The following is a 46,147-nucleotide window of genomic DNA, read 5'->3' on the forward strand; positions in this document are numbered from 1 at the left end:
CATTATTTCATCAAATTCAATAACATCTTTCTGATATAAAGGCAATTCAAATTCAATATAATTTCCTAGTGTAAGGTTGAACAATTTTCTCCTTTAATAAGTTTTGAATTTATAATTTAAATTTCTGAAGAATCAAACAAGGTCGTTGAAGAATAAAATATAAAGATGCATTTTCTGCGATTCTCTTTAATTCGACATCATCATATAAATAACTAAAATCGTCAAGATTAAAAATACCCAGTGGATTTTCAAATTCTATATGAATATTTTTCTGCATTTTTTACTTTAAAATGGCGCACAACGATTTGAGACTACAGCCAGTTTGGGACTAAATTAATTCCATTATTCGGATTTGCCACCCGAGCCGTAGCGAACAGGCGAAGCAAATCATTACAACTACAAAAACAACTTCCCATTTAGCCTATTACCCAAATCTGTTGTAGATGTTACCAGCAGTTTCATGAGATACATTTCCACTTGGCTCATTTTCATGTTCCCAGCCTAACTCGACAGAACTCTTTTCAAAATCAGTTGGATTCTTTTTCCATGTAGCCGTAAGCATTCCTTTGTAATCGTTGAGTTCAAATAAATTATCTATGTCAATAATCAATTCTAAAAAGTTCGCGACATTTTGCAATCTTTTTATTCTAAAAGGTTCTTCCCTGCTTCTATGAGCCGTTAATAATATCTTTCCCTTATATAACTCATCTCTATTGTCTGTTACATTTTGAACTTCCTGAATAGTGGTCTCTTCAATTAATTCTGGGAATTTTTTCAAGAAATCAGAAATCGTATACATCCAAAATTCTGCATTTCCACTTTCTCTAATTTCCTCAACCAATTCTGGACGAGGCATTATAGGTTTTCTTTTCTTATCTAAAACCCACCAATCCTCTTTTAGATCATCCATTATTAAAATAATAGGCTTTTTTTCATCATTAGAGTATTCAATTATTTGCTTCCAAATAATAAGGTCAGCATATTTTTGAAACCCTAATTTGTCCTTTTGATCCATATAGCCAGGTGGAAGGAAATTAGCATAACGAAATTCTCCTTCTTTTATAATCTCAATTATTTTTGAATGGGAATACGGTTTTCCAAATGAAAAATTTTTAATAATAAAATTGTAGATATCATCATTTTCTTTTGATCCATTTAATATTGATATTTTTGATTTAATCTCTTTATCGAAATTTTCTTTAAAGACACCCATTTCTTTTTCTAAACCACTAATTATTTCAGGATTAATAGTCGGATGTTTTTCTCCAGATTTAGTTCGATTTTTTATTTGAACAAAATTTTCGTACATTGATTTATAGTTGATAATTAAATCCTCATAACTTTTTATTGCACTATTAATTGGCTTCTCTCTATTCTTTATATATTCATACTGAACATTATAAGGAAGCCAAATTTTATTTTTCAATTTAGAATCTATAAAATTGAAGATATCATCGCGGCTTTTTTCTGAAAATTCATAGAGATTAAGTAGGGCAGAAGTATCAAATACTATGGTTGCTGTTCGCCAAAGGGAATTTTCTTGCTCTTGATTTAAAATATAGTCTGTCATTTTGTATTAATGTTAGGAGGTTGCTGGTAACGTTCCGGTACTGCAACGGGCTTGGGACTAAATTAAGCCCTATTTTCGGATATACCAAACCATCCTAAATATAAAACCACCCCTCTATTAAGCCAATTGCCAAATCCGTTGTAGTAGCTTTGGCGGTAGTGTTTTTTATTCAGTTAGTTCTTCCACAAAAAGAAAATTTCCAAATTCAATTTCCTTATTTGAAAAACGTTTTACTTTATTTTCTCTAATTAATTTACCGTTTTTTGTCCAACGAATATTCCAATCTGAGTTACAAGGATTTAATATTGGAAGAAATGTTTCCGTATTTATATTCCAAGTCCATTTTGGTTTAGTCTCTTTTATTTGGTAAGGTTCTAAATCCCAAAGTTCCAATTTATTATTTTCATCAAATTCTATTGCTGGTTCATTTATTTCAATTAATGGTTTGAAATAAGTAAGTTCTGAAATAGAATATCCAATTTTTGGGAATTTTCGAAATTTCATCTTTATCCAAAATTTTTCAGATTCTTCTGGTTCGCAAAAAAGTTTTATTGCAGAGAAATTATGACTTTTAAAAAAGGTTGAAACTTCATTAAAAAAATATTTTCCAACTCCTCTTTGTCTAAATTCTGGCTTGATTTCAAAAATATCTATTTCAGCATAAATATTAAAATCGCACCAAATTAAAAATCCAATTACGTTGATTTCATTTTTTAAAATTACAATTTTGTTATCGGAATATGCTTTTTTTATCAAATTCCAATTATGATAAAACCCATTATTTGAAGTGAGTAGTTCCGCTTTTAACCAATTTTCAATTTCCTCTAACTCAAAACTTGTTATTTCAAATTTAATTTTAAATTGATTTTTCATATTTACGATTTTTTTTATTAAAGGAACATTACCGCCAACCGTCCTGCCACTAGATCGGGCTTGGTACCAAATTAAACCCATTGTTCGGATTTGCCTAATCTTTGCAAATACAAAACCAATTTTCCATCCAGCCAATTGCCAAAATCTGTTGTAGCTGTAATGAGCAGTTTTTATTTTAAAATTTCATTTGCAAATTCTTCAATTCCATTCCATTCATACTTTTCAATGTCAACGTCCCAAAGCCATTTCGTTTCATGATACATAATTAGTATGTATTTGTGGTATAATTTGTAAAAAGCTTTTAATGAAATGTCATGATGATCAGATGCTCTTTTAAAATCAGAATGATTTCTTCGATTTCTAATATATCTAAAATGTTCGGCAAACTTTAAGGGAAATGTTTCATTGTAAAAATCCATTGTTTTTGACAAACTATCTTCTAAACCATTGACTATCCTATTTTTTCTATTTCTTAATAGTTTTTTCAATTCATTATTGAGAATAATATCGTGTTTTTCATGGTCTGGCATTTCATTATTTAAATCATGAATTTCATATGTTCTCAATTTATTCTTTTTGAGTTCATTTTTTTANGAAGTACAAATAAAATTCATATAGATGAGAAAGAAAATCTACATAAGAATTATAGCAATCAATTCTGTCACTTTTTGTTGAATTTGATTCCAGATAAATTGCTTGATTACAAAAATTTCCAAATGCTTTTGTACATCTGTAAAATTCATGTGTAAGTGTAATATTTTGAAGTTTATCCATTTAGACCTGATTTTTTAATTAATTTAATTTTGAATATTATTTTTAAAGATTTATTTGTTGCAAAAATTACCTAATATTTTTTTTATATGTCAGAAAATCACACCAGTGATCGAAATTTGGGCGATAATTTAATTTTCGTTGCGTTACCAGATAAAGATAAGGGATGCAAATTTTCCAAATACAAAACCATGTTTAAATTCAGCCTAAATGTTTAATTTGGACAAACGGCAGTTATAGATAGTCTTTCTTAATCAAATTGTTTCATAAAATCTATCATGTGCAATTTATAACCATTTAAAAGTTTATACAGCTCGTTACTTACCATAAACATATTGAAAGCGTAATCCACTTTTTTATTTATCGAAAATTCCGTTATCTCAGCTAATCTTATGTACATCATAAACTCCTCACCAGTGTCTACTCTGTCAGTATTCAATTTTATGTGTTCACTTGAGAAATGAATAAATCCACTTGTGTTCTCATATAATAATCTAAACCCAGGATAGATGCAGTCTAATTTTTGAGATAAATACGAATCAGTCATTTTATTATCTTCCGCATCTTTTATATTTCTAATATGTTCTCCATTTTGAATTCGATTATAAAAGTCCAATCTATCTGCAACCAAACTCATAGCGAACATTCTCATGCAGTTATCAGCTTGAAGCCGTAATAAGTTTATTGCGGTTATCCAGTTGTTGGATTCGGTTAGAGTTTTAAATCCTCTATTTAATTCTATTGCTCTGTGAACAATTGAGAATGTAAAATGACTTGGTTTGGAAAGTAATTTTCTTTGAGTTTCATTTGTAAAAATCTCAACAGCTGTATCATTTAATTGTTTGTTCAATTGCTCTATCGCTTCAAATATTTGAGTTAAATCAACTTCCGAAACATTTTCATTTAATGGTTGCTTGTCCATAAAAATTGTGTAAAAATTGCGTATTAATAATTTATCAAATTCAAAAATATTTAAGAAGTACGCAGTGATTTTGCGTAGCTATTCATATTCAATCTTTTCTTAATTTTAGAACAATAATACCAATTAATATTCGGATACATTACAGGAAACCATAATGATAAATGTATTTCTTTATCATAAAAAAAATGACAAACATACTAGCAAAAAGTATAGTCCGAGACGCCAATTCATTCAAGTTACAGACGTAAAATTCTCGATATGGATTATTATATGTTGTATCATAATGACATTTTTAATACCTTTACCGATATTAAAGTACATTGACTGAGTGAGATTAAATTGATCAAGGCTACAAAGGGCTGTAAGGTAAGTCATTTTAAATGAGACCTATTCGGCTACCCTTTTTGGAAGAACACTTGAGAACACCAATAAAATCAACGAATTAAGGAATAGGCATGTAATCCTGCCACCCCGACAAAAGCCGAACAGAAATGTTCGGCTTTTTTGTTTTTAATTCCATTATAGACTGTTTTACAAGAAATTGCAGTATCATAGAGTAACTAATCCTTTTTTTCTATTAATAAAAAATAATCCTCTCTAATAATTTTAGAAGCCTAAAAATTAAGAAATTACTAATGGAACACAAAAATTTTGCCTTTATAAAGGCAGACAAAAAATTGATTAAAGTTTTCTTTAACGACATTACTATTATAAAAGGACTAGGAAATTATGTAGAAATTCACACCACATTCAATAAGAAATATCTCTATTACAAAACGTTAAAAGACTTAATTCAAAGTTTACCCAATGAGTTTATGCGTGTTCATAATTCATATATAGTAAATTTGACAAACATTGAATATTTTGAAGACAATCAAATTGTAATAAAAGATTTAAAAATTACAGTAGCAAAAAGTTACAAAGATTGCTTTGTAAATGCAATTAATAAGATAATGCTATAAGTTAATTATATAAAAGAGAAGTCAAAGTAAATAATATAACCAGCAAAGTAAATAATAAAATTTTGAAGCATTTTTATTCGTTCTAATTTCGATAAAAATCTCATTATTATGAAAAAAGAAATTGCAATAAACTATATCGAAACACACAGCCTTATAGGTATAAAAGCAGGCTTGCACAGGGAAAGCTTTTTAGACATTTGGATGATTGTTGTTAATGACAGAATTTTTGCCAGATCATGGGGCTTAGCCGAAAAAAGTTGGTATAATACTTTTTTACAAGACCCTAAAGGGCAAATAAAATGTGGCGAAAATATTTTTAACATTAAAGCAATTGTTCCCATTGACAAAAACGACTTAACTCCAGCAATAAACAATGCTTACTTAACAAAATACAATACAGATCACAATATTGAATATGTAAAAGAAATAATTAAAGCAAAACATATTGAAAAAACTTTAGAATTCATTATCACAGAATAATTAGACAGAAGATAACGTAGTTTCCAAACCATTCATTCAAATTACAATTTTAAAGCTTATATTATTACACTATAATCAAGCTAATTAGGACCTTCTTTATCCCTCAACAGCCTTTCGATATTATAAATATAACTTAATGCATTTGGTTAAATTTTTTAAATAAGCTTTTTTTGCAAACCATATAGAAACATTTAAATGAAAAAAATAGCCCTCTTTATTATTTTAATTATTTCGACATTAGCTTTTGCACAGAAAAAAGCAACAACTAAAGAACCCAACGAAAAAAAGGAAAAATACACTTTATACAAAACCCATGCGCATGCTTCTTATTACAACGACAAGTTCAACGGAAAGCGAACAGCCAGCGGCAGAAGATTCAACAACAGTAAATTTACGGCTGCTCATAAAAAGTTTCCATTTGGAACAAAACTAAAAATCACAAACGAAAAAAATAATAAATCTGTTATTGTAGAAGTTATCGATCGAGGCCCTTACAGCAAAAGAAGAGAAATTGATCTTACCAAAAAAGCTTTTATGAAAATTGCCTCAAATAAAGGAAGCGGTTCGCTTAAAGTCAAAATTGAAGTTTTAAAAAACTAAACCGCAAACAAATCAATTAAAGCAATTCCAGCCTGACTGCCTTGCGGGGCTTTAGCAAAAAATTCAGAGGGAAACATTTATTTTTTGAGTTGATCTCAAAAATCAAGTCACAATTCCAGCCTTTTTGCCAAATCAAAAGACGAAACTGAGCAAAATTTCGTTATTCTTTTGAACATACATCAAAAATTAAATCTGTAAAACACGCACCGCACAACGATTAACCAACGTTTATTAAATGTTTACAAAATAGATTTTCAAAAACCATAAATAATTGTATTTTTACGGTTCAAAATTCAGAAAATAAATGGGCAAAATCATTGCGATTGCTAATCAAAAAGGAGGCGTTGGAAAGACAACTACATCAGTAAATCTTGCTGCCTCATTAGGTGTTTTAGAAAAAAAAGTATTACTTATTGACGCTGATCCTCAGGCAAATGCTACATCTGGCCTTGGGATTGATGTTGAGACTGTAGAAATTGGAACTTACCAAATACTTGAACATAGCCACACGCCAAAAGAAACTATCATCCAATGCACAGCACCAAATGTTGACGTGATACCTGCTCACATTGACCTTGTTGCCATCGAAATTGAATTGGTTGACAAAGAAAATAGAGAATACATGCTTAAAAAAGCATTAGAAAGTGTTAAAGAAGAATATGATTATATCATTATCGACTGCGCTCCTTCGTTAGGTTTATTAACCTTGAATGCTCTAACAGCAGCTGATTCTGTAGTAATTCCAATTCAATGCGAGTATTTCGCACTTGAAGGATTAGGAAAACTATTAAATACTATAAAAAGTATTCAAAAAATACACAACCCAGATCTTGATATCGAAGGATTACTACTTACCATGTATGATTCAAGATTGCGTTTATCAAATCAGGTTGTAGAAGAAGTTCAAAAACACTTTAACGATATGGTTTTTGATACCGTAATTCAGCGAAATGTTAAATTGAGCGAAGCTCCAAGTTTTGGCGAAAGCATCATTAATTATGACGCAACCAGCAAAGGAGCAGTTAATTATATTAATCTTGCTCAAGAAATTATAAAGAAAAACAGTAAATAGTTTTTATGACAAAAGCAATTAAAAAACAAGCCTTAGGAAGAGGATTATCAGCATTATTAAAAGATCCGGAAAACGACATTGTATCAGTAGAAGACAAAAATGCTGATAAGGTTGTTGGAAATATTATTGAGCTTGAACTAAGTGCTATCGAAATAAATCCGTTTCAGCCTAGAAGCAATTTTAACGAAGAATCATTACGCGAGTTAGCCACTTCTATTAAAGAACTTGGTGTAATTCAACCTATTACTGTTCGAAAATTAGATTTCAATAAATACCAATTAATTTCTGGAGAACGTCGTTTACGTGCTTCAACTTTATTAGGTTTAACTCACGTTCCTGCATACATTCGTATTGCAAATGACAATGAGTCTTTAGTAATGGCTTTGGTTGAAAACATTCAACGTCACGACTTAGACCCAATCGAGATTGCACTTTCATACCAGCGTTTAATTGACGAAATTCAATTAACACAGGAACAAATGAGCGAACGTGTTGGAAAAAAACGCTCTACAATTGCCAACTATTTACGCCTTTTAAAACTTGATCCAATTATTCAAACTGGAATTAGAGATGGTTTTATCAGCATGGGACACGGACGTGCTATTATCAATATTGAAGACTTAGATGTTCAAACTGATATTTATCAAAAAATCGTAAGTCAGAATTTATCTGTTCGCGAAACAGAAACTTTAGTAAAAAATTATCACGAAAGTTTAAAACCAAAAGCAGAACAAAAACCAAAATCTGATTCTTCATTTATGGTTAGAGAAACTCAAAAAAACTCTTTCAATGACTATTTTGGTTCAAAAGTTGATATAAAAGTCGCTGGCAATGGAAAAGGAAAAATTACAATTCCTTTTAGTTCTGAAGCCGACTTTAATCGAATTATAAAATTAATTAACGGATAGTGAATAAGATTGTCCCCATAAGTTTATTGTTCTTTCTCATAGGAACCGTTTCTCTTTTTGCTCAAACAAAAAAAGACACGGTTTTGGTTGTTAAAGACACAAGTAAATTACAAGAAATTGACCCTTTGACACCAGCAAAAGCAGCGTTTTATTCTGCAATTCTACCCGGTTTAGGTCAAGCCTATAATAAAAAATACTGGAAAATACCATTAGTTTACGGTGCCATAGGAACCAGCTTATACTTTTACATCGATAATAATAAAAAGTACCATGATTATCGTGATGAATACAAACGCAGACTTGAAGGTTACGGACCTGGAACTGGCGGAAAGTACGATTATCTAGATGACAGCAGGCTTATTGCTGGTCAAAAATTCTACCAGCGAAACCGAGATTTATCAGCCCTTTTTGTTGTTGCTTTTTACGCTTTAAATATTATCGATGCCAACGTCGATGCTGCCTTGATTCAATTCAACGTAAACGAAAGATTATCATTACGCCCGGAAATTTATCCTGCCGATGTAACTTTTAAACCAAATGTTGGACTAACTTTTAATTACCACTTTTAACAGTCTTTAAAGGCTTTTAAAACAAAAAAATATAAAATGAAAATTGCACTTTTAGGATACGGAAAAATGGGTAAAGTAATCGAAAGAATTGCTTTAGAAAGAGGTCATGAAATTGTTTTAAAGAAAGATGAATTCAATACTTACGACGGACTTTCAGCAGCTGATGTCGCTATTGACTTTAGTGTTCCTACTGCAGCCGTAGATAATATTTCAAACTGCTTTCACGCAAATGTCCCTGTTGTTTCTGGAACAACTGGATGGCTGGAACACTTTGACGAAATGGTTGCCCTATGCAACGAAAAACAAGGCGGATTTATTTCAAGTTCAAACTTCAGTTTGGGAGTTAATATTTTCTTTGAGCTTAATGAATATTTAGCCAAAATAATGTCGCAATTTGATTCATACAAAGTATCGATGGAAGAAATTCATCATACTCAAAAACTAGATGCTCCAAGCGGAACAGCTATTTCCTTAGCAAAAGGCGTTATTGAAAACAGCAGTTATGCAAATTGGACTTTAGATGATGCTAAACAAGGTGAAATTCATATTGAAGCGAAAAGAATTGGAGACGTTCCCGGCACTCATACCGTAACATACGACTCAATTGTAGACAGCATCGAACTAAAACATACTGCTCACAATCGCGAAGGCTTTGCTCTAGGTGCAGTAATCGCTGCTGAATGGCTTGCTGGTAAAACAGGAATCTACAGCATGAAAGATGTATTAAATCTAAAATAAAACATACTAAACTTAAGACTTCTACATAAGAATAACCTAAAGTTTAAAACATAAAAAACAAAAACTATGACACTATATTCTTGGTTCGTATTTTTCTTAGCAGTACAAATCATCCACTTTGTGGGAACTTGGAAACTGTATCTGGCAGCTGGCAGAAAAAGCTGGGAAGCTGCAATTCCAGTTTATAATTCGATTGTTTTAATGAAAATAATTGGCCGCCCAACTTGGTGGACATTTTTACTTTTCATTCCAATTATCAACTTAATTATGTTTCCTGTTGTTTGGGTTGAAACTTTAAGAACTTTTGGAAAAAAATCTACATTAGATACTATCCTAGGTCTATTTACTCTTGGTTTTTATATTTATTATGTAAACTATACTCAAAAATTAGAGTATAATGCAGACAGAAAACTGACACCTGATAACAAAACAGCCGATACGATCAGTTCATTACTTTTTGCGGTTATTGTTGCAACTTTAGTACACACTTACGTTGTTCAGCCTTATACAATTCCGACATCATCTCTTGAAAAATCTCTTTTAATTGGTGACTTCCTATTTGTGAGTAAAATAAATTACGGCCCTAGAGTACCAATGACTACAGTTGCATTGCCAATGGTTCACGACTCTATTCCGTTAACAAAAAGAAAATCATACTTAAGCTGGCCTCAATTACCTTATTTCAGACTGCCTGCCCTAGAAAAAATCAAACGCACAGACATTGTAGTTTTTAACTGGCCTGTTGATACCGTACATTATTTTTACGAACCAAAAGGAAGACCAGGCGTTATTAAACCTATCGATAAAAGATCAAATTACGTAAAAAGATGTGTTGGTATTCCTGGAGACAGCTTATCAATAAAAGATGGCTTTGTTTACATTAACGGAAAAAAATTAGTTTTACCAGAGAGAGCTAAACCGCAATACTCTTATGCTGTAGCTTTAGACGGAAAAACAAGTATTGATTTTGAATCGTTACTTAAAGAATTAGACATTACAGATCCAGCAGGTTTTAGAAGCGAAAAAAGAGACACCCTTTATTTTGGTTCATTAACCGAAGCGAGCGCTGAACGAATCAAAAATACTCCTGGTGTTACTGCTGTTGTACGAAAAATTGAAACAAGAACCAACAATGCTGTGTTCCCACATATCAATAAATGGAATGAAGACAATTATGGTCCAATTTATATTCCAGAAGCTGGAAAAACAGTTGCACTAACAAATGAATCTTTACCATTCTACAAAGACATTATCACGAATTACGAAGGAAAAAAACTAGAAATTCAAGGTTCTAAATTTTTAATTGACGGAAAACCCGCAACAACATATACCTTCGAACAAAATTATTACTGGATGATGGGAGACAACCGTCACAACTCTGAAGACAGCCGTTTTTGGGGTTACGTTCCAGAAAATCATATTGTTGGAAAACCAGTTTTTATTTGGATGAGTTGGGATACAAATGGAAAAGGCATCAACAAAATACGTTGGAACCGCGTGTTCACAACTGTTGATGGCGAAGGACAACCACAATCTTACTTCAAATATTTCTTAATTGTTCTTGGTCTTTACTTCGTTGGAGAATTCTTCTGGAGAAAAAGAAAAGAAAACAAAGCATAAAAAAAACGTTAATTCGTTGAACTGGTAAATCGTTTAATTGTTTCTCAAAAAGAACGATTAAACGATTTACCGATTAAACAAAAACCACAATGAACTCTTTATTACTTCCTACTTATTTTCCATCAATCAGCCACTTTGCTGTTATGGCGCAATCTGAGAATGTAACTTTTGAAATGGAAGATAATTTTCAAAAGCAGACTAATAGAAACCGCACATATATCTATAGTCCAAACGGAATTCAATTATTAAACATCCCAGTTAAACATTCAAAATCTGCACATCAGAAAACAAAGGATGTTTTGATCGAAAATGAATTTGACTGGCAAAAACAGCATTTCAAATCACTGGAAGCAGCATATAGAAGCTCGCCTTTCTTCGAATTTTTTGAAGATGACATTACCCCTATTTTCGAGAAAAAACACACTTTCTTGATGGATTTAAACTTGGAAGTTTTAGACATTACCACAAAATGTCTAAGAATGAAATTAGAATTCGCCAAAACAACTGAATACTTTCATGAGATCGAAAATATTTCTGATTTCAGATATTTAGCAAATGGAAAAAAAGATCAAAATTCATTCGAAAAATACACTCAGGTTTTTGATGACAAACATGATTTCATCAACAATTTAAGTGTTTTAGATTTACTTTTTAATGAAGGAAAATTTGCAATGGATTACTTAAAAACACAAAAACTATTATAATATCCTTTTGAATTTTCGCTAAATAACAGCGAACAGCTAAAGCAATTTAAAAATTGAAAAATATTATTTTTATTCCATTGAAAGTCTAGCCATTATAGGATAATGATCTGAGTTTTCAAAATCAGGAAAGCTTTCGAAATGCTTTACTTTCATTTTACTATCTGTAAAAATATAATCGATTCTTGCTGGGTAATATCTAAATTTATAAGTTGCTCCAAAACCTTCGCCTGCTTCTTCAAAAGCATCTTTAAGCTTTCCTTTAATATTTCGGTACACATATGAAAACGGGCTGTTATTCATATCACCGCAAATAATAATTGGATTTTTACATTGCTTAATATTTTCTTTAAAAATCTCTGCTTGTTCCTGCTGCTGTGTAAATCCCTTACTGATTCGAGCATAAATACGCTGTGATTTTTTCTGATTTACATTATCTATATCATCTGAAATTTCGTTTACATCAGGCGAAATTTTAATGGACTGCAAGTGCATATTATAAACTCGAATAACGTCTTTTCCGCGTTTTATATCTGCATAAATCGCATTATTATCTGATTTGGGGAAGATAATATTCCCTTCGTTGATTATAGGAAATTTCGAAAAAATGGCCTGACCTGTTTTAATCTTTTTCCCATCTATAAAAATATAGCGGTGCGGATACACTTTTAAATCAAGATGAGCTGAATTAGAATACTCCTGAATACACAAAATATCAGGATCTTTTTCGTCGATAAAAGCTTTAATATTTGAAGGAATATCATCGCGATCTAACCATTTAAAAACATTAAAAAGACGAACATTATAACTCATTACTGAGAAATCTTTTTCGTTTTTAACATACTCTTTCGACGAAAACTTGTAGAATTTACTAATAAACGTTATTCCGGTTAACAAAACCAAACCAGACAAAATAAGGCGCTTTTTAAACTGAATTGCCCAGTAAATGAAGAAGAATCCGTTCATCACAAAAAAAGCCGGCATAAACAGCGTAAGCACCGATAAAAGAGGAAAACTTTTAGGTGCTAGAAAAGGTAAAATATAGATACTGAATGTAAGTACAGTTAACACTATATTCAAAAAGAACATTACTTTATTAAACCACGAAAGGTTTTTCATATTTTTTGGCTGAAAGGATTATTTCCCTGCTTTAAATAAAAACTCTTTTTCTTCTTTAGTCAAACAATCATAACCAGATTGACTGATTTTATCCAAAATCTCATCAATTTGCTGCTGCGTTTTATCTTTAGTAACAATTCGTGAAGTTACTTTTTCTGTCGGTTTTTTATAGTTTTTATGAACTTTTGTAAATGGCGTTGCTGGAGACTTTCTGAACAAATTAGCAAAAAAGTCTAATACTTTAGAAACAATTTTACTTAAATCAGTTCCTTGCTGCAGCGATTTAATAAAGATAAAACCAAAAACAGCTCCCGCTAAATGAGAAATATGTCCGCCCATATTATCTAAGCGAAACTGCATTAAATCCAAAATTAAAATTACACCTGTAATATGCCACAACTTTACATTACCAATCAACATTAAACGAATGTTCATTAAAGGCTGATACGTTGTAACAGCAACTAAAACAGCCATAATTGCAGCCGAAGCACCAACTATAGGCGCTGAAATATTTAAAAAGTAAAAACTTAGTGAAAATGCAACTCCAGCAAAAATGGCTCCCAAAATATACAGGCCTAAATATTGCTTTTGACTAAAAAAAGTTAAAAACAGATTGCTAGCAAAGTTTAAAACCATCATATTAAACAACAAATGCAAAAATCCATAATGAAAAAATGCATACGTTAAAAAAGTCCAAGGTTTAAACAGAAAAACCTGCGGGTCTGAAGACAATGCAATCCAATTTGGAAACACAAACTGACCGCTTGAAAACTGATAGAAAAAAATTAAAGAAATAAGAAAGCAGGCAATATTCCAATAAATTACTCGCATTGCGATTCCACCTAATTTATATTGGAGTTTTAAATCGTCAAGAATATTCATAAAGTCTTCTTTTGGTTTCTAAAATTAATTATTTAAAGTTAAAAATTAATTCCAACGATTGTTATTAAACTGATTTTTTTTCCAGTACCACATAATCATAAATCCAAAAAAAGCACCACCAATGTGGGCGTAATGAGCAACTCCCGAATCAAGTCCCATCAGTGAACCTCCCAAAATTCCAAAAAAGCCATCATATAAAAGCATATAAACAGGCACAAAATATTTAGCTTTTATCGGGATCGGAATAAACATAATACCAAGTTCAGCGTTTGGAAACATAAAAGCAAACGCCACAAGCAATCCGTAAATAGCCCCAGATGCTCCAACCACAGTTCCTAGATACGCACTTGTAAAATGTTTAAATTCTGAAACAGTTAAAATTTGTTGCCATCTTGTATCAATTTTACCATCATTTAGCAAACTTAAAATATCGGCCTTATGAAAACCATTTGCCAAAAGAATATTCAAACTGTCTTGATAGAAATAATAATTCACTGCAAAATTCACTAAAGCAGCACCTAATCCGCAAGAAATATAAAAGAACAAAAATTTCTTTCCACCCCAAAAATGTTCAAGCGTTGAACCAAACGAATATAATGCAAACATATTGAAAGCAATATGAGCAAAACCACCATGCATAAACATATGAGTAATGGGCTGCCAAAATTTAAATCCAGGATTTTCAGGAAAAAAAAGTGCTAAATACTCATAAGAAACAGGCACTAATTGAGCACCTAAAAAAAATATAATATTAATTATAAGCAGTTGTTTTACAACAGGAGTCATATTCATCATAAGGCAAACTTTTTATCTATATCTTCAACACGCATGGTGATGAATGTAGGTTTTTGAAAAGGTGAAATATTTGGATCTTTACAAGCAAACAAACCGTTTACGAGATTATCTTGTTCTTTTTCGGTTAAATAAGATCCTGTTTTAACCGCTAAACTTTTTGCCATCGATTTGGCTATAGTATCATTCTGACTGTAACTGCTCGCTGGAATTCCGTCTTGCAAATCACTCAACAATTGTTCAATTACAAGAGAAACTTCACTTTCGGTAATATTTACAGGAATTCCCGAAATTACAATATGATCTGTTTTTGCATCTTCAAACACAAAACCAGTAGTTTCTAGTGAAGGTTTTAATTCTTCGATCAATTTCATTTCTAATGAAGAGTAAAACAAATCCAACGGAAAAAGCAATTGCTGACTCGAGGCTTGATTTACTGTCATATTCAACAAAAACTGCTCGTACAAAATACGTTGATGCGCACGATGCTGATCGACAATTATCATTCCAGACTTTATTGGCGAAACTATATATTTTTTATGTATTTGATACGTTTTCTGACTTGCTTGTTCTACCTCATCATCATTAAACAAAGATGAAGTTACTTCTTCATTCTCAAAATTAAAAGGAGAACTTTCGATACTTTCTGTATTTTCAGTATCCAAACCAACGTATAAACTTTCCCAACTCACCGTTGGCTCTACTCTTTTTGAATACCCCGAATAAGAGGATCCCGATGAAAAAGAAGAAGACGAAGATCCTGAACTATAACTAGAACCTGATCCTGAAGCTGCTTTTGAATAATGCTGATTGGTTTTATCATCTGTAAATGGATTAAAAGTTCCATCAACCTGAATTGTAGGTGTTTCTGCTTCTAAATCTTTATAATGATAGGGAGTATCTAAATTTGAATCCCTTTCAAAATCTAAAACTGGAGCTACATTAAACTGTCCTAAACTATGTTTAATTGAAGCTCTTAAAATGGCATATAAAGCCTGTTCGTCATCAAACTTAATTTCAGTTTTAGTGGGATGAATATTAATATCTATTGTATTGGGCGGAACTTGCAGATACAGGAAATAACTCGGCTGCGAACCATCTTTCAAAAGACCGTCGTAAGCTGCCATAACAGCATGATGCAAATAACCGCTTTTTATAAATCGATCGTTTACAAAAAAGAACTGTTCCCCCCTATTTTTCTTAGCAAATTCAGGTTTGCAGACAAATCCTTGAACATTTATAATCTCAGTATCTTCATTAACTGGAACTAACTTTTCGTTGGTTTTACCAGACATAATCCCAACAATACGCTGACGATATCCTGCTGCAGGTAAATTGTACAACTCACTTCCGTTATGATAAAAACTAAAATGAATATTTGGGTGCGCCAAAGCCACACGTTGAAATTCATCCATAACATGACGAAACTCAACTGTATCTGATTTTAAGAAATTACGACGGGCTGGAATATTAAAAAATAAATTTTTAACCGCAAATGAAGTTCCTTTTGGTAAAACAGCTACCTCCTGCGAAACAAACTTACTTCCTTCGATTACAATATGCGTTCCCAATTCATCTTGATCTTGCTTGGTTTTCATTTCCATGTGGGCAATAGCCGCAATCGAAGCCAAAGCTTCTCCACGAAAACCTTTGGTACCAAGAGAAAATAAATCCTCAGCCTGACGGATTTTTGAAGTTGCATGACGTGCAAAACACAAACGAGCATCCGTAACTGTCATTCCAACACCATTATCAATAACCTGAACTAATGATTTGCCGGCATCTTTTATAATCAATTTAATATCAGTTGCTTTTGCATCTACAGCATTTTCTAACAATTCTTTTACGACTGAAGCTGGTCTTTGAACCACTTCTCCGGCAGCAATCTGGTTAGCAACGTGATCTGGAAGCAATTGAATAATACTCGACATTAAGCAAAAATAGTTTTAAAGTTTAGATTAGGTTTTTAAAAACCAAGAGGCACAAATTTAGTGAATTTTGACTGGCTTTTAGAACATCTGCAATCATAAAAAAAACAAAAACCTCAATACTCTAAGAAACAGAAAGATTAAAGTTATTGAATTTTATTTTTAAAAGAAAATCAATTAACTTTTACCATCGCAAGTATTTTATTTATCGAAAATAAAAACAAATATACAAATATGAATATTGGATTTTCGCTGACAAATTACCTTCAAAAAAAACATAAAAAAAACCTATACTTTTTGACAGTATAGGTTTTTAATATTTTCAAAGCAATTGTATTTATTCCTTCTCAATTTTTCTAGGACCATCTTCTATCTGAAGAGCTCCTGACGAAAGCAATGGCTGATTAAAAGCATGTGCCATTGAAGCCTGCTGACGGATATACGCCATTTTTATTGCTGCAATTGCCGCTTCGGTTCCTTTGTTTCCATGTACTCCGCCGCTTCTATCAATAGATTGCTGCATGTTATTATCTGTTAAAACACAAAAAATAACCGGAATATCAGTTTGAACATTCAAATCTTTAATTCCTTGTGTAACGCCTTCGCAAACAAAATCAAAATGTTTGGTTTCTCCTTGAATTACGCAGCCAATTACAATTACTGCATCTACATTTTGTGTTTGCAGCATTTTCTTTGCACCATAAATTAATTCAAAGCTTCCTGGAACATTCCAGCGAATAATTTGCTGTGCAGGAACTTCACAATCAATTAATGCTTCAAAAGCACCATTATAAAGTCCTTCTGTTATAGTCTCGTTCCACTCAGAAACAACAATCCCAAATCGAAAGTCTTTCGCATTTGGGATTGTGTTTTTATCGTATTGTGATAAATTTTTATTTTCGGTAGCCATCTTTTATATTTAAGATTTTATATTTCTTGATTTCTGATTGTAAAAATACAAATCTAAAACCTAAAATCTAAACTCTTCAATAATTTATTGTGCTAATCCAATCAAAGCATCAACAGAAGCCGCTTCTGGAGTTGCATCAAAATTGTCTTTAATATCTGTAAAATATTTCAATGCATCTTCTTTTTGACCTAAAGCTAAAGCCGTTTTACCCGCTTTTAATAAGAAACGAGGTGTTGTAAAATCATTTTTATTAGATTCCGCAGCTTTTACATAATAATCTAAAGCTTCTTTTTGTTGGTTCTTTTGAGAATAAGCATCTCCAATTGCACCTTTAGCTAAAGCACTTAAAATTAAATCTTCTGATTTAAAATTACCTAAATACTTAATAGCATCATCAAATTTACCTGTATTTAAATATGCCATACCAGCATAGTAATTTGCTAAATTTCCTGCATCAGTTCCAGAATATTCGTCAGCGATTTTCACAAATCCGAATTTACCTTCAGAACCATTCAAAGCCAATTTATATAATGAATCACTTGCTACACCATCAACCGCTTTTTGAAAGTTTTGTTGTGCAACAAACATTTCGTTTGCAGCTTCGTCTTGTTTAGGAGCTTCGATAAACTTTTGGTAAGCCAAATATCCAATAGTAGCAACTGCAATACCAGCAACTAAACCAATAATGATTTTTTGATTTTTAGCAACCCAATCCTCAGTTCTTGAAGCAGTTTCATCTAACTTAGAAAAAACCTCAGCAGTTTTGCTGTCTTTCTCGTCAATAATTACTTGTTGCTCTTCAGTTACTTCTTTAACTTCCTTCTCCTTTGGTGCTTTATATCCTCTTTTATTGTAAGTAGCCATTTAAAATTAATTTAGTGAACGGCAAAAATAAAATTTTTATTGAAACTGAGGTAAAAAAAATCAATTTTATCACTATTTTAAAACAAATATTTTTAAGAATGCTAACTCCTTTCACATCAGCATCAAAATAAATCAACTTGAAACACGCCAAAACCCTTTTATATCAATAAAATTAGATAATTTTACAGTCTCAATTTTACTCGTTGCAAAAACAGTAATTTTTCTTTTTAGAGTCTCTTAAAAAAATGCATTTAAACAAAATCTCATTATTCAATTATAAAAATTTCGCCGAAGCTAATTTTGATTTCGACATCAAGATTAATTGTTTTGTCGGCAAAAACGGAATTGGAAAAACCAATGTGCTTGATGCTATTTATCATTTAGCTTACGGAAAAAGTTATTTCAATCCGCTTGCTGTTCAAAATATCAAACACGGAGAAGAGTTTTTTGTTATTGATGCTGAATTAGAAAAAGACGAGAGAACTGAACAAATTGTCTGCAGTTTAAAAAAAGGACAAAAGAAGATTTTAAAAAGAAACGGAAAAGCTTATGATAAATTTTCAGATCATATTGGTTTTATTCCGTTAGTAATCATATCGCCTGCTGATCGTGATTTAATTGTAGAAGGCAGTGAAACACGCCGTAAATTTATGGACAGCGTAATTTCGCAATTAGACACTGCTTATCTGCATCAGCTTATACAATATCAAAAGGTAATTGTACAGCGAAATGCACTTTTAAAGTATTTTGCACTCAATCATACTTTCGATAATGATACCTTATCTATATATAATGAACAGTTAAATAGTTTTGGACAGTCCATTTTTGAAAAACGAAAAGATTTTCTTGAACAATTCATACCTATATTTAATATCCATCATCAAGCCATAACAGGATCTGAAGAAACTGTTCAAGTAGTTTATGAAAGTCATTTGTATCAAAAGGATTTATTAACACTGCTAAAAGAGAACATCAATAAGGACAGAGCACTGCAATATACTAGCACTGGAATTCACAAAGATGATTTATTGTTTGAAATCGATTCACATCCTATTAAAAAATTCGGCTCGCAAGGACAGCAAAAATCTTTTTTAATTGCGCTAAAACTGGCTCAATTTGAATTTTTAAAGAAGCAAAGCGGCGTAAAACCTCTTTTACTTTTTGATGATATTTTTGATAAGCTGGATGAAACCAGAGTAGCAAAAATTGTCGAAATGGTAAACAGTGAAACATTTGGACAGCTTTTTATTCAGACACACATCCAGATCGTACAGAAGCCATTGTAAAATTGACGCATCAGAGTTATAAAATTTTTAATTTGTAATTGTTTGCCGTGAACCAGCACGAATTCAAGATTAACAGGATGCAAAACTTTGACAAAGTTGCTCAAAGTCAAACAGAAATTAAAAAATTCGCATTAATTCGTGAAATTCAAGGCAAAAAACATCAATTCGATTTTATAATTCTATTAAGATTTTAAAAATGAAAAATCATTATTTTAGCCTAAATCATTTTTAAAATCACAACGGCATGAAATTCCCTAAAATCTTATTGGCAATAGTTTCACTTGTTCTTTTTTCTTGTAATGAAAAAAAAGTAACCCCATTTGAATCACTCTCACCACAAGAGTTTGCAGAAAAAATTAAAACAATTGAAAATCCGCAAATTTTAGACGTTCGAACTCCTGATGAATTTGCATCAGCACATATAGACAAAGCAGTAAATATAAACTGGAACGGCGACGATTTCGACTCAAAAGCAGCTGCTTACGACAAATCGAAACCTGTATTTGTTTATTGTTTAAGCGGCGGAAGAAGTAAAAAAGCAGCAGCAAAACTAAATGAATTAGGCTTTACAACTGTTTATGAACTTGACGGAGGATTCATTAATTGGAATGATAAAAACGCTCCAAATGCGGAAGCTTCTGAAAATGGAATGACAATGAATGAGTTCAATGCTTTATTAAATACAGATAAAAAGGTGTTTGTTGATTTTTATGCTGAATGGTGTGGTCCTTGTAAACAAATGGAGCCTCACATTTTAAAACTAGAAAAAGAATTGGCTGATAAAGCAGTTATTATCAGAATTGATGTAGATAAAAACAAAGATTTAGCACAGCAAATGGAAATAACACAGCTGCCGACAACTTTTTTATATGAAAATAAAACAATGAAGAAGAAAAATATCGGATACATCAGCGAAGAAGAATTAAGAAAACAACTGCAATAAAACATTAAATATGCTAACGAAAGAATCATTGCAATTTTTAGACGATTTAAAGAAAAACAATAATCGAGATTGGTTTCAAGACAATAAAAAGCGCTACGAAATCTTCAAAAAAGATTACCATCAATTGGTAAGTAATTTTTTAGACGCGATGAAACCGCTTGATCCTTCGTTAGAATTGTTAGAAGTTAAAAACTGCACCTTCAGAATCAACCGCGACATTCGATTCTCAAAAGACAAATCTCCCTATAAAGCACATTTAGGTGTTTGGATTTCTGGCGGGACAAAAGGTTTGAACCGAGCGGGATATTATGTGCATATTGAAAAAGGAGCTAGTTTTATTGCTGGCGGATTTTACTCTCCAGAATCTGAAGATTTAAAAAAAGTCCGTAAAGAAATTGCTTTTTTTCACGATGATTTAGAGGCTCTTTTAGCGGATAAAAATTTCAAGAAAGAGTTTGGAAGTTTAGATGTAAACGAAAACAATTCGCTGAAAAACCCACCGCGAGGTTACGAAAAAGAACATCCTGCAATCGAGTTTTTAAAACTGAAAAGCTTTACTGCAACTCAAAAATATGATATTTCTGAAGTGACTGAAAAAGATTTTGTTTCTAAAATGAGTAAAAAACTAATCGCGCTAAAACCTTTAAATGATTTTATCAATCGTGCTTTAGAAACAGACGAAGAGTTTTAGAAAAGGATAATCGCTACAAATTGCACAAATTTGCACGAATTCAATTAGTGTGAATTCGTGAAATTTGTGGCGAAAAACATTTTGCTAATGAAAAGAAAAATACTTTTTCTTGGAGAATCTTATCGTGCCGATGCTACAACCTGGAGGAACGGTTTAAAAGAGTTTGGCAATTTTGAAATTATTACTTGGGAACTTCAAACGCCAAACAATTCAAAATTTAATAGATTCAAACGTATTCTAGAGTATTTTTTCGCCCCAATTTCAATTCAAAAAATCATTAAAAAGAAAAACCAGACATGGTTATTGCTGAAAGAACCACGAGTTATGGTTTTCTTGCAGCATTATCTGGCTCGAAAACAATTGTCATTGCGCAGCAAGGCCAAACAGATTTATGGCCGGAAGATTCTGCTTTATATCCTTTAAAAAAAATCATTCAGAAATACGCATTCAAAAAGGCACATTTAATTCATGCTTGGGGACCAGTAATGACAATTTCTATGAAAGCGATTGGTGTTGACATAAACAAGGTTTTTGTTCTTCCAAAAGGAATCGATTTATCTCTTTTTACGCCTTCACCAAACAATTCAAGCAAAATAGAAGCTATTATCACTCGTTCTTTAGAACCTGAATATCGACATGACTCTATTTTAATGGCATTTTTTATTCTTAATCAAAAAGGAATTGATTTTTCCTTAACCATCGTTGGTGATGGAACAAGATTAGAGTTTTTAAAAGATTTGGCAAAAAAATTACAAATTGAAACTAAAGTAACTTTTACTGGAAGAATACCAAATACAAAACTTCCAAAATTATTACACCAATCAAACACTTATATCAGTATGCCAATTACCGAAGGTGTTTCAGCTTCTTTATTCGAAGCAATGGCATGTCAATGTTACCCTATTGTTTCAAACGTTCCTGGAAATCAAAGCTGGATCAAGCATCGCAAAAACGGACAATTAATAACAATCGATGACAACGAACAACTTGCTGAGGAATTAATCTGGTCTTTTGAAAATGTTGACTATCGAAATAATGCCATTTTACAAAACAGGAAGTTTGTAGAAGAAAACGCAAATTATAACTCCAATATGAAAATTATTGCACATAAATATCACGAGCTCCTCAACTCTCGATCTATTTAACTGCAAGCGTAACTTTTTTTCAACCTCAGCGACATACTGTTATAATGAATTTCTAATTTAATTCTGAAAGCAATATGAGCAATAGAAGAAACTGGTTAAAACAAATCGGATTAGGTACAATAGGATTAGGTTTTTGTCAATTTGAGGCATTTGCCAATCCTCCATTAGAAAATTACATCCCTCCAAGTTCAGACAAATCTCCTATTTTATTACGGTCGAATGAAAATCCCTACGGACCTTCTCCACTAGCTCGCCTTGCCATGCAAAAAAGCATCAACAACAGCAATCGATATGGCTGGAATGCTTCAGAAGAACTAATTTCATTAATTGCTAAGAAAAACAATGTTTCAGATAATAATATTCTATTGGGCGCTGGTTCAACAGAAATTTTAGATTTAGTACTTCAATATACTGCTTTAAAAAAGGGTAATTTTATACTTGCCGAAACCACTTTCGATTATTGGACATTTCCTTCTGAAAAATTAGGATCTAAAAAAATCACAGTTCCGTTAACTGCTGATAAAAAGCATGACTTAACAGCAATGTTAAAAACAATCGATTCAGATACTAAAATGATTTACATCTGTAATCCTAATAATCCAACGGGAACAATCTGCGATAGAGAACATTTAGTCTCTTTTGTAAAAGAAGCTTCTAAAAAAGCAATTGTTTTTGTTGATGAGGCTTATATCGATTTTACAAACGAGCAATCACTAAGCAATCTTGTAATTGAGAACAAGAATTTAATAATCACTAAAACTTTCTCAAAAATGTACGGTTTAGCCGGTGCGCGTATAGGTTATGCTGTTGCAAACTCTTCGACAATTGAAGAACTCAGTATTTTAAAATCATCTCCTAACTTATCCATCAGCGTGGTAACAACGGCTGCGGCGATTGCATCTTTAAATGATGAAAAATTTATTCGAGAAGTATCTTCTTTAAATGAAGAAGTAAAGAAATACACCATAGAACAACTTACTCGATTGGGCTTAACCTGCATTCCGTCTTATTCTAATTTTATTTATTTTTCTTTAGAGAATTACAAAAAGGATTACTTTAAACAATTGGAGAACAACAATATTATAGGAACAAAGATTTATGAGGAAAACGGAAAATGGACAAGAATTACAATAGGAACTATGAAAGAAATGCAGCAATTTATTGAAGCCATAAAATAAAAATTATCAAAAAAGTCTTTTTACAGAAAATCTGTTCAAATAAATTATAATCGTTACTTTTGAACTCAGAATTTTTCCGAAGTTTCGGAACTCAAAAAAGCCTTTTATTTATGGAAATCCAATCCAATTTTTCTTTAAAAAACTACAATACTTTTGGCATCGAAGCCAAAGCAAAAAAATTTGTTGCCGTTCATTCAATTGCTGAATTAAAAACCATTTTGGCAGCAAACAAAAATGAGGAAAAGTTCATTTTAGGCGGAGGAAGCAATATGCTTTTGACTAAAGACATTGAAGCGCTGGTTATTCATATTGATTTAAAAGGAAAAAAAATCATAAAAGAAGATGATGATTTTGTTTGGGTCGAAAGTCAGGCTGGCGAGACTTGGCATGATTTTGTACTTTGGACAATCGACAACAATTTTGGAGGTCTAGAAAATATGTCTTTAATTCCTGGAAATGTCGGCACAACTCCAGTACAGAATATTGGTGCTTACGGAACCGAAATCAAAGATACTTTTGTTTCTTGCGAAGCGATGAATATTGCAACTCAGGAAATGAAAACTTTTACTAATGCTGAGTGTAATTTTGGATACCGCGAAAGCATTTTTAAAAATGAGGTAAAAGATCAATTCATCATTACTTCGGTTATTTATAAATTGACCAAACGCAATCATAAAATCAATACTTCTTATGGCGATATTTTAGCTGAATTGGCTAAAAAAAACATTACTGAACCAACTTTGAAAGAGGTAAGTAATGCTGTAATTGCCATTAGACAAAGTAAATTACCTGATCCAAAAGAACTGGGAAACAGCGGAAGTTTTTTTAAAAACCCCATTTTATTAAAATCTGATTTTGAGAAAATTCACCAAAAATTCCCTGACATGAAGTTTTATGAAGTTTCTGACACCGAAGTAAAAGTTCCTGCTGGATGGCTTATTGAACAAGCTGGCTTAAAAGGAAAACGTTTTGGAGAAGCTGGAGTTCATAAAAATCAAGCTTTAGTTCTGGTAAATTATGGCAACGCAACTGGGCAGGAAATTTTAGCCGTTTCAAAAGAAGTTCAAAAAACAGTTTTTGAGATTTTTGGAATTCATATTGAAGCGGAAGTAAATGTGATTTAATTTCTTTTTGCCATTAAATTCGTGAAAATTCGTGAAATTCGTGGCGATAAACCAAACACAATATGTACACTCCTGATTTATACAAAAACGAAAATCCAGAAGAAATCAGAGCTTTTCTAAAAGAAAATAGTTTTGGAATTCTGATTAATCAAACTAACGGAAAATTGTGTGCAACTCATATTCCGATAGAACTTGAAACCAACTCTGATGGAAAAGAAATTTTGCAGGGACATATTTCAAAACTAAATCCTCAAGCAGAAGGTTTTGCAGCAAACGATCAGATTCTAGCGGTGTTTACAGGACCGCACAGTTATATATCTTCGTCTTGGTACGATCATGAAAATGTACCAACTTGGAATTACATAGCCGTACATGTTTATGGAAGAATTAAAATTGTTGACTACGAAACTTCGGTAGAACAGTTAAAAAAACTAGTTGATAAATACGAAGCAAATTCAGAAAATCCTATTAGAGTTGAAGACTTATCTGCTAAAACAATGCGTGAAGCTCGAGGAATTTTTGGTTTTGAAATAGAAATTGACGAAATTCAGGCAACTAAAAAATTGTCGCAAAATAGAGACGATCATAATTATAAAAACATAATTTCGGAATTAGAAAAGACTGAAAACCCTCAGTCTATTGCTATTGCAAAGGAAATGCTGAAATGCCGAAAGTAAATGATTTTTAATCATTGAAATTTACTAATTCATAACTACCTTTGTACTCGCAAAATTTCAGATATTAATAGACATTAAAACCATATGCTTATAACTTTATTTTACTTCTTTATTGCTATTGTTTTTATTCAAGTTTTCTACTACTTAGGAATTTTTGGAAAGTTTGCATTCGCTAAACCTCAAAATATTACACCAAAAAGAATTCCGGTTTCAGTTATTGTCTGCGCAAAAAATGAAGAAGAAAACGTAAAGAAATTTATCCCATTATTAGCTGAACAAAATTATCCTGATTTCGAAATTGTTTTGATTGATGACGCTTCAAGTGATGAAACTTTAGAAGTTTTTGAAGAATTTGAAAATCTATATCCTAATATTCGTTTGGTTAAAGTAAAAAACAACGAAGCTTTTTGGGGAAATAAAAAATATGCTTTGACATTAGGAATTAAAGCCGCAAAAAAAGATTATTTATTGTTTACTGATGCTGATTGCTACCCAACTTCAAAAGAATGGATAACAGCAATGACTTCGCAATTTACAATGAACAAAACTATTGTTTTAGGATACGGAGGTTACGAAAAAATAGAACGTTCATTATTAAATAAAATCATTCGTTTTGAGACTGTTTTAACTGCGGTTCAATATTTTTCATGGACTAAAGCAGGATTTCCATATATGGGAGTTGGAAGAAATTTAGCTTATAAAAAAGACGAGTTTTTTAATGTAAATGGTTTTATTGATCATATACAAGTTCGTTCCGGCGATGATGATTTATTTATTAATCAGGCTGCAAACAAATCAAACACGACCATTTCTTATACTCCAGAAAGTTTTACTTATTCTAAACCAAAGGAATCGTACAAAGAATGGTTTACCCAAAAAAGAAGACACGTTTCTACAGCTGAATATTATAAATTTTTCGACAAGTTTCAGTTGGGGATTTTCTTCTGCTCGCAATTGTTTTTCTTTTTATCTGTCATTATTCTGCTTGCTTTCCAATTTCAATGGATTGCAGTCTTGGCAATTCTTGCAACCCGCTACACCATAGTTTGGACTGTTATTGGGTTCTCTGCAGGAAAATTAAAAGAAAATGATATTAAAATTTGGTTTCCAGTGCTTGAAATAGCGCTTATATTCACGCAAATTAATATCTTTATATCTAATATCTTTTCAAAACCTGTATATTGGAAATAAATTCTAAAATAGAAAAAGCAAAAAAAGGCGATCAAGCCGCCTTTACTTTTTATTAGATTATTATTGGAATGAAGTTTACAGCTTCATGCTTAAACGAACAGAAAACGAAACTACTGCCGAAGATATTACGATAGAAACCTTTTCTAAAGCGTTTGACAAAATTGCTTCTTACAATTCTGAATTTCAATTTAACACTTGGCTGATTGCAATTGCAAAAAACGTCTACATTGATTTATTGCGTAAAAAGAAAACCAACCTTTTTATAGAAATTACCGATGCCGAAGATCAGCAGGCTTATAATATTGCTGACACTACTCTCTCTGCTGAAGACGCTTTAATTAACGAGCAAAACCTGTCTCGACTGCTTCTGTGCATTAAAGAATTAAAACCTCATTATCAAGAAGTAATTCAACTGCGTTATTTTCAAGAAATGACGTATCAGGAAATTGCCAGTAAAATAGATGAACCTTTAAGTAATGTTAAAGTAAAAATACTTCGTGCTAAAAAATTGTTAGCAGAAATCATTAATCGTAATAGATAATTTACTATCTTTAAGAAAAGAATAACACATTATCTGGTTTTTTCTTAAAAAAATTACTTTAACACACTAAAACAACAACTTCTGCGTTGTTTGTCAAAACCCTAATTCTTATCGCGTATGATTTAAAGTTACTTAACCTTAAAACCCAAAAATCATGTCTAAATTAAGCATCTATGAAAACAAGTGGATTGATCTTGTTTTCGAAAACAAAAACAAAGAGTACGGCGCGTATCAATTACGCCAAGAGAATTCTAAAACTACTATTACAGCACTATTCATGGGACTGTTGTTACTAGCAGCCTTAGGAAGCGTATCGATGCTGATTAATAAATTTAGGACACATGATCCTGTCGAGGCAACACCAATTACAGAGCCATTGGTAGTTGTACAAGTCAATACAGAACCTATTAAGGTACAGCCTGAACCTCCTGCACCAATCGCACCTCCTCAGCAAACTGCTGCAACACCAGTTACTGAAGCTTTGCAATTGACAAATCCGGTTGTTACTTCAGCTGCTCAAGCGACACCAGAAATTGCTACAAATGCTAACAATGTTCCAATTGTAGAAAACACTACAGGAACTGGAACTAGCGTCAATGTTTTACCAGGAACTGGCTCAGCAAACACAGGAACTTCTGAACCAGTTGATAACGGAAACGGCATTGTGAACACAAGTGTTTTAGACAAAATGCCAGAATTTCCAGGTGGAATGGCAAAATTTTATGCCTATGTTGGAAACAACTTTAACAGACCAGAATTGGATGCTGAAAAAACTTTACGAGTGTATGTTTCATTTGTAATTGAAAAAGATGGTTCAATTACAGACATCCTAGTAAAAAACGATCCAGGTTACGGAATGGGAAAAGAAGCAATTAGAGTTTTAAAATCATTAAAAACAAAATGGACTCCGGGAATACTAAACGGTAAAGCAGTAAGAACTGCTTACAACCTCCCGATAACAATAAAAACAGAAGCAGAATAAAAATAGAAAAGCAGAATTTAGGTTCTGCTTTTTTTATGCTTTTTCTTCAAAACTGAAACGTTTACCGAACTAAACATATTCTATTTTTTCTACTTTTACGACTCCTAATCATAAATACAATAATCACCGTAAAAACTAAAAAAATGGGAATATTTTCAGCCCTTATGGGTAATGCAGGTACTGTCACTCAGGACGATTTACTTAAAAAGTATGGTCAGTTATTAACTGATAATGAAGAAATTGAAATGGGTTTTAAACTAATCCGTGATACTTTTATCTTTACAAACAAAAGATTAATCTTAGTTGACGTACAAGGATTAACAGGAAGTAAAACCGAATATAAATCTATTGCTTACAAAAGCATCACTCGTTTCAGCGTAGAAACTGCTGGGACTTTTGACCTTGATGCTGAATTAAAAATATGGGTTTCAAGCGAACTGAATCCAAGTATCGTTAAACAGTTTAACAAATCTGTAAATGTTTACGACGTACAAAAAGTTTTAGCGCATCATGTTTTAGGCTAACAATAGTATACAAAAAAAGAGAACGGCAGATCATATATGATCTGCCGTTCTCTTTTTTAAACTAGAAATTATTATTTCTTTTTGGTTGTTGTTTTTTTGGTTGCAGCTGGCTTTTTAGTGGTTGCAGCTTTTGGAACCGTATTATCTATTTTTTGCTGCACATATGGTTTATACAAACCGTCTTTTTCAGCTCTTTTTTTCGCATCATCTGCTCTTTTCTTAGAATCTGGATGTGAGCTCATCATTTGATCAATAAAAGAAGCTTGAGCCCCTTCGCTCATTTTAGCCAAAATTCTAAACGCTGATTCTTCCGCATTTACATCATAACCATTTTTCTTCAAGAAATTATACGAAAATAAATCCGCTTCACTTTCTTGTTTACGGCTGTGTTTGCTGTCAATCATAGCGCTTCCGATTTTTCCTAACTGACTATCGGTTACTGAAGATATTTTTGCTGATTGAGAAGAAACTCCATCAATTACTGCTTCTTTTTGGTAAGCCGCACGCATTGCATCTCTAGAATCATTGTTAGCAACGTGACCAATTTCATGCCCAATTACAGCCAGCAATTCATTATCATCCATTATATCCATTAAACCTGAATATACACGCACACTTCCATCTGCAGTAGCAAAAGCATTGACATCTTTAACTTTGTATACTTTATAATTCAAAGTATATCCATCACCAGCAGTGTGTTTTCCAAACACTCTGTTTAATCGTAATGTATAACCATCTGTTGGACCAGCCACTTCATTTTCAGTATCTAATTTTGCGACTGCTTCTTTAGACAACGCCGCAGCATCAGCATTAGTCAATGTAAAAGCCGTCACTCCTTTTTGAACCGCTCCAATTGCTTTATCGCCTAAATTAATCTGCGCATTTGCTTTTGTAAATCCAAAAGCAGCAAACAAAACTCCTAATACAATAAATTTCTTTTTCATATCTCTAAACATAATTATTATTTAACAACAAATGTAGTACAAGAAAATACTATTTCATTTCACGAAAAGCTTGTTTTTTTTAACAAATTAAAGATATAAATTTTTGATGAGTTGTATAACGATCTAAAGCTATTATTAATAGTACTCAACGCTATAACAAAAAAACGGCAGATTCCCTAGAGAATCTGCCGTTTTTAGGTTTTATGAAAAATATTACTTTTTCTTTGTTGTCGTCTTTTTAGCCGGTGCTTTTGTTGCTGCTTTTGCTTTTACAGGTGCAGTATTATCAATTTTCTGCTGTACATAAGCTTTATACAAACCATCTTTTGTTGCTTTCTTTTTAGCGTCATCTGCTCTTTTACCAGAATCTGGATGCGAACTCATCATTTTAGTCATAAAAGAGGATTCAGCTCCTTCACTTAAATTTTGAAGAATTCTAAAAGCTGACTCTACCGCATTTACATCGTAACCATTCTTTTTCATAAAATCATACGAAAATGAGTCAGCTTGAGATTCTTGTTTTCTACTATGTTTGCTGTCGATCATTGCGCTTCCAATTTTTCCTAATTGAGATCCTGTAAGAGTCTCGATTTTTCCTGATTGTGATGAAGCAGCATCTAACAAAGCCTCTTTTTTATAAGCTGCCTTAATAGCATCTCTTGTGTCGTGATTAACTACGTGACCAATTTCATGCCCGATAACTGCAAGCAATTCATTATCATCCATAATATCCATTAAACCAGCAAATACACGAACACTTCCATCTGCACAAGCAAAAGCATTAATATCTCTAACCAAATAAACTTTATAATTTAAGTTAACGCCCTCAGTAGAAGTGTGCTTTCCAAATAAACGGTTTAATCGAATTGAATAACCATCTGCTGATTCGGCAACAGGATTGTTTGCATCTAATGCGGCGACTGATTCTTTAGCCAAAGCTGCCGCATCTGCATCGCTAAAAGTAAATCCTGAAACACCTTTGCCTAATGCTCCCATAGCTTTGTCTGAAAGTATTTGTGCATTCATCCCAGTAAAACTAAAAGCTGTAAGTAAAATTCCTAATACAATAACTCTCTTTTTCATGTTTTTTAAAACTTTAAATTAACAACAAAATTACTACAGCGTAAATTTTACATTGTCTTAAAACGCTAAATTTATAGCATAATAAGACAGAATTTAGTTTTAAAAAATAAAGCTAAAACATTAATTATGAATAAAAAACAAAGTAAACAACTTAAAACTTGAATTAATTATCTTACTTTTATTCTTTTACAAAAACAACCAAAACCATATTATTAAAATGATGAATAGAAACATTCTTTTTTTACTCTTAATTGCCTTTCAGGCTAATTCACAGAGCATAAAGGCAACTTATACAGAAAAAATACTTAAAACAATTGGAAAAGACAGCAGAAACAATTCTAATGAAATTAAACCTAAAACATTCACTTATTCTTATGCTGATAAAAAATCTATTACTGAACTAATCCCATCACAAAAATCATCTATTGATACTTCACATGTAGAAATTGGAGGGCGTAAACTTGAAACCTATCATCAAATTGTTCTTCCTACAATTAACATAACCTTTAAAGATTTAAATAACAAATCAATACGAAAAGAGTATACGATTAGCGGTAAAGATTTTAGTGCAGAAGATAAACTTACAGAGTATGAATGGACATTTGCAGATGAGAATACTATAATTAATGGATATACTTGTAAAAAAGCAACCTCAACAAAATCATTAGCTCCCATAACCGCTTGGTATGCTGAAGAAATACCAGTCAATGACGGACCAGGACTATATTGGGGATTACCAGGGTTAATACTAAAAGTAGAACTTGGAGATTATTCGGTTATTACTGTCGATAAAATTATAATTAGCAATGAAAATATTGAAATCAAAGAACCAGAAATTAAAACCAGACCCGTTTCTATTATTCAAATGTACAAGAACGTCAATACTTATCTAGATTCAATAAATCCTCTTGCAAAATATAAATAATATTTTGTCTTGATAAAACGCAATACTATAATCTTATTATCAACTTCCGTATCTTTGTACTTTGAATTATGATATATGGAAACAGTCATTGAAAATATACCACCTGGAAAACCTAAATGGTTGAAGGTAAAATTACCAATTGGACAAAAATATACTGAACTACGTGGTTTAGTCGATAAATACAGTTTAAATACGATTTGCACCTCTGGAAGCTGCCCAAATATGGGAGAATGCTGGGGAGAAGGCACTGCTACTTTTATGATATTAGGAAACATCTGTACTAGATCTTGTGGTTTTTGCGGTGTTAAAACCGGCAGACCAGAAACAGTAGACTGGGATGAACCTGAAAAAGTAGCTCGTTCTATAAAAATCATGAATATCAAACATGCTGTTATTACAAGTGTTGATAGAGATGATTTAAAAGACGGCGGCTCAATAATCTGGATTGAAACTGTAAAAGCGATTCGCAGAATGAATCCGAATACTACACTTGAGACTTTAATTCCAGATTTTCAAGGAATGGAAAGAAATCTTGATAGAATTGTGGAAGCAAATCCTGAAGTAGTTTCGCATAATGTTGAAACTGTTCGACGTTTAACTAGAGAAGTTCGTATTCAAGCAAAATACGATCGCAGTTTGGAAGTTTTGCGTTACTTGAAAGAAAAAGGAATAAACAGAACTAAATCAGGAATCATGTTAGGTCTTGGAGAAACGGAAGAAGAAGTTTTTCAAACTATGACCGACCTGCGAAATGCAAATGTTGATGTTGTTACTATTGGACAGTACTTACAACCAAGTAAAAAACATTTACCAGTAAAAGAGTTCATTACGCCTGAACAATTTGCTCGATATGAAAAATTTGGTCAAGAATTAGGTTTCAGACATGTAGAAAGCGGCCCGTTAGTTCGTTCTTCATACAAAGCACAAAAACACATATTATAAAAGGTTATTTGTTTAACTGTTTAATCGTTTAATCGCATTGATTAAACGATTAAACGGCTGAACGATTAAACAAATAATAAACAAAATATTGAAAACAAGAATTGCTATTAATGGTTTTGGAAGAATTGGAAGAAACTTATTCCGTCTGCTTCTAAACCACCCTGAAATTGAAGTTATTGCAATTAACGATATTGCTGATAACAAAACCATGTCGCATTTAATAAAATACGACAGCATACATGGTGTTTTGCCATTTAAGGTATCTCATGATGAAAATGGGATAATTGTTGACGATAGACACTTTTTATTTTTTCACGAAAAAAGCATTTCTAACTTAGACTGGAAAAGTCATTCTATCGACTTTGTTATAGAATCAACAGGAAAATATAAAACACACGAAGAATTAAATGCACACATAGAAGCTGGGGCAAAAAAAGTAATCCTTTCTGCTCCTTCTGAAGTAGACACAATAAAAACTGTTGTTTTAGGAGTAAATGAAACTATTTTGGACGGAACGGAAGACATTGTTTCAAATGCAAGCTGTACAACAAATAATGCAGCTCCGATGATAAAAATTATCGAGGAATTATGCGGAATTGAGCAAGCTTACATTACAACAATACATTCTTACACAACTGACCAAAGTCTTCACGACCAGCCACATAAGGATTTACGCCGTGCGAGAGGTGCAAGTCAGTCAATTGTTCCAACAACTACAGGTGCAGCTAAGGCATTAACAAAAATTTTTCCTAAATTGCATGAAAAAATAGGAGGATGTGGCATTCGTGTTCCAGTTCCTGACGGTTCATTGACCGACATAACGTTTAATGTAAAACGCGCTGTCAGTATTGACGAAATTAATAAAGCATTTGAAGAAGCCTCAAAAACAAATTTAAAAGGAATACTAGATTATACTGAAGATCCAATCGTTTCTGTTGACATAATTGGCAACACACATTCGTGCCTTTTTGATGCACAACTTACATCTGTTATTGATAAAATGGTAAAAGTTGTGGGTTGGTATGATAATGAAATTGGATATTCATCAAGATTAATAGATTTGATTTTACTGATAAGAAAAAAATAGAATTCATTGTAAAAGCATTGCAATACATGAAATACCACATTCTTATTCTGGTTTGTTTTTTTAATTCATTTTTGTATTCTCAAACTAAAAAGAATACGGATAGTGTTTCCTATTACAATAAACTCGCCAACAAAAATCTTAACAATAAAAAATACAATACTGCTGTTTTTTACACTAAAAAATCAATTGACTTTTGTGAAACACATCATCATACTCAAAATCTAGCCAATCAAACCTTTAAGCTTGGAAAAATATTTTACAATCAGCAAAAATATGACGAAGCTTTAAAAAATTTTCACAAAAGTGTTTCTTCATTTGACAGTGTAAAACCCAATTGCACAAAAATTTTGGCATTGCATTATATTGGTGCCGCAAACACAGCAATGGGCAACTACAAAACTGCCGATATATATTACGCAAAAGCTCAAGACCTTTTAAAAGAACTAGGAGTTATTGACAGCGCCGAAGTTCTCAGCTATCAAAAAGCAATGGCTTTTAAGTCAAATCAAAACTTACGATTAGCGGCTAAGACATTACAAAAAATCACCAAAAAACCTGATAATCCTGCAATTTTAAAAACAAAAAGCAGTTCTTACTATCAGCTGGGACTAATTGAAAGCGCACTTAAACGAAATGATTCTGCCATAATTTATTTTGATAAAGCACTAGATTATAATGCGATGATAAATGATCTTCCGCAAAAATCTAAAATTGTTTTAGCTATAAGTCAGTATTATAAAAAAAATAGAAACTTTGATCTTGCTTATTCTTATTTAGATGAACATTATCAACTAGAAAACTACATTTTAAAATTAAAAAATGCTAAAATTGATTTTAATGAATATCAGAAATTCAAAAAAAATCAATCTTTAAACAACAGCATAAAACGTGAAAGCGAAGAAAAAATTCAATTAAAAACCTATCGCTATTCTAAGTTGGTCAGTATTTTGGCAATTGCTTTAATTTCTATTTTATCGCTTTTGAGTTTAGCTTTATACAAAAACAACATTATTCGAAATCAAAACAACCTTCTTTTACGAGAAAAAAACAAAGAGTTAATTCTAGCCAAAAACAAAGCCGAAAAAGCTTCAAAAGCAAGATCAGAATTTTTATCAACAGTAAGTCATGAACTTCGTACACCGCTGAATGCGATCAATGGAATCACTCATTTATTACTCGAAGACGATCCAAAAGAAACGCAGCTAAAATACTTAGAATCCTTAAAATTCTCAGGAAACTACCTTACCACTTTTATCAACGAAATTCTTGAAATTAATAAAATCGATTCTACTAAAGTCGAAGTTGAAAGTATCAGTTTTAATTTAAAAGAGCTTCTTTTTAATATTCAAAGTTCTTTAAAAGAATTGGCTACTGCCAATAAAAATTATTTCAATCTTGAGATAGACAAATCAATTCCTGACAATTTAATTGGCGATCCTACTAAATTGTCTCAAATTATATTGAACTTAATCAACAATGCGCTAAAATTCACTCAAAACGGAAATGTAAATGTAATTGCAAAATTATACGCTGAGGAAGATGATACGGCAACGGTTTATTTTGAAATTGTTGATACTGGAATTGGAATTCCTGAAGATAAATTGCAAACTGTTTTTGAGAGTTTTTCGCAAGGTTCAATAGAAGTAAATCGAAAATATGGAGGAACTGGTCTTGGGCTTACTATTGTAAAAAAACTAATTGAACTTTTGGGCGGCGAAATAAAACTAAAAAGTGAAGTTGGGAAAGGATCTACTTTTACTTTTAAATTAGATTTTAAAATTAACAAAGAACCTTTGGAGGTCGTACAAGAAGAAAAAACATACGACGATTCTCAATTACAGCACAAATCGATTTTACTGATTGAAGACAATAAAATCAATCAGATGATTACTCGAAAAATGCTGGAGAATAAAGCTATAACCTGCGAAATCATCGATAACGGAGAAGAAGCTGTCGAGCTTTTAAAAGTAAAGCGTTTTGATATGATCTTAATGGATGTTCATTTGCCTGGCATTAACGGAACAACAGCAACGCAGCAAATTAGAGAGTTTGACAAAACAACTCCTATTATTGCGTTGACTGCGATTTCGCTTGACGAAAACAGAGACATGCTTTTATCTTACGGAATGAATGATGTTATTACAAAACCATTTGTTCCAGATGAATTTTACAGCACTATCGCCAAGTTTTTTTAAAGCAAAAACTTAATATTCTATAATCAAGTTTTTTATCAAAGCTCTTACTTGAGGTTCTGCCATTTTTGCAGCTTCAAGAACTTCGTCATGAGAGATTGTATCTATACTTTCCTCGTTACCCATATCCGTAATTACTGAGATTCCAAAAGTTTCTACATCCAAATGGCGTGCTACAATAACTTCTGGCACAGTTGACATTCCTACGCAGTCTGCTCCAAGAATTTTAACCATTTTATATTCAGCCAAAGTTTCAAAAGTTGGTCCCTGCAAACCAAAATAAACCCCATCATGAATTTCGATATTCAATCTTGATGCAATTTCTTTTGTTTTGGCAATCATTTTTCGAGAATAAGGCTCACTCATATTTACAAATCGTGGTCCAAAACGTTCATCGTTTTTACCACGCAAAGGATGTTCCGGTGCAAAATTGATATGATCTTTAATAATAACAATCGAACCTACTTTGTAAGCTGCGTTTACTCCTCCCGATGCATTTGAAACTAATAGTTTATTAACTCCTAAAAATTTCATTACACGAACCGGAAACGTAACTTCTTCCATCGTGTATCCTTCATAAAAATGAAAACGACCTTGCATCGCAACTACTTTTTTATCGCCAATAGTTCCAAAAACCAACGCACCTTTGTGTCCTTGAACTGTAGACACAGGAAAATTAGGAATTTCATCATACGGTAACGTAAATGCTATTTCGATATCATTTGTAAAACCGCCTAAACCCGACCCCAAAATCACTCCATATTCTGGTGTAAATTGTGTTTTTGATTTTATATAACTAACTGTTTCTTGAACTTTTTCCCACATAATTTAAAATTGTTTTATCAAAATTATTCTGCTCCCTGATGAAAGAACTTTTTATAGGCAAATAAAATAATTGCGATACAATACCAGTGTCCTTTAAACGAACATAATCCTTCTCGGTTGTAATAATTTTATGTTTTTTTGCTTTCTCAGCAATTGTTATAATATCTTTTTCTGTAAAATGATGATGATCTGGAAATGTTAGACATTCATCATCTTTAGATTTTAAAAAATCAAAAAAGGGTTTTGGTTTTGCAATTCCAGCCAAAAGCAACTTTCTTTCCTCTTTAATTTCCTCTACTGCTAATTTCTCTGTTCTTGAATAAACACAATCATCATAATCTATAAAGGTAAAATATAATTCTTGTGAAGCTTCTAGTTTTAACTTTCTTCTAATATTTTCCTGTTCAGATTCATCCAAATTAGAAGGGCATTTTGTAATTATAACAATATTGGCTCTTTTTGCTCCGCTTCTAGCCTCACGCAGATTTCCTGTTGGCAGCATAAAATCATCCGCATATAAATCGCCATATGAAGTAAGCAAAATGTAAAACCCAGCTTTTACTTTACGGTGTTGATAAGCGTCATCAAGCAAAATTATTTCTGGCTTTTCTTTTTGCGAAAGCAATTGAGTAATTCCGTTTGTACGATTTGCATCAACAGCAACCTGCACATTTGGAAATTTTTGATAAAACTGAAACGGTTCATCACCAAGTATTGAGGCATTAGAATTTTCATCTGCTAAGACAAATCCTTCTGACTGACGTTTATAACCACGACTTAAAGTCGCCACTTTATATTTACTTGATAATAATCGAATCAAATACTCAATTTGAGGTGTTTTGCCGGTTCCTCCTACACTTAAATTTCCAACCGCAATAACAGGAATATCAAATGAAGTCGATTTAAGAATTCCTTTATCAAAAAGAAAATTTCTAATTGATGTGATTAATCCATACAAAATTGCGAAAGGGAAAAGTATTTTTCGAAGTATATTCATTTTACGAAAGTATAATTTTTTTCGTTAATTTGTTTTATGAATTTGTTTCAGATTTTGCACTTCAAGTTTTCCCAAACGGCATAAAACTTAAAGACTGAAACCTGAAACTTGAAACAAAAAGCAATAATGAAAATCAAAGAAATAGTATTAGTTCTAGAAGAAATGGCGCCTTTGGCTTACGCCGAAGATTTTGATAATGTGGGTCTTTTAGTTGGAAATACTGAAACCGAAAGCACTGGTGTTTTAGTCTGTCATGATGCTTTAGAAACTGTCATTGACGAAGCTATTGCAAAAAACTGCAATCTGGTAGTTTGTTTTCATCCTATTTTATTTTCTGGAATCAAAAAAATAACGGGGAAAAATTATGTTGAACGCGCGATTTTAAAAGCAATCAAAAATGACATTGCTATTTATGCCGTTCATACTGCATTAGACAATCATTCTGCAGGCGTTAATAAAATTTTCTGTGATGCTTTGGGATTAACCAATACGAAAGTTTTGATACCGAAACAAAATTTCATTCAAAAATTAGTAACCTATACTACTCCAGATAATTCTGAAAAAGTTCGAAATGCCATGTTTGAAGCCGGCGCAGGAACTATTGGTAATTATGATAATTGCAGTTTTAACACTGAAGGTTTTTTTACTTTTAAAGGAAACGAAGACAGCAATCCTGTAATTGGAGAAAAAGGAAAATTACATACTGGAACGGAAATAAAAATTGAAGTTGTTTTTGAAAAACATTTGCAGTCTAAAATTCTTAAAGCACTATTAGCGAATCATATCTACGAAGAAGTCGCATATGAAATTTACGATCTTCAGAATTCACATCAAAATATTGGTTTGGGAATGATTGGCGAGTTTGAAACTGAAATGAATGAAAAAGATTTTCTTCCTTTTGTAAAAGAAAAAATGATCGCTGACGGAATACGTCATTCTGCTTTTTTAGGGAAGAAAATAAAAAAAGTAGCCGTTCTAGGCGGTTCAGGAAGCTTTGCCATAAAAAATGCAATTAATGCTGGAGCGGATGCTTTTTTGACTGCTGATTTAAAATACCATCAGTTTTACGAAGCTGAAAATCGATTACTTTTAGCAGATATTGGTCATTTTGAGAGCGAACGCTATACAAAAAACTATATTGTTGATTATCTTCGAAAAAAAATCCTTAATTTTGCCATCATTTTATCAGAAGAAAATACAAATCCAGTTAAGTACTTATAGAATATGGCGAATACGAAAGAATTAAGTGTTGAGGACAAGTTAAGAGCAATATACGATTTACAGCTTATTGACTCTAGAATTGACGAAATCAGAAACGTACGAGGTGAGCTTCCTTTAGAAGTGGAAGATTTAGAAGATGAAGTTGCAGGTTTAAGCACGCGTTCAGAGAAACTGAAAAGTGAACTTGAAGTAATTGAGGAGCAAATCAAGTCTAAGAAAAATGGTATTGATGAGCATAAAGAGGTTATCAAAAAATACACAAAACAACAAGAATCAGTTCGTAATAACAGAGAATTTAATTCTTTGACTAAAGAGGTTGAATTTCAAGAATTAGAAATTCAATTGGCTGAAAAGCAAATCAAAGAAATGAAAGCTTCTATCGAGCATAAAAAAGAAGTTATATCTAACTTAAAAGAAAAGCTTGACGCAAAAAGTTCTCATTTAAAACATAAAAAATCTGAACTTGACGCTATCATGGCAGAAACTCAAAAAGAAGAAATTTTCTTATCTGAGAAATCTGCTGAGTATTCAAGCCAAATCGAAGACAGATTATTAGCAGCTTATACAAGAATCAGAACTAGTGTTCGTAATGGTTTAGCAGTAGTTTCTATCGAAAGAGGAGCTTCAGCAGGATCATTCTTTACTATTCCACCGCAAACTCAAGTTGAGATTGCTTCTAGAAAAAAAATCATTACTGATGAGCACTCTGGAAGAATTTTAGTTGACAGCGCATTAGCTGAAGAAGAAAAAGAAAAAATGGAACAATTGTTCTCAAAATTCTAAATAGAAGTCCCGATTTAATCGGGACTTTTTTTTATATCTTTTTTTCGCCGCGACCCGAGTGACAACGAATAGGCGAAGCAATTACACTAATTTTCACTAATTTTTAATTTGTTTCTAAATGGAATAAAAATTCGTGCTAAATTTGTGTAATTCGTGGCGAAACTTTTTTAGATCGATTCCCGAATATTATTTTACCACTAAATTATTTATTTTGGGAATCAAAAAAGGAATCCGTTTTATTACTTTAAAATCTGTTGGGCAATACATTAACTTTTTAAGCTATGTTCGTCCTCAAAAAGCCGTTGAGCTTTCTTATGCCCTTTTTAGTCAACCTCGAATAGGAAGATTACAAAAAGAAGCTCTTCCAAAAATTTTGCGACATACGGAAACGGAAACTTTTAACCTTAACGAACATCATTTTCAAACTTATATCTGGAAAGGAAACGAAACTAAAATCTTATTAGTTCATGGCTGGGAAAGCAATGCTTCGAGATGGAAAAAAAACGCTTCCGCATCTTCAAAAGTCAGGAAGTACTATTATTGCTATCGACGCTCCTGCTCACGGTCAAAGCAGCGGTAAAGAATTTAATGTTCCGCTTTATGCCGAATTTATAAACAAAGCGGTAGAAAAATACAAGCCGACAATTATAATTGGCCACTCGATTGGCGGTGCAGCCTGCGTGTATCACCAATACTTATTTCCGAATACCAGCATAAATAAAATGGTTATTCTGGGAGCTCCATCAGACTTAAAAACATTAATCGATAATTATATCTCAATGTTAAGCTTGAATACTAAAATGTTTTCACTTTTAGAAAGTAAATTTTTAGATCGATTCAATTTTAAGCTTGAAGATTTTTCAGGACAAAAATTTGCTTCAGAATTTAATGTTGAGGGTTTTATTGCGCATGACACTTCAGATGATGTCGTTGCTTTTGCAGAAGGAAAAAAAATTCACAGTAACTGGAAAAACAGTCAATTTATAGAAACCAAAGGTTTAGGCCACGGAATGCACGATGATGCATTGTACAACAAAGTAATTGAGTTTCTTTTTTCTGAAGGTTCAAAGTAACAGAGGCTCAAAGGAACAGGGTTTTAAAAAAAAATCTAAAATTAAAATGATAGCAGTGATTTTTGAAGTTATTCCTAACGAAGGAAAAAAAGAAGAATATTTAGATATTGCAGCAAAACTGCGTCCGGAATTAGACCACATCGAAGGTTTTATCTCAATAGAACGCTTTCAGAGCATTAGTAATCCTGAAAAGGTTTTGTCATTGTCTTTTTGGAAAGACGAAGAAAGTATTCAGCAATGGAGAAATCTTGAAATGCATCGTCACGCACAGGCAAAAGGACGTAATGAAGTTTTTAAAGATTATCATTTAAGAATTGCAACTGTTGTTCGTGATTACGGAATGTTTGATCGAAAAGAAACTCCAGAGGACAGTTCTCAATTTCATTCTTAGTAAAGGTTCAAAGTTGCAGAGGTTCAGAGGGACAAAGTTTTTTTTAGTGAATAAAGTAATCCACTTTGCGTGTCATTTTGAAAGAAAAAAATCCGCTTAAATCCGCGTCTTTTCGAAGCAAATCCGTGTCATCCGTGTTCTATAAAACGTTTGTAAAGATTTCGTTCCTCAAAAAAATAAGATTGTGTAAAATTTACATTCCAACAATCTAAAGTCTGAAGTCTAACAATCTAAGAAGTCCTAAATTTTGCCTATTTTTGCAGTATGGAAGAGAATTTAAAACGTTTGAATAAATTTATTGGCGAAACTGGCTATTGTTCGCGTCGTGAAGCTGATAAACTTATAGAGGAAGGACGTGTTACAATAAATGGTGCTGTACCTGAAATGGGAACTAAAGTTTCACCTGATGATGAAGTACGCATTGACGGAAAACTAATTGTTGAAAAGCACGAAAAACTGGTTTATTTAGCATTCAACAAACCTGTTGGAATTGAATGTACCACTAATCTTGAAGTTCGAAATAACATTGTTGATTACATCAATTATCCTAAACGTATTTTTCCAATCGGGAGGTTGGATAAAGCCAGTGAAGGCCTAATTTTTATGACCAATGACGGCGATATTGTAAACAAGATTTTACGCGCTAGAAACAATCACGAAAAAGAATATACGGTTACAGTAAACAAACCTATCACAGACCGTTTTATTCAGCGAATGGGAAATGGTGTTCCTATTTTAGATACTGTTACTAAAAAATGTAAAGTAGAACAAATTAGTAAATACACTTTCAAAATCATTCTAACGCAGGGATTAAACCGTCAGATTAGAAGAATGGCGGAATATTTAGGCTATGAAGTTACAGCTCTTAAACGTATCAGAATCATCAATATTTCTTTGGACATTCCGGTTGGCAGATACCGCGACTTGACTGATGATGAAATCAAAGAATTAAATCAGTTAATTGAACCTTCTAGTAAAACTGAAGAAGCAAGTTTACCAAAAGTTGAAACTCCAAATAAACCTTCAAATAGAAGAACAACCTTTATTTCTAAACACGATCCTAGATTTAAGAAAAGAGGAGAAAACTAAATACAAAATCCCATACGTTCTAACATATGGGATTTTTTGTTTCTATTTACTTTTTATCCAAAAATTCATAATACAATGCTTTAGATAAAAAGTCTTCATTCTGATAATTCAAAATCGATTCTTCTCTTAGGCCTTCTGAATATTTTCCGTTTAAATTATTTTTCTCGAAATAGTCACGGCGAGCATCATCATTAAAATTCAATTCACTTAAAAAAACCGGCTCTACTCCTTTATTTACCGAAATATTGTAATTGGTTATAAGATTTCCCCAATTCACAAAACTGCAAACTAAAATTGTTCCGTAGAAATACCAAACCATTTGATTGACTAAGTAAGCATTTGTTTTTTGTTTTGTAATTTTTAAAAAAGTATAAACTAAACCTATAATTGCCAAAATTAAAAAAGCGTAAACTCCTAAACGTTTATATGTTAATCCAAAAGAAGAAACATACTCTGAGTTTTTTATAATAGTACTAACAATCAAAACTGCATTTAGAATAATCCAGACTTTAGCGAGTTTTTTTAATGATGTTGCTTCTTCATCAAAATTGAATCCGCCTTTGAAATAAAACAGAATTACACCAACGGCCATCAAAATTGAAAAAATCACAGCATTTACACGTTCGTGTGTATCAGCGCTTAAATTTGCTTTATCCGCAACTTCAAAAAACTGCTCGTAATTGTATGTTCCAATAAAAATTAAAAGCAAAATATTAAGCAGTACCAAAGTGATTACACCACTCTTTCTTTCGAAATCAAGATCTAAAAATGAAAATGTACTTTGGCTCTTTACTTCAGAAATATCAGTAAACTCATTGTTTAACTTTGGATTAAATTCATAACAAGCATCTGGAACCCAATAATTCCAAAAACTAAATGAAATATAAAACCCAAGTATGGTAATTAAGATTAACTGAAAAATATTAATATCTAAAGTATAATCTGTAAACAATGAAGAGAAATGTGCACTTCCGAAAGAATAAACGATAAAAAACAATCCCAAAAAGACGACTGGAATAACAACAAAGGCTACTAATTTCTTAGCAAAATCGTTGTGAATTTTTCGCTCAGGAAGCCATTGACTAAAGATAAAAATACGCCCAATTGAAGTAAATCCGTTTAAAAAAATTAACGGAAAGATCTGTACTATTTTAAGTTCTCCGTCCTGAGTTTTAAACTGTAAAAAAAGAATTGAAAATGCTAAAGCAAAAAAAGAAGCTGCATCTCCATACCACGCAAAAGCGAAACATGATAAGATTGATGTGATTACCAAAATTAAATGCGATCTATCAACAAACTTCTCTTGAAAGAAGTAACTAGTTAACAATGTTAAAATTACACCAAAAATACCAATATTAACTCCTGGATTTTGATTGTAAAAAAGTAAAGTAAAGATTACTGTACAAACTAAAATAATTTGATGTTTTTTCATGATTAATTTTTTAAAAGTACTTTGTGTTTCAAAGTAATTAGACAAAAAAAATATAGTTATTACGATTTCATTAATTTCTCGAGGTAAGAAAGGTGTTCTTTGAACGCCGCGCGGCCAAGCGGTGTTACTTGATAAGATGTTTTAGGCTTTTTGCCCACAAATTCTTTCTTAACTTCGATATACTGTGACTTTTCTAATGCAGAGGAATGACTTGCTAAATTACCATCGGTGATATTTAAAAGCGTTTTCATCTCGGTAAAATCTACCCAGTCGTTAACCATCAGAACGGACATAATACCCAGTCTGACACGGCTTTCAAAATCTTTATTTAATTTATCAATAATTCCCATTAGGTTATTTGTATTTTTTGAACATCACTAATCCGTATACAATATGCAGGATTCCAAATCCAATGATCCAAAATATCAATCCATATCCAATATAAAAAAGCGAAATACATCCTAAAACAAGTTCAGAAAAACCTAAATACTTTATGTCTGAGAAAGTATATTTTTCTGCATTTACAACTGCAAGTCCATAAAATATCAAAGTCGATGGTGCAACTAAACCATAATTTCCATGATACATTAAAGCTAGACAAAATATACCTCCCACAGTAAGCGGAACAGCAAGATTAAACAGCATATTTTTTGTTGCAGATGTCCAAATTGGCAAATTGTATTTTCGGCTTTTTCTGATTGTAAAAAAGGCTCCAAATACAAAAGCGCAGACTAATATTACGATTCCTGTCAAAAACAAATGAGAAACTAGACTGCCTGAAAGCAAAATATGCTCATCTGTAAAATACTCAATCCCATTAAGCTTAAATAGCTGATACACATATAATCCTCCTATCAAGGCTGAAAGTCCAGCAAAGACTCCCGAAAGTCCGCTTAAGGATATAAATCTTGAAGAACGCTCCATCATGGAACGAATGTGTGCTAAATCTTCTTGGTGTTTCTGATTCATAATAAAAGTACTTTGCAGTACAAAGTTATTGTTTATTTTGAATTGGCAAGTAAAAAGTATAAAATATTTTCGAAAATAATGTAGATTCCTTAAAAGTTTTGAAAGCTATACAAGAAAACACAAGGTCTTAGTAAGGTGCGTGAGGGATAGAAATAAGCTGCCGAAGCAGCATGGATAGCCCGACCGTATTTGCACAAAGGCGCTCATAAGCTTAAAGATTGGAGCGCCTTTTTGTAAATATGGTCACGCCCAATGCGCAAAACGAAAAATGCCTATTCTTACGAACAGGCATTTATATTATTTTCAATTCTTAAATTCTAAAACCATCTTTTCTTTTTGAACAAAAACACGCCAAAAGCTGAAAATAAAAATGAAACAAAAAGAATAATCCAGATACCGTATTTGCTTTCTTCTAAACCATTTGGCACGTTCATTCCATATACACTAGCAATTAGGGTCGGAATCACAAGGATGATAGAAATTGAGGTCATCTGTTTCATAATATCATTCATATTATTAGAAATTACAGATGCATAAGCATCCATCATTCCAGTTAAGATGTTACTATAAATATTGGCTGTATCTTGTGCCTGGCTTAATTCGATTTCTACATCTTCTAACAAATCCGGATCGTAGCTTGCTTTATACGCTCGCAGATTTTTTATACGATGAAACAAAACATCGTTTGCTTTTAATGAGGTAATGAAAAAAACCAAACATTTCTCGATTTGGAGTAATGCCTGCAATTCTTCATTTTTTATTGACTTCTCTAAATTATCTTCGGCTAGTTTTATTTTCTGATTAATCTGTTTTAGGTATTTTAAGTACCAAACACTTGATGACAATAACAATCTTAGAACCCAATCTAAATTGTCTTTGACTTGAATGTTTTTACGTCGTGAATACAACATAAAATCATATATTATTTCTGTTTTGTAAAACGTAATTGTAACGCAAACATCGTCTTTGAAAATTACGCCAAGCGGAATGGTTTGAAAAGGAAGTTTAATATCGTTACTTTTTATAGGAACACGCATGATAATAAGCGTCCAGCCGTCTTCAATTTCTATACGGGGTCTTTCATCGATATCCTCTATATCATTGTAAAAAGCTTCGGGAATTTGAAGTTCTTCGAGTAAGTATTTTTTTTCTGCTTCTGATGGATCTTCAATATTAATCCAGCAGTTTGGAGTCCATTTTGAGACTTCTAGTAATCCGTTGTCATTCGTGTAAAAGGCTTTCATTTCAAAATACGGGGTGTTATCACAGCATTTTGAAATTTTCAAAAAGCTGCTTTTAATTTAATACTAACGAATAATAATCGTCCATTTGGGCTTGTGTTTTTTAAGTGATGCAAAAGTATCCTTTATTTTTAAGAACGAAAACTTTAAACTATTAATTCTATATTAAAATGGATCTTTGCGTAGATTTTAAACACATAGAAACATAGATTTTGTAACTGTAAAAAAGTCATTTCACTTTATTTAAATAAACATAGCTGGAGTCCGAGTAAACTATGTGAAAGAAATTTGTTTCTCTTTTGCATTTCTTTTTTGAAAATTAAATTCTATAATTCCATGTGTTTAAAAAAATTAATGCAATAAAAAAAGCCTGTTCTATATAGAACAGGC

The 46,147-nt window shown here is 32.1% G+C and carries 45 protein-coding genes and 3 pseudogenes; 29 read left to right on the plus strand and 19 right to left on the minus strand.

The window, feature by feature from the left end; genetic code table 11:
* Positions 1-109 precede the first annotated feature (109 nt).
* The 5 genes from BOW55_RS20830 to BOW55_RS13520 form a co-directional block, all read right to left on the minus strand.
* Positions 110-277: a hypothetical protein gene (locus tag BOW55_RS20830; protein ID WP_164975035.1), complete on the minus strand. Its 168-nt coding sequence runs from the start codon at positions 275-277 to the stop codon at positions 110-112.
* A gap of 147 nt (positions 278-424) precedes the next feature.
* Complete coding sequence (locus tag BOW55_RS13505; protein WP_129024548.1) at positions 425-1,570, minus strand: PIN-like domain-containing protein; 1,146 nt, start codon at positions 1,568-1,570, stop codon at positions 425-427.
* Positions 1,571-1,735: 165 nt separating this feature from the next.
* Entirely contained in the window at positions 1,736-2,443 is a 708-nt protein-coding gene (locus BOW55_RS13510; RefSeq protein ID WP_129024549.1) for a GNAT family N-acetyltransferase, read from the minus strand.
* 170 nt (positions 2,444-2,613) lie between these two features.
* Positions 2,614-3,009, minus strand: coding sequence for a hypothetical protein (locus BOW55_RS13515; RefSeq protein ID WP_129024550.1), 396 nt, complete (start codon positions 3,007-3,009; stop codon positions 2,614-2,616).
* 455 nt (positions 3,010-3,464) lie between these two features.
* On the minus strand, positions 3,465-4,136 hold the full coding sequence (locus BOW55_RS13520) for a hypothetical protein (protein ID WP_129024551.1): 672 nt from the start codon (positions 4,134-4,136) through the stop codon (positions 3,465-3,467).
* A 635-nt stretch (positions 4,137-4,771) separates the two neighbouring features.
* Here BOW55_RS13520 and BOW55_RS13525 point away from each other — a divergent pair.
* The 9 genes from BOW55_RS13525 (at position 4,772) to BOW55_RS13565 (ending at position 11,789) form a co-directional block, all read left to right on the plus strand.
* Positions 4,772-5,098 (plus strand): LytTR family DNA-binding domain-containing protein, encoded by a 327-nt coding sequence (locus BOW55_RS13525; RefSeq protein WP_129024552.1) that lies wholly within the window; start codon positions 4,772-4,774, stop codon positions 5,096-5,098.
* A gap of 108 nt (positions 5,099-5,206) precedes the next feature.
* Positions 5,207-5,578: a DUF2255 family protein gene (locus BOW55_RS13530; RefSeq protein WP_129024553.1), complete on the plus strand. Its 372-nt coding sequence runs from the start codon at positions 5,207-5,209 to the stop codon at positions 5,576-5,578.
* Positions 5,579-5,773: 195 nt separating this feature from the next.
* On the plus strand, positions 5,774-6,178 hold the full coding sequence (locus BOW55_RS13535) for a septal ring lytic transglycosylase RlpA family protein (RefSeq protein WP_129024554.1): 405 nt from the start codon (positions 5,774-5,776) through the stop codon (positions 6,176-6,178).
* A 304-nt stretch (positions 6,179-6,482) separates the two neighbouring features.
* Positions 6,483-7,250 (plus strand): ParA family protein, encoded by a 768-nt coding sequence (locus tag BOW55_RS13540; protein ID WP_089055893.1) that lies wholly within the window; start codon positions 6,483-6,485, stop codon positions 7,248-7,250.
* Between the two features lie 5 nt (positions 7,251-7,255).
* Positions 7,256-8,158, plus strand: a complete 903-nt coding sequence (locus BOW55_RS13545) for a ParB/RepB/Spo0J family partition protein (protein WP_089055892.1) — start codon at positions 7,256-7,258, stop codon at positions 8,156-8,158.
* Positions 8,158-8,727 (plus strand): DUF5683 domain-containing protein, encoded by a 570-nt coding sequence (locus BOW55_RS13550; RefSeq protein WP_089055891.1) that lies wholly within the window; start codon positions 8,158-8,160, stop codon positions 8,725-8,727. Before BOW55_RS13545 ends, BOW55_RS13550 begins: the two co-directional genes overlap by 1 nt.
* Before the next feature lie 36 nt (positions 8,728-8,763).
* A complete protein-coding gene (dapB, locus tag BOW55_RS13555) occupies positions 8,764-9,465 on the plus strand; it encodes a 4-hydroxy-tetrahydrodipicolinate reductase (RefSeq protein WP_129024555.1) in 702 nt (233 codons plus the stop codon).
* Between the two features lie 66 nt (positions 9,466-9,531).
* Complete coding sequence (gene lepB, locus BOW55_RS13560; protein ID WP_129024556.1) at positions 9,532-11,085, plus strand: signal peptidase I; 1,554 nt, start codon at positions 9,532-9,534, stop codon at positions 11,083-11,085.
* Between the two features lie 89 nt (positions 11,086-11,174).
* Positions 11,175-11,789: a WbqC family protein gene (locus tag BOW55_RS13565; protein ID WP_129024557.1), complete on the plus strand. Its 615-nt coding sequence runs from the start codon at positions 11,175-11,177 to the stop codon at positions 11,787-11,789.
* Between the two features lie 69 nt (positions 11,790-11,858).
* Here the strand turns inward: BOW55_RS13565 and BOW55_RS13570 are convergent, their stop codons facing one another.
* The 6 genes from BOW55_RS13570 to BOW55_RS13595 form a co-directional block, all read right to left on the minus strand.
* Positions 11,859-12,905, minus strand: coding sequence for an endonuclease/exonuclease/phosphatase family protein (locus tag BOW55_RS13570; RefSeq protein ID WP_164975036.1), 1,047 nt, complete (start codon positions 12,903-12,905; stop codon positions 11,859-11,861).
* Positions 12,906-12,923: 18 nt separating this feature from the next.
* Positions 12,924-13,787, minus strand: coding sequence for a rhomboid family intramembrane serine protease (locus tag BOW55_RS13575; RefSeq protein ID WP_129024558.1), 864 nt, complete (start codon positions 13,785-13,787; stop codon positions 12,924-12,926).
* A gap of 45 nt (positions 13,788-13,832) precedes the next feature.
* Positions 13,833-14,582 carry a rhomboid family intramembrane serine protease gene (locus BOW55_RS13580; protein ID WP_129024559.1) on the minus strand — a complete coding sequence of 250 codons (750 nt, stop codon included), beginning with the start codon at positions 14,580-14,582 and terminating at the stop codon, positions 13,833-13,835.
* Entirely contained in the window at positions 14,579-16,510 is a 1,932-nt protein-coding gene (mutL, locus tag BOW55_RS13585) for a DNA mismatch repair endonuclease MutL (protein ID WP_129024560.1), read from the minus strand. The genes BOW55_RS13580 and mutL overlap by 4 nt, the downstream gene beginning before the upstream one ends.
* Positions 16,511-16,844: 334 nt before the next feature.
* Complete coding sequence (ribH, locus tag BOW55_RS13590; protein ID WP_129024561.1) at positions 16,845-17,417, minus strand: 6,7-dimethyl-8-ribityllumazine synthase; 573 nt, start codon at positions 17,415-17,417, stop codon at positions 16,845-16,847.
* 84 nt (positions 17,418-17,501) lie between these two features.
* On the minus strand, positions 17,502-18,281 hold the full coding sequence (locus BOW55_RS13595) for a hypothetical protein (protein ID WP_089055883.1): 780 nt from the start codon (positions 18,279-18,281) through the stop codon (positions 17,502-17,504).
* 245 nt (positions 18,282-18,526) lie between these two features.
* On the opposite strand from BOW55_RS13595, the pseudogene BOW55_RS13600 reads away from it, so the two are divergent.
* The 11 genes and pseudogenes from BOW55_RS13600 to BOW55_RS13650 all read left to right on the plus strand — a co-directional run bounded on the left by BOW55_RS13600 (position 18,527) and on the right by BOW55_RS13650 (position 28,563).
* Positions 18,527-19,605, plus strand: a pseudogene (locus BOW55_RS13600) (DNA replication/repair protein RecF).
* 206 nt (positions 19,606-19,811) lie between these two features.
* Positions 19,812-20,510, plus strand: coding sequence for a thioredoxin domain-containing protein (locus tag BOW55_RS13605; protein ID WP_129024562.1), 699 nt, complete (start codon positions 19,812-19,814; stop codon positions 20,508-20,510).
* Positions 20,511-20,520: 10 nt separating this feature from the next.
* Positions 20,521-21,201 carry a DUF2461 domain-containing protein gene (locus tag BOW55_RS13610; RefSeq protein ID WP_129024563.1) on the plus strand — a complete coding sequence of 227 codons (681 nt, stop codon included), beginning with the start codon at positions 20,521-20,523 and terminating at the stop codon, positions 21,199-21,201.
* 296 nt (positions 21,202-21,497) lie between these two features.
* Entirely contained in the window at positions 21,498-22,346 is an 849-nt protein-coding gene (locus BOW55_RS13615) for a glycosyltransferase (protein WP_371414521.1), read from the plus strand.
* 74 nt (positions 22,347-22,420) lie between these two features.
* Positions 22,421-23,524 carry a histidinol-phosphate transaminase gene (gene hisC, locus BOW55_RS13620; RefSeq protein WP_129024564.1) on the plus strand — a complete coding sequence of 368 codons (1,104 nt, stop codon included), beginning with the start codon at positions 22,421-22,423 and terminating at the stop codon, positions 23,522-23,524.
* A gap of 110 nt (positions 23,525-23,634) precedes the next feature.
* Positions 23,635-24,648 (plus strand): UDP-N-acetylmuramate dehydrogenase, encoded by a 1,014-nt coding sequence (gene murB, locus BOW55_RS13625; RefSeq protein WP_129024565.1) that lies wholly within the window; start codon positions 23,635-23,637, stop codon positions 24,646-24,648.
* A gap of 62 nt (positions 24,649-24,710) precedes the next feature.
* Positions 24,711-25,325, plus strand: coding sequence for an FMN-binding negative transcriptional regulator (locus tag BOW55_RS13630; protein WP_129024566.1), 615 nt, complete (start codon positions 24,711-24,713; stop codon positions 25,323-25,325).
* Between the two features lie 84 nt (positions 25,326-25,409).
* Complete coding sequence (locus tag BOW55_RS13635; protein ID WP_129024567.1) at positions 25,410-26,516, plus strand: glycosyltransferase; 1,107 nt, start codon at positions 25,410-25,412, stop codon at positions 26,514-26,516.
* Positions 26,507-27,057: pseudogene (locus BOW55_RS13640) on the plus strand (RNA polymerase sigma factor). The gene BOW55_RS13635 and the pseudogene BOW55_RS13640 overlap by 10 nt, the downstream one beginning before the upstream one ends.
* A 154-nt stretch (positions 27,058-27,211) precedes the next feature.
* Positions 27,212-28,039: an energy transducer TonB gene (locus tag BOW55_RS13645; RefSeq protein WP_129024568.1), complete on the plus strand. Its 828-nt coding sequence runs from the start codon at positions 27,212-27,214 to the stop codon at positions 28,037-28,039.
* 143 nt (positions 28,040-28,182) lie between these two features.
* The gene (locus BOW55_RS13650) at positions 28,183-28,563 is read left to right on the plus strand and encodes a PH domain-containing protein (protein ID WP_089055871.1); all 381 of its coding nucleotides are present in this window, start codon (positions 28,183-28,185) and stop codon (positions 28,561-28,563) included.
* Positions 28,564-28,634: 71 nt separating this feature from the next.
* Here BOW55_RS13650 and BOW55_RS13655 read toward each other — a convergent pair whose 3' ends face one another.
* Entirely contained in the window at positions 28,635-29,507 is an 873-nt protein-coding gene (locus BOW55_RS13655; RefSeq protein WP_129024569.1) for a M48 family metalloprotease, read from the minus strand.
* A gap of 213 nt (positions 29,508-29,720) precedes the next feature.
* Positions 29,721-30,590, minus strand: a complete 870-nt coding sequence (locus BOW55_RS13660) for a M48 family metalloprotease (protein WP_129024570.1) — start codon at positions 30,588-30,590, stop codon at positions 29,721-29,723.
* 217 nt (positions 30,591-30,807) lie between these two features.
* Between BOW55_RS13660 and BOW55_RS13665 the strand changes: the two genes are divergently transcribed.
* The 4 genes from BOW55_RS13665 (at position 30,808) to BOW55_RS13680 (ending at position 35,739) form a co-directional block, all read left to right on the plus strand.
* Entirely contained in the window at positions 30,808-31,515 is a 708-nt protein-coding gene (locus tag BOW55_RS13665; RefSeq protein WP_129024571.1) for a GLPGLI family protein, read from the plus strand.
* A gap of 75 nt (positions 31,516-31,590) precedes the next feature.
* Positions 31,591-32,457 (plus strand): lipoyl synthase, encoded by an 867-nt coding sequence (lipA, locus tag BOW55_RS13670; RefSeq protein WP_129024572.1) that lies wholly within the window; start codon positions 31,591-31,593, stop codon positions 32,455-32,457.
* An 88-nt stretch (positions 32,458-32,545) separates the two neighbouring features.
* Positions 32,546-33,544 carry a type I glyceraldehyde-3-phosphate dehydrogenase gene (gap, locus tag BOW55_RS13675; protein WP_129024573.1) on the plus strand — a complete coding sequence of 333 codons (999 nt, stop codon included), beginning with the start codon at positions 32,546-32,548 and terminating at the stop codon, positions 33,542-33,544.
* Between the two features lie 26 nt (positions 33,545-33,570).
* A complete protein-coding gene (locus BOW55_RS13680) occupies positions 33,571-35,739 on the plus strand; it encodes an ATP-binding protein (protein WP_129024574.1) in 2,169 nt (722 codons plus the stop codon).
* 9 nt (positions 35,740-35,748) lie between these two features.
* Here BOW55_RS13680 and BOW55_RS13685 read toward each other — a convergent pair whose 3' ends face one another.
* Both BOW55_RS13685 and lpxK read right to left on the minus strand, forming a co-directional pair.
* Positions 35,749-36,561, minus strand: coding sequence for a purine-nucleoside phosphorylase (locus BOW55_RS13685; protein ID WP_129024575.1), 813 nt, complete (start codon positions 36,559-36,561; stop codon positions 35,749-35,751).
* A complete protein-coding gene (lpxK, locus tag BOW55_RS13690; protein WP_129024576.1) occupies positions 36,533-37,558 on the minus strand; it encodes a tetraacyldisaccharide 4'-kinase in 1,026 nt (341 codons plus the stop codon). Before lpxK ends, BOW55_RS13685 begins: the two co-directional genes overlap by 29 nt.
* A gap of 126 nt (positions 37,559-37,684) precedes the next feature.
* On the opposite strand from lpxK, the gene BOW55_RS13695 reads away from it, so the two are divergent.
* The 5 genes and pseudogenes from BOW55_RS13695 (at position 37,685) to rluF (ending at position 42,115) form a co-directional block, all read left to right on the plus strand.
* Positions 37,685-38,779, plus strand: a complete 1,095-nt coding sequence (locus tag BOW55_RS13695; RefSeq protein WP_129024577.1) for a Nif3-like dinuclear metal center hexameric protein — start codon at positions 37,685-37,687, stop codon at positions 38,777-38,779.
* Positions 38,780-38,782: 3 nt separating this feature from the next.
* Positions 38,783-39,562 carry a zinc ribbon domain-containing protein gene (locus BOW55_RS13700; RefSeq protein WP_089055864.1) on the plus strand — a complete coding sequence of 260 codons (780 nt, stop codon included), beginning with the start codon at positions 38,783-38,785 and terminating at the stop codon, positions 39,560-39,562.
* Between the two features lie 211 nt (positions 39,563-39,773).
* Positions 39,774-40,635, plus strand: a pseudogene (locus BOW55_RS13705) (alpha/beta fold hydrolase).
* A 46-nt stretch (positions 40,636-40,681) separates the two neighbouring features.
* Complete coding sequence (locus BOW55_RS13710) at positions 40,682-41,026, plus strand: antibiotic biosynthesis monooxygenase (protein WP_129024578.1); 345 nt, start codon at positions 40,682-40,684, stop codon at positions 41,024-41,026.
* Between the two features lie 264 nt (positions 41,027-41,290).
* Complete coding sequence (rluF, locus tag BOW55_RS13715; RefSeq protein ID WP_129024579.1) at positions 41,291-42,115, plus strand: 23S rRNA pseudouridine(2604) synthase RluF; 825 nt, start codon at positions 41,291-41,293, stop codon at positions 42,113-42,115.
* Between the two features lie 46 nt (positions 42,116-42,161).
* Here rluF and BOW55_RS13720 read toward each other — a convergent pair whose 3' ends face one another.
* The 4 genes from BOW55_RS13720 to BOW55_RS13735 all read right to left on the minus strand — a co-directional run bounded on the left by BOW55_RS13720 (position 42,162) and on the right by BOW55_RS13735 (position 45,802).
* Positions 42,162-43,547 carry a DUF4173 domain-containing protein gene (locus tag BOW55_RS13720; protein WP_129024580.1) on the minus strand — a complete coding sequence of 462 codons (1,386 nt, stop codon included), beginning with the start codon at positions 43,545-43,547 and terminating at the stop codon, positions 42,162-42,164.
* 59 nt (positions 43,548-43,606) lie between these two features.
* Positions 43,607-43,897, minus strand: a complete 291-nt coding sequence (locus tag BOW55_RS13725) for a transcriptional regulator (RefSeq protein ID WP_089055859.1) — start codon at positions 43,895-43,897, stop codon at positions 43,607-43,609.
* A 4-nt stretch (positions 43,898-43,901) separates the two neighbouring features.
* Positions 43,902-44,516: a hypothetical protein gene (locus BOW55_RS13730; RefSeq protein ID WP_129024581.1), complete on the minus strand. Its 615-nt coding sequence runs from the start codon at positions 44,514-44,516 to the stop codon at positions 43,902-43,904.
* Positions 44,517-44,833: 317 nt separating this feature from the next.
* The gene (locus BOW55_RS13735) at positions 44,834-45,802 is read right to left on the minus strand and encodes a magnesium transporter CorA family protein (protein ID WP_241686561.1); all 969 of its coding nucleotides are present in this window, start codon (positions 45,800-45,802) and stop codon (positions 44,834-44,836) included.
* Between the last annotated feature and the right edge of the window lie 345 nt (positions 45,803-46,147).

It is taken from the genome of Flavobacterium sp. YO12 (assembly GCF_004119495.1).
In the GTDB taxonomy this organism is placed as follows: Bacteria; Bacteroidota; Bacteroidia; order Flavobacteriales; family Flavobacteriaceae; genus Flavobacterium.

What these genes read in the sequence shown, in the direction of transcription:
- BOW55_RS13530 (WP_129024553.1), top strand. Translation starts at nt 5,207, where the DNA reads ATGAAAAAAGAAATTGCAATAAACTATATCGAAACACACAGCCTTATA.
- BOW55_RS13610 (WP_129024563.1), top strand. Translation starts at nt 20,521, where the DNA reads ATGCTAACGAAAGAATCATTGCAATTTTTAGACGATTTAAAGAAAAAC.
- BOW55_RS13615 (WP_371414521.1), top strand. Translation starts at nt 21,498, where the DNA reads ATGGTTATTGCTGAAAGAACCACGAGTTATGGTTTTCTTGCAGCATTA.
- BOW55_RS13720 (WP_129024580.1), bottom strand. Translation starts at nt 43,547, where the DNA reads ATGAAAAAACATCAAATTATTTTAGTTTGTACAGTAATCTTTACTTTA.
- BOW55_RS13685 (WP_129024575.1), bottom strand. Translation starts at nt 36,561, where the DNA reads ATGTGGGAAAAAGTTCAAGAAACAGTTAGTTATATAAAATCAAAAACA.
- lipA (WP_129024572.1), top strand. Translation starts at nt 31,591, where the DNA reads ATGGAAACAGTCATTGAAAATATACCACCTGGAAAACCTAAATGGTTG.
- dapB (WP_129024555.1), top strand. Translation starts at nt 8,764, where the DNA reads ATGAAAATTGCACTTTTAGGATACGGAAAAATGGGTAAAGTAATCGAA.
- BOW55_RS13575 (WP_129024558.1), bottom strand. Translation starts at nt 13,787, where the DNA reads ATGAATATTCTTGACGATTTAAAACTCCAATATAAATTAGGTGGAATC.
- BOW55_RS13505 (WP_129024548.1), bottom strand. Translation starts at nt 1,570, where the DNA reads ATGACAGACTATATTTTAAATCAAGAGCAAGAAAATTCCCTTTGGCGA.
- BOW55_RS13665 (WP_129024571.1), top strand. Translation starts at nt 30,808, where the DNA reads ATGATGAATAGAAACATTCTTTTTTTACTCTTAATTGCCTTTCAGGCT.
- murB (WP_129024565.1), top strand. Translation starts at nt 23,635, where the DNA reads ATGGAAATCCAATCCAATTTTTCTTTAAAAAACTACAATACTTTTGGC.
- BOW55_RS13700 (WP_089055864.1), top strand. Translation starts at nt 38,783, where the DNA reads ATGGCGAATACGAAAGAATTAAGTGTTGAGGACAAGTTAAGAGCAATA.
- BOW55_RS20830 (WP_164975035.1), bottom strand. Translation starts at nt 277, where the DNA reads ATGCAGAAAAATATTCATATAGAATTTGAAAATCCACTGGGTATTTTT.
- hisC (WP_129024564.1), top strand. Translation starts at nt 22,421, where the DNA reads ATGAGCAATAGAAGAAACTGGTTAAAACAAATCGGATTAGGTACAATA.
- lepB (WP_129024556.1), top strand. Translation starts at nt 9,532, where the DNA reads ATGACACTATATTCTTGGTTCGTATTTTTCTTAGCAGTACAAATCATC.
- mutL (WP_129024560.1), bottom strand. Translation starts at nt 16,510, where the DNA reads ATGTCGAGTATTATTCAATTGCTTCCAGATCACGTTGCTAACCAGATT.
- BOW55_RS13630 (WP_129024566.1), top strand. Translation starts at nt 24,711, where the DNA reads ATGTACACTCCTGATTTATACAAAAACGAAAATCCAGAAGAAATCAGA.
- BOW55_RS13655 (WP_129024569.1), bottom strand. Translation starts at nt 29,507, where the DNA reads ATGAAAAAGAAATTTATTGTATTAGGAGTTTTGTTTGCTGCTTTTGGA.
- BOW55_RS13635 (WP_129024567.1), top strand. Translation starts at nt 25,410, where the DNA reads ATGCTTATAACTTTATTTTACTTCTTTATTGCTATTGTTTTTATTCAA.
- ribH (WP_129024561.1), bottom strand. Translation starts at nt 17,417, where the DNA reads ATGGCTACCGAAAATAAAAATTTATCACAATACGATAAAAACACAATC.
- BOW55_RS13645 (WP_129024568.1), top strand. Translation starts at nt 27,212, where the DNA reads ATGTCTAAATTAAGCATCTATGAAAACAAGTGGATTGATCTTGTTTTC.
- BOW55_RS13730 (WP_129024581.1), bottom strand. Translation starts at nt 44,516, where the DNA reads ATGAATCAGAAACACCAAGAAGATTTAGCACACATTCGTTCCATGATG.
- BOW55_RS13650 (WP_089055871.1), top strand. Translation starts at nt 28,183, where the DNA reads ATGGGAATATTTTCAGCCCTTATGGGTAATGCAGGTACTGTCACTCAG.
- BOW55_RS13520 (WP_129024551.1), bottom strand. Translation starts at nt 4,136, where the DNA reads ATGGACAAGCAACCATTAAATGAAAATGTTTCGGAAGTTGATTTAACT.
- BOW55_RS13695 (WP_129024577.1), top strand. Translation starts at nt 37,685, where the DNA reads ATGAAAATCAAAGAAATAGTATTAGTTCTAGAAGAAATGGCGCCTTTG.
- BOW55_RS13725 (WP_089055859.1), bottom strand. Translation starts at nt 43,897, where the DNA reads ATGGGAATTATTGATAAATTAAATAAAGATTTTGAAAGCCGTGTCAGA.
- BOW55_RS13660 (WP_129024570.1), bottom strand. Translation starts at nt 30,590, where the DNA reads ATGAAAAAGAGAGTTATTGTATTAGGAATTTTACTTACAGCTTTTAGT.
- BOW55_RS13540 (WP_089055893.1), top strand. Translation starts at nt 6,483, where the DNA reads ATGGGCAAAATCATTGCGATTGCTAATCAAAAAGGAGGCGTTGGAAAG.
- BOW55_RS13710 (WP_129024578.1), top strand. Translation starts at nt 40,682, where the DNA reads ATGATAGCAGTGATTTTTGAAGTTATTCCTAACGAAGGAAAAAAAGAA.
- BOW55_RS13565 (WP_129024557.1), top strand. Translation starts at nt 11,175, where the DNA reads ATGAACTCTTTATTACTTCCTACTTATTTTCCATCAATCAGCCACTTT.
- BOW55_RS13545 (WP_089055892.1), top strand. Translation starts at nt 7,256, where the DNA reads ATGACAAAAGCAATTAAAAAACAAGCCTTAGGAAGAGGATTATCAGCA.
- BOW55_RS13680 (WP_129024574.1), top strand. Translation starts at nt 33,571, where the DNA reads ATGAAATACCACATTCTTATTCTGGTTTGTTTTTTTAATTCATTTTTG.
- BOW55_RS13570 (WP_164975036.1), bottom strand. Translation starts at nt 12,905, where the DNA reads ATGAAAAACCTTTCGTGGTTTAATAAAGTAATGTTCTTTTTGAATATA.
- BOW55_RS13605 (WP_129024562.1), top strand. Translation starts at nt 19,812, where the DNA reads ATGAAATTCCCTAAAATCTTATTGGCAATAGTTTCACTTGTTCTTTTT.
- BOW55_RS13535 (WP_129024554.1), top strand. Translation starts at nt 5,774, where the DNA reads ATGAAAAAAATAGCCCTCTTTATTATTTTAATTATTTCGACATTAGCT.
- rluF (WP_129024579.1), top strand. Translation starts at nt 41,291, where the DNA reads ATGGAAGAGAATTTAAAACGTTTGAATAAATTTATTGGCGAAACTGGC.
- BOW55_RS13595 (WP_089055883.1), bottom strand. Translation starts at nt 18,281, where the DNA reads ATGGCTACTTACAATAAAAGAGGATATAAAGCACCAAAGGAGAAGGAA.
- BOW55_RS13510 (WP_129024549.1), bottom strand. Translation starts at nt 2,443, where the DNA reads ATGAAAAATCAATTTAAAATTAAATTTGAAATAACAAGTTTTGAGTTA.
- BOW55_RS13525 (WP_129024552.1), top strand. Translation starts at nt 4,772, where the DNA reads ATGGAACACAAAAATTTTGCCTTTATAAAGGCAGACAAAAAATTGATT.
- lpxK (WP_129024576.1), bottom strand. Translation starts at nt 37,558, where the DNA reads ATGAATATACTTCGAAAAATACTTTTCCCTTTCGCAATTTTGTATGGA.
- BOW55_RS13580 (WP_129024559.1), bottom strand. Translation starts at nt 14,582, where the DNA reads ATGATGAATATGACTCCTGTTGTAAAACAACTGCTTATAATTAATATT.